This window comes from Collinsella sp. AF11-11 (assembly GCF_003465485.1).
Taxonomy (GTDB): domain Bacteria; phylum Actinomycetota; class Coriobacteriia; order Coriobacteriales; family Coriobacteriaceae; genus Collinsella.
Map to the genome: position 1 here is coordinate 57,672 of NZ_QSAS01000002.1, position 57,671 is coordinate 115,342.

The 57,671-nt window shown below is 59.5% G+C and carries 49 protein-coding genes, 1 tRNA gene and 1 other RNA gene (2 of these 51 cut by a window edge); 27 read left to right on the top strand and 24 right to left on the bottom strand.

Features of this window, described 5'->3' with window-relative positions; genetic code table 11:
• Together gatA and gatB are read left to right on the top strand one after the other, a co-directional pair.
• On the top strand, window positions 1-1,287 hold the 3' portion of the coding sequence (gene gatA, locus DWV58_RS01715) for an Asp-tRNA(Asn)/Glu-tRNA(Gln) amidotransferase subunit GatA (RefSeq protein WP_117775969.1). The gene continues 228 nt to the left of window position 1, outside the view; 1,287 of the gene's 1,515 nt are visible here — the last part of the coding sequence; its start codon lies beyond the left edge, outside the window; it ends in the stop codon at window positions 1,285-1,287.
• Window positions 1,287-2,963 (top strand): Asp-tRNA(Asn)/Glu-tRNA(Gln) amidotransferase subunit GatB, encoded by a 1,677-nt coding sequence (gene gatB / locus DWV58_RS01720; RefSeq protein ID WP_117775970.1) that lies wholly within the window; start codon window positions 1,287-1,289, stop codon window positions 2,961-2,963. Before gatA ends, gatB begins: the two co-directional genes overlap by 1 nt.
• 354 nt (window positions 2,964-3,317) lie before the next feature.
• Here the strand turns inward: gatB and DWV58_RS01725 are convergent, their stop codons facing one another.
• A complete protein-coding gene (locus DWV58_RS01725; RefSeq protein WP_147345855.1) occupies window positions 3,318-4,337 on the bottom strand; it encodes an AraC family transcriptional regulator in 1,020 nt (339 codons plus the stop codon).
• A gap of 99 nt (window positions 4,338-4,436) precedes the next feature.
• Between DWV58_RS01725 and DWV58_RS01730 the strand changes: the two genes are divergently transcribed.
• The 7 genes from DWV58_RS01730 to DWV58_RS09785 all read left to right on the top strand — a co-directional run bounded on the left by DWV58_RS01730 (window position 4,437) and on the right by DWV58_RS09785 (window position 12,515).
• Window positions 4,437-6,260 carry an ABC transporter ATP-binding protein gene (locus DWV58_RS01730; RefSeq protein ID WP_199585957.1) on the top strand — a complete coding sequence of 608 codons (1,824 nt, stop codon included), beginning with the start codon at window positions 4,437-4,439 and terminating at the stop codon, window positions 6,258-6,260.
• Window positions 6,261-8,018, top strand: a complete 1,758-nt coding sequence (locus DWV58_RS01735) for an ABC transporter ATP-binding protein (RefSeq protein WP_117775972.1) — start codon at window positions 6,261-6,263, stop codon at window positions 8,016-8,018.
• A gap of 195 nt (window positions 8,019-8,213) precedes the next feature.
• Complete coding sequence (locus DWV58_RS01740; protein ID WP_117736171.1) at window positions 8,214-8,459, top strand: DUF6110 family protein; 246 nt, start codon at window positions 8,214-8,216, stop codon at window positions 8,457-8,459.
• Window positions 8,460-8,537: 78 nt separating this feature from the next.
• On the top strand, window positions 8,538-10,553 hold the full coding sequence (locus DWV58_RS01745; protein ID WP_233540475.1) for a heavy metal translocating P-type ATPase: 2,016 nt from the start codon (window positions 8,538-8,540) through the stop codon (window positions 10,551-10,553).
• A 138-nt stretch (window positions 10,554-10,691) separates the two neighbouring features.
• A complete protein-coding gene (locus tag DWV58_RS01750) occupies window positions 10,692-11,045 on the top strand; it encodes a hypothetical protein (protein WP_117775974.1) in 354 nt (117 codons plus the stop codon).
• Entirely contained in the window at window positions 11,042-11,557 is a 516-nt protein-coding gene (locus tag DWV58_RS01755) for a PIN domain-containing protein (protein WP_117775975.1), read from the top strand. Before DWV58_RS01750 ends, DWV58_RS01755 begins: the two co-directional genes overlap by 4 nt.
• Before the next feature lie 442 nt (window positions 11,558-11,999).
• Window positions 12,000-12,515 carry a DUF5626 family protein gene (locus DWV58_RS09785; protein WP_147335437.1) on the top strand — a complete coding sequence of 172 codons (516 nt, stop codon included), beginning with the start codon at window positions 12,000-12,002 and terminating at the stop codon, window positions 12,513-12,515.
• A gap of 230 nt (window positions 12,516-12,745) precedes the next feature.
• Here DWV58_RS09785 and DWV58_RS01760 read toward each other — a convergent pair whose 3' ends face one another.
• Entirely contained in the window at window positions 12,746-13,183 is a 438-nt protein-coding gene (locus tag DWV58_RS01760) for a hypothetical protein (RefSeq protein ID WP_117775976.1), read from the bottom strand.
• A 239-nt stretch (window positions 13,184-13,422) separates the two neighbouring features.
• Here DWV58_RS01760 and ssrA point away from each other — a divergent pair.
• The 8 genes from ssrA (at window position 13,423) to DWV58_RS01800 (ending at window position 22,502) form a co-directional block, all read left to right on the top strand.
• Window positions 13,423-13,786: a transfer-messenger RNA gene (ssrA, locus tag DWV58_RS01765) on the top strand.
• Between the two features lie 359 nt (window positions 13,787-14,145).
• On the top strand, window positions 14,146-15,024 hold the full coding sequence (locus DWV58_RS01770) for a patatin family protein (protein ID WP_117775977.1): 879 nt from the start codon (window positions 14,146-14,148) through the stop codon (window positions 15,022-15,024).
• Window positions 15,025-15,181: 157 nt separating this feature from the next.
• Window positions 15,182-15,625 (top strand): 50S ribosomal protein L13, encoded by a 444-nt coding sequence (rplM, locus tag DWV58_RS01775; protein ID WP_022094635.1) that lies wholly within the window; start codon window positions 15,182-15,184, stop codon window positions 15,623-15,625.
• 2 nt (window positions 15,626-15,627) lie between these two features.
• Entirely contained in the window at window positions 15,628-16,023 is a 396-nt protein-coding gene (gene rpsI / locus DWV58_RS01780; protein ID WP_022094634.1) for a 30S ribosomal protein S9, read from the top strand.
• Window positions 16,024-16,146: 123 nt separating this feature from the next.
• Complete coding sequence (gene glmM / locus DWV58_RS01785) at window positions 16,147-17,484, top strand: phosphoglucosamine mutase (RefSeq protein ID WP_117775978.1); 1,338 nt, start codon at window positions 16,147-16,149, stop codon at window positions 17,482-17,484.
• Window positions 17,485-17,585: 101 nt separating this feature from the next.
• Window positions 17,586-18,053 carry a PTS glucose transporter subunit IIA gene (locus DWV58_RS01790; protein ID WP_370448355.1) on the top strand — a complete coding sequence of 156 codons (468 nt, stop codon included), beginning with the start codon at window positions 17,586-17,588 and terminating at the stop codon, window positions 18,051-18,053.
• Between the two features lie 272 nt (window positions 18,054-18,325).
• Window positions 18,326-19,054 carry a glucosamine-6-phosphate deaminase gene (nagB, locus tag DWV58_RS01795; RefSeq protein WP_055251013.1) on the top strand — a complete coding sequence of 243 codons (729 nt, stop codon included), beginning with the start codon at window positions 18,326-18,328 and terminating at the stop codon, window positions 19,052-19,054.
• A gap of 448 nt (window positions 19,055-19,502) precedes the next feature.
• Entirely contained in the window at window positions 19,503-22,502 is a 3,000-nt protein-coding gene (locus DWV58_RS01800; protein ID WP_117775980.1) for a BTAD domain-containing putative transcriptional regulator, read from the top strand.
• 69 nt (window positions 22,503-22,571) lie between these two features.
• Here the strand turns inward: DWV58_RS01800 and DWV58_RS01805 are convergent, their stop codons facing one another.
• The 8 genes from DWV58_RS01805 to DWV58_RS01840 form a co-directional block, all read right to left on the bottom strand.
• Complete coding sequence (locus DWV58_RS01805) at window positions 22,572-22,871, bottom strand: YhbY family RNA-binding protein (protein WP_006234690.1); 300 nt, start codon at window positions 22,869-22,871, stop codon at window positions 22,572-22,574.
• A 158-nt stretch (window positions 22,872-23,029) separates the two neighbouring features.
• A complete protein-coding gene (locus DWV58_RS01810) occupies window positions 23,030-23,977 on the bottom strand; it encodes a methyltransferase domain-containing protein (RefSeq protein ID WP_370448356.1) in 948 nt (315 codons plus the stop codon).
• A gap of 256 nt (window positions 23,978-24,233) precedes the next feature.
• Complete coding sequence (locus DWV58_RS01815; RefSeq protein WP_035136908.1) at window positions 24,234-25,598, bottom strand: PFL family protein; 1,365 nt, start codon at window positions 25,596-25,598, stop codon at window positions 24,234-24,236.
• 108 nt (window positions 25,599-25,706) lie between these two features.
• A complete protein-coding gene (locus tag DWV58_RS01820; protein WP_233540476.1) occupies window positions 25,707-28,274 on the bottom strand; it encodes a homocysteine S-methyltransferase family protein in 2,568 nt (855 codons plus the stop codon).
• Window positions 28,264-29,256: a DUF4928 family protein gene (locus DWV58_RS01825; protein WP_158564504.1), complete on the bottom strand. Its 993-nt coding sequence runs from the start codon at window positions 29,254-29,256 to the stop codon at window positions 28,264-28,266. Before DWV58_RS01825 ends, DWV58_RS01820 begins: the two co-directional genes overlap by 11 nt.
• A complete protein-coding gene (locus tag DWV58_RS01830; RefSeq protein WP_117635905.1) occupies window positions 29,240-30,400 on the bottom strand; it encodes a DNA cytosine methyltransferase in 1,161 nt (386 codons plus the stop codon). The genes DWV58_RS01825 and DWV58_RS01830 overlap by 17 nt, the downstream gene beginning before the upstream one ends.
• A gap of 109 nt (window positions 30,401-30,509) precedes the next feature.
• The gene (locus DWV58_RS01835) at window positions 30,510-31,301 is read right to left on the bottom strand and encodes a hypothetical protein (protein ID WP_117775981.1); all 792 of its coding nucleotides are present in this window, start codon (window positions 31,299-31,301) and stop codon (window positions 30,510-30,512) included.
• The gene (locus DWV58_RS01840; RefSeq protein WP_117775982.1) at window positions 31,301-32,173 is read right to left on the bottom strand and encodes a methylenetetrahydrofolate reductase; all 873 of its coding nucleotides are present in this window, start codon (window positions 32,171-32,173) and stop codon (window positions 31,301-31,303) included. The genes DWV58_RS01835 and DWV58_RS01840 overlap by 1 nt, the downstream gene beginning before the upstream one ends.
• 426 nt (window positions 32,174-32,599) lie before the next feature.
• Here DWV58_RS01840 and DWV58_RS01845 point away from each other — a divergent pair, with 426 nt between their 5' ends.
• Window positions 32,600-34,687: a glutamine synthetase III gene (locus DWV58_RS01845; protein WP_117645902.1), complete on the top strand. Its 2,088-nt coding sequence runs from the start codon at window positions 32,600-32,602 to the stop codon at window positions 34,685-34,687.
• Between the two features lie 448 nt (window positions 34,688-35,135).
• Here the strand turns inward: DWV58_RS01845 and DWV58_RS01850 are convergent.
• The 4 genes from DWV58_RS01850 to DWV58_RS01870 all read right to left on the bottom strand — a co-directional run bounded on the left by DWV58_RS01850 (window position 35,136) and on the right by DWV58_RS01870 (window position 39,774).
• Window positions 35,136-35,212: transfer RNA gene (locus DWV58_RS01850), tRNA-Glu, on the bottom strand.
• A gap of 219 nt (window positions 35,213-35,431) precedes the next feature.
• Complete coding sequence (locus DWV58_RS09990) at window positions 35,432-37,609, bottom strand: MurT ligase domain-containing protein (RefSeq protein WP_233540477.1); 2,178 nt, start codon at window positions 37,607-37,609, stop codon at window positions 35,432-35,434.
• A gap of 45 nt (window positions 37,610-37,654) precedes the next feature.
• Entirely contained in the window at window positions 37,655-38,698 is a 1,044-nt protein-coding gene (locus tag DWV58_RS01865; RefSeq protein WP_117775983.1) for a hypothetical protein, read from the bottom strand.
• Window positions 38,698-39,774 (bottom strand): hypothetical protein, encoded by a 1,077-nt coding sequence (locus DWV58_RS01870; protein WP_089572774.1) that lies wholly within the window; start codon window positions 39,772-39,774, stop codon window positions 38,698-38,700. Before DWV58_RS01870 ends, DWV58_RS01865 begins: the two co-directional genes overlap by 1 nt.
• A gap of 500 nt (window positions 39,775-40,274) precedes the next feature.
• Here DWV58_RS01870 and DWV58_RS01875 point away from each other — a divergent pair, with 500 nt between their 5' ends.
• The 6 genes from DWV58_RS01875 (at window position 40,275) to DWV58_RS01900 (ending at window position 46,888) form a co-directional block, all read left to right on the top strand.
• Entirely contained in the window at window positions 40,275-41,498 is a 1,224-nt protein-coding gene (locus tag DWV58_RS01875) for an iron-containing alcohol dehydrogenase (RefSeq protein ID WP_055251037.1), read from the top strand.
• 83 nt (window positions 41,499-41,581) lie between these two features.
• Window positions 41,582-42,682 (top strand): glycerol dehydrogenase, encoded by a 1,101-nt coding sequence (locus tag DWV58_RS01880; protein WP_117563611.1) that lies wholly within the window; start codon window positions 41,582-41,584, stop codon window positions 42,680-42,682.
• 147 nt (window positions 42,683-42,829) lie between these two features.
• The gene (locus DWV58_RS01885) at window positions 42,830-43,897 is read left to right on the top strand and encodes a glycerol dehydrogenase (protein WP_117775984.1); all 1,068 of its coding nucleotides are present in this window, start codon (window positions 42,830-42,832) and stop codon (window positions 43,895-43,897) included.
• 151 nt (window positions 43,898-44,048) lie between these two features.
• Window positions 44,049-45,302, top strand: coding sequence for a 4Fe-4S binding protein (locus DWV58_RS01890; RefSeq protein ID WP_117775985.1), 1,254 nt, complete (start codon window positions 44,049-44,051; stop codon window positions 45,300-45,302).
• Between the two features lie 114 nt (window positions 45,303-45,416).
• Window positions 45,417-46,493 (top strand): redox-regulated ATPase YchF, encoded by a 1,077-nt coding sequence (gene ychF / locus DWV58_RS01895; RefSeq protein ID WP_035136922.1) that lies wholly within the window; start codon window positions 45,417-45,419, stop codon window positions 46,491-46,493.
• An 11-nt stretch (window positions 46,494-46,504) separates the two neighbouring features.
• The gene (locus DWV58_RS01900; RefSeq protein ID WP_117775986.1) at window positions 46,505-46,888 is read left to right on the top strand and encodes a DUF1648 domain-containing protein; all 384 of its coding nucleotides are present in this window, start codon (window positions 46,505-46,507) and stop codon (window positions 46,886-46,888) included.
• 9 nt (window positions 46,889-46,897) lie between these two features.
• Here the strand turns inward: DWV58_RS01900 and DWV58_RS01905 are convergent, their stop codons facing one another.
• On the bottom strand, window positions 46,898-47,287 hold the full coding sequence (locus tag DWV58_RS01905; RefSeq protein WP_117775987.1) for a hypothetical protein: 390 nt from the start codon (window positions 47,285-47,287) through the stop codon (window positions 46,898-46,900).
• A 76-nt stretch (window positions 47,288-47,363) separates the two neighbouring features.
• Between DWV58_RS01905 and DWV58_RS01910 the strand changes: the two genes are divergently transcribed.
• A complete protein-coding gene (locus tag DWV58_RS01910) occupies window positions 47,364-47,582 on the top strand; it encodes a helix-turn-helix domain-containing protein (RefSeq protein ID WP_117775988.1) in 219 nt (72 codons plus the stop codon).
• Window positions 47,583-47,604: 22 nt separating this feature from the next.
• Here the strand turns inward: DWV58_RS01910 and DWV58_RS01915 are convergent, their stop codons facing one another.
• Entirely contained in the window at window positions 47,605-48,618 is a 1,014-nt protein-coding gene (locus tag DWV58_RS01915; protein ID WP_117775989.1) for an asparaginase, read from the bottom strand.
• 268 nt (window positions 48,619-48,886) lie between these two features.
• Here DWV58_RS01915 and guaA point away from each other — a divergent pair, with 268 nt between their 5' ends.
• Window positions 48,887-50,485, top strand: coding sequence for a glutamine-hydrolyzing GMP synthase (guaA, locus tag DWV58_RS01920; RefSeq protein WP_117775990.1), 1,599 nt, complete (start codon window positions 48,887-48,889; stop codon window positions 50,483-50,485).
• A gap of 154 nt (window positions 50,486-50,639) precedes the next feature.
• Here the strand turns inward: guaA and DWV58_RS01925 are convergent, their stop codons facing one another.
• The 8 genes from DWV58_RS01925 to DWV58_RS01970 form a co-directional block, all read right to left on the bottom strand.
• The gene (locus tag DWV58_RS01925; RefSeq protein ID WP_117775991.1) at window positions 50,640-51,470 is read right to left on the bottom strand and encodes a class I SAM-dependent methyltransferase; all 831 of its coding nucleotides are present in this window, start codon (window positions 51,468-51,470) and stop codon (window positions 50,640-50,642) included.
• 114 nt (window positions 51,471-51,584) lie between these two features.
• Window positions 51,585-52,190, bottom strand: a complete 606-nt coding sequence (locus DWV58_RS01930) for a class I SAM-dependent methyltransferase (RefSeq protein WP_117775992.1) — start codon at window positions 52,188-52,190, stop codon at window positions 51,585-51,587.
• Entirely contained in the window at window positions 52,177-52,806 is a 630-nt protein-coding gene (locus DWV58_RS01935; RefSeq protein ID WP_117775993.1) for a class I SAM-dependent methyltransferase, read from the bottom strand. Before DWV58_RS01935 ends, DWV58_RS01930 begins: the two co-directional genes overlap by 14 nt.
• 1,220 nt (window positions 52,807-54,026) lie before the next feature.
• Window positions 54,027-54,446: a YjdF family protein gene (locus tag DWV58_RS01945; RefSeq protein WP_117775995.1), complete on the bottom strand. Its 420-nt coding sequence runs from the start codon at window positions 54,444-54,446 to the stop codon at window positions 54,027-54,029.
• A 393-nt stretch (window positions 54,447-54,839) separates the two neighbouring features.
• Window positions 54,840-55,076, bottom strand: a complete 237-nt coding sequence (locus tag DWV58_RS01955; RefSeq protein WP_147326463.1) for a hypothetical protein — start codon at window positions 55,074-55,076, stop codon at window positions 54,840-54,842.
• Between the two features lie 245 nt (window positions 55,077-55,321).
• Window positions 55,322-56,230 carry a radical SAM mobile pair protein B gene (locus DWV58_RS01960; RefSeq protein ID WP_117775996.1) on the bottom strand — a complete coding sequence of 303 codons (909 nt, stop codon included), beginning with the start codon at window positions 56,228-56,230 and terminating at the stop codon, window positions 55,322-55,324.
• Entirely contained in the window at window positions 56,218-56,907 is a 690-nt protein-coding gene (locus DWV58_RS01965; protein ID WP_117758036.1) for a radical SAM mobile pair protein A, read from the bottom strand. Before DWV58_RS01965 ends, DWV58_RS01960 begins: the two co-directional genes overlap by 13 nt.
• A complete protein-coding gene (locus DWV58_RS01970) occupies window positions 56,904-57,104 on the bottom strand; it encodes a hypothetical protein (RefSeq protein WP_117775997.1) in 201 nt (66 codons plus the stop codon). Before DWV58_RS01970 ends, DWV58_RS01965 begins: the two co-directional genes overlap by 4 nt.
• Window positions 57,105-57,247: 143 nt before the next feature.
• Between DWV58_RS01970 and DWV58_RS01975 the strand changes: the two genes are divergently transcribed.
• Window positions 57,248-57,671: the 5' portion of a TetR/AcrR family transcriptional regulator gene (locus DWV58_RS01975; protein WP_117636933.1), read on the top strand. 137 nt of this gene lie beyond the right edge of the window; 424 of the gene's 561 nt are visible here — the first part of the coding sequence; the start codon lies at window positions 57,248-57,250; its stop codon lies beyond the right edge, outside the window.

Below are 57,671 nucleotides of genomic sequence, written 5' to 3' on the forward strand. Positions count from 1 at the left end.
CCGCTGGCTATCAAGGACAACATGAACCTCGTGGGTACGCGCACCACCTGCGCTTCCCGTATGCTCGAGGACTACCAGAGCGTCTACACCGCTACCTGCGTCCAGCGCATGCTCGACGCCGGCTGCCTGCCCATGGGCAAGGCCAACATGGACGAGTTTGCCTTTGGCAGCTCCACCGAGTCCTCGGCGTTCCACCGCACCAACAACCCTTGGGATACCGAGCGCGTGCCCGGTGGCTCCTCGGGCGGCTCCGCTGCCGCCGTCGCTGCGGGCGAGGTAGCGCTCTCGCTGGGCTCGGACACCGGCGGCTCCATTCGCCAGCCGGCGAGCCTGTGCGGCGTGGTGGGCTTTAAGCCCACGTATGGCGTTGTGAGCCGTTACGGCGTGGTTGCCTTTGGCTCGTCGCTCGACCAGGTGGGCCCCTTTGGCCGCACGGTCGAGGATGTCGCGCTGGCCATGAACGCGCTCACCGGTGCGGGCCGCGATCCGTACGATTGCACCAGCCAGGACTGTGCCGTCGACTTTACCGAGCACCTCAACGACAGCATCGAGGGCAAGCGCGTGGGCATCATCCCTGCGTTTATGGAGGCCGAGGGTCTGACGCCCGAGGTCAAGGCCGCTGTTCAGCGCGCCGGCCAGGAGCTGCAGAACCAGGGTGCCGAGCTGGTCGAGGTTGACCTGCCGCACCTGGACGCCGCCATCGCCGCCTACTACGTCATCGGCCCGGCCGAGGCGTTCTCCAACTTGGCCCGTTTTGACGGCATTCGCTATGGCTACCAGGAGGAAGGCTGCGCCAACCTGTCCGACCAGAGCTCGCTCAGCCGCGCCCACGGCTTTGGTTCCGAGGCCAAGCGCCGCCAGATGCTCGGCGCCTACCTGCTCTCCTCGGGCGTGTACGACAAGTACTACTATGCCGCGCAAAAGGCTCGCACGCTCATCACGCAGGACTACGACGCCGCATATGCCAAGGTAGACACCATCCTTATGCCCGCTTCGCCGCGCACGGCCTTTAAGTTTGGTGAGATCAGCGACCCCACGCAGATGTATCTCTCCGACCTGTACACCATCTCGCTCAACATTTGCGGCAATGGTGGCATCTCGGTGCCGCTGGGCTTGGGTGAGGATACTCAGCTGCCCGTTTCTGCCCAGCTGGTGGGACCTGCGTTTAAGGACCGTCAGCTGCTCACGTTTGCCCGCGCCCTGGAGCGCGGCTTTGCCGATGCCGCCACGGGTGCGCCCGCGCTTTCCGTCGCGCCCGATTTTGTCGGGAAGGGAGGCGAGCTGTAATGAAGGAGCTTTCCGAGGTCCTGCAGGATTGGGAGGCCGTGATCGGCCTGGAGATCCATACCGAGCTCACCGCACTCGATACCAAGATGTTCTGCAACTGCAAGCTTAGCCACGATGACGAGCCCAACGCCAACGTGTGCCCGGTGTGCCTGGGCCTGCCCGGCGCCCTGCCGGTGCCCAACAAGCGCGCCATCGAGAGCATCGTCAAGGCCGGTCTCGCGACCAACTGCGAGATTCAGCGCCACTCGATGTTCTACCGCAAGCACTACTTCTATCCCGATATGGCCAAGAACTTCCAGACCACGCAGGGTCCGGTCGCCTTTGCCATGTACGGTCACCTGGATCTGGACGTGACCGGTCGCGGTGCCGCCGAGCGCCCCGATTGCGCGTTTGGCGAGGCCGAGGCCCAGAGCCTGGCGAGCGCCTCGGCCAACGCCGAGGGCCTGTCCACGTCCATGACGTCGACCATGCGCGAGGGTAACCAGCGCGCCGGCCATCTGGCCAGCTATGACGCGTCCAACCTGCAGATGCCTGAGCGCCGCGAGGACGGTTCCTACACGGTGCCCATCCGCATCCTGCGCATCCACATGGAGGAGGACGCCGCCAAGATGGTGCACGTGGGCGGTGCCGAGGGCCGCATTACCGCCGCGGCCGAGTCGCTCGTCGACTACAACCGCTGCGGCACGCCGCTCATCGAGCTTGTCACCGAGCCCGACTTGCGTACGCCCGAGGAGGCCCGCCTGTTTATGGAAAAGCTCCGTCGCATTTTTGTGACGCTGGGCATTTCCGACTGCTCCATGGAGAAGGGTTCCATGCGCTGCGACGGCAACGTGTCGCTGCGCCGCCGCGGCGAGACCAAGCTGGGCACCAAGACCGAGCTCAAGAACCTCAACTCGTTTAAGAGCCTGCATGACGGCCTTGCCTACGAGATCTGCCGCCAGGCCGAGGTGCTCGAGGAGGGCGGCATCATCTATCAGGAGACCCGCCACTGGGAGCCCAGCCGCAAGCGCACCGTGGTCATGCGTGTGAAGGAGACGGCCGACGACTATCGCCTGTTCCCTGATCCCGACCTGGCTCCGTTCGATCTGGACGACGAGTTTATCGATCGCTGCCGTGGCGAGATTCCCGAGCTGCCCGATGCCAAGTGCGACCGTTTTGAGGCCGACTTTGGCATTAAGGCGGCCGATGCCGAGCAAATCGCCGGCGACCCGGAGTTTGCTGACTTCTTTGAGGCCGCCGCTGCCGGTATGGCTGGCAAGGAGGCCCAGACGGTCGCAAACCTGCTGGTGAACGAGATGATCGCCTACCTTAAGGGCGCGGGTGTGTCGCTCGCCGAGTCCGGTATTGCACCGGCTCAGGTGGCAGCTCTTGCTAAGCTGCTGGCGACCGATGCCATCAGCTCCAACCAGGCTCACGAGGTCTTTGAGGCCATGGCCCAGACCGGTGACGATCCCAACAAGATCGTCGACGAGCGCGGTATGCGCCAGGTGAGCGATGCTGGCGCGCTGCAGCCGATTGTGGACGAGGTGCTGGCGAACTGTGCCGAGCAGGCGCAGCAGTATCGTGACGGCAACCAGAAGGTCATCGGCTTTTTGGTGGGCCAGTGCATGAAGGCGAGCCGCGGCAAGGGCAACCCGAAGCTCTTCAACGAGTTGCTGAGAACGTCGCTCTCGTAAACGGGAACCCGGGAGCCCCGGCAGGGCGGGTGCTTCCTCAAAATTTCAAACAGTCCTGCGCAAGACGAAGGCCACATTTAGTGGCCTTCTTTGCGTGCGGAACTCATTTTGAGCAAGCACCCGCCCTGCCGGGGCTCCCGGGTTCTGCGACGACTCGGCCGTTCGGGTCAGGCGGGCTGAATGGAATAGAGTGAATGGGCGCGCCGTTGGGGCGCCCATTGTTTTGGAGGGAACTCATTTTGAGCAAGCACCCGCCCTGCCGGGGCTCCCAGGTTCTGCTACGACTCGGCCGTTCGGGTCAGGCGGGGCTGAATGGAATTTGGTGAATGAGGGCGCCGTTGGCGCCTTCATTCTTTATATATGTTGGGAGCGCCAGGCGGTGGGGGTGGTGCCGGTGTGTTGCTTGAAGGCTTGGGCGAAGGCGGCCTGCTGAGGGTAGCCTAGACGCTCTGCCACCTGCGCTATCGTGAGCGCGCTATCGGCCAAAAGGTCCTGTGCTCGCTCTATACGGCGTCTGCGAATGTAGGCGCCCAGGGACTCGCCAGTTTGGGCCTTAAAGGTGGCGCATAGTTTGGAGCGGCTTGTGTAGAGCCTCTCGGCCACCTCGTTGATACCCACACGTCTGCCTTTGTCAAGCGCGCGCTCAATCATTGCCGTTGCTTCTTCGGCAATGGTTATGCTGACGCGTGTGTCTGCCGCCTGCCGCGCCTGCTTGTGGGCCGCGCGCGAACAGGCGAGCTCCGCGACCATGGTCTCCACGATGCCTTGCATATAGACGTGTCCGCCTACGGTGCGGGCGCGTTCCTCGTTAATCCGACGCAGCGTGTGGCAGATGGCAGACGTCGCCTCCTCGTGCCATGGCTCGGCAAACGCCTCGAAGATTCCCGCGAACTCGGTGGGATAGCGGTGCTCCAGTTCGTCAAAAAATCCAGGCAAAAAGAGCACCGAGCGCGAGTGATAAAGCTGCCCTGCAAACAGCGGACTTAGCTCCTCGCCGCAGCTATCTTGGATAAAGCTGCACACCGCGCTGTTCGGCCACGGCCCGCGCAGTGGCTTAAGGTTCGCAGGCGTTATGCCGGCTTCGGGCATGCACATGAGCGTGGGCGCGCTGACCTCGCTCACGCACGCGTACGGTTCGGGTGTGTATTCGGCCAGGTACATATCGTGCGTCGGGGTAATGTAATGCTCCATGACGATGCAGGCAGGGGAGAGGGGCATGATCCATGCGCGTCCGTGCGCCCGATCGTTTGCCACCTCGCCGGTAAAGACGGCGCCCTTGCCGGTAAGCTCCAGGCCAAACTGCTCAAACTGCGGTGCGTAGAGCTCGGTTATGTCGGTCGCTGCCCGCCGTATTTGCAAAAGCGTCCCCTTCATTTGCGAAAACGTCCACGCCTGGCCCAATTGTGTGCCTTGGCTAACACGCCCATGATAAGTTTCTTACGGTTAACTCTCAAGCCGTTAGAAAGGAATCTCATGGCAAAGGGATCAAAAAAGGAAGGCGGCGGTATCGGCGAGCTGCTTGCATATGCCGGCGACCGTAAATTCCTAACATATTTGGGTATGGCCCTCTCGGCGTTCTCGCAGCTGCTGAGCTTTGGCCCGTACGTGTGCATTTGGCTTGTCGCGCGCGATCTGATCGCCGTGGCACCTAACTGGAGCGAGGCCACCGACATCGCGATGTATGGTTGGTGGGCCGTCGGTTTTGCCCTGGTGAGCATCGTGATTTATTTCGTGGGGCTCATGTGCACACACCTATCCGCGTTTCGTTGCGCGTCCAATATCCGCAAGGCTACGAGCGAGCACCTGCTTAAGCTGCCGCTTGGCTACTTTGACACACACGCCACCGGTGAGCTGCGCCGTATCGTAGACGGATGCGCCGCCTCCACCGAGACCCTGCTCGCGCACATGCTACCCGATATCGCCGGCGCCACCGCCATGGTCGCAGGTCTGCTCGTGCTGCTTTTCGCCCTCGATTGGCGCTTGGGCGTGGCATGCCTTATCTCGGTCGCCGTTTCGCTTGGCGCCATGGCCACCATGATGAGCGGCAAGGGCGCCGAGTTCATGAAGGCCTACATGGGCGCGCTGGTCAAGATGAACAAGACCGGTACCGAATACGTACGCGGCATTCCCGTGGTCAAGGTGTTTCAGCAGACGGTCTATTCCTTTAAGGCGTTCCACGACGCGATCGCCGAATACGCCGACATGGCACAAAGCTATGCGGGCACGTTTTGCCGAGGTCCGCAGGTACTCAACCTTACCGCGCTCAATGGTCTTGTGACATTCCTGTTGCCCGTGGCGTTGCTGTTGGCGCCGGGAGAGACGGACTTCGCGCATTTTATGGCCAACTTCACGTTTTACGCGATATTTTCGGCCGTGGTACCGACGGCCATGACCAAGCTCATGTTTGTGGGCGAGGCCTCTCAGATGAGTGCCGATTCGCTGGCTCGCATTCGAAGCGTCATGGATTCCAAGCGGCTCTCCGTGCCCGCGCAACCCAAGCACCCTGCCGGCGGCGACGTGCGATTTGAGGACGTGAGCTTTACGTACGAGGGTGCCGAAGCACCTGCCGTTAGCCATGTAAGTTTCAGCGTTCCCGCTGGTAGTGCCCTTGCGCTTGTGGGTCCTTCGGGCGGCGGCAAGTCAACCTGCGCAAGCCTGATTCCTCGTTTTTGGGATGTTTCCTCGGGTCGAGTGCTCGTAGGTGGTGTGGACGTTCGCGATATGGATCCGCACGAGCTTATGGACCAGGTCGCCTTTGTGTTCCAGACCAACCAGCTGTTCCGGCAAACACTTGCCGATAACGTGCGCGCCTCCAAGCCTACGGCCACTGACGACGAAGTGCGTGCGGCCCTCTCCGCAGCTCAGTGCGACGACATTGTGGCCAAGCTTCCACAGGGCATCAATACCGTGCTCGGTGCCGGCGGAGCATATCTTTCGGGCGGCGAGGTCCAGCGCGTGGCACTTGCCCGCGCGATCCTTAAAGACGCGCCTATCGTGGTGCTCGATGAGGCCACGGCGTTTGCGGATCCCGAGAACGAGGCACTCATCCAGCGCGCCTTTAGCAAGCTGGCGGCGGGTCGCACGGTCATTATGATTGCGCACCGGCTTTCGACCGTGGTGGGGGCCGACAAGATCGTGGTACTCAATCAGGGTAGCGTGCAGGAGGCCGGCACCCATGCCGAGTTGCTGTCCCAAGAGGGTCTGTATGCCAAGATGTGGGCCGAATACGAACAGGCCGCGAGCTGGAAGATCACTGCTGCCGCGGATGCCGCCATCACGAAGGGAGGCGAGGCCTAAATGTTCGCCTTATTCCAAAAGAAGTATTTCCTATCCGATAAAGGCGTCGCCGGCGTAAAACGCGGCATTTTCTGGACCGCGCTCACCAATCTCATTATCATGGCCGGCATGGGCTTATTGTTCCTGGTCATGGCCGGTTTTGTCGAACATCTCGCCACCGGTGCCGACCTGCCGGATGCCCTGCCGATTGTGGGCGGCCTCCTGGTCTTTTTCGTGTTGCTCTTTGCCTCTAACTGGCAGCAGTATTACTACACCTACTGCATCTTTTACGAGGAGTGCGGCAAGCAGCGTATGGAGATCGCCGAGCGCTTGCGCAAACTGCCGCTGTCGTTTTTCGGTCGTCGTGATCTGGCCGATTTAACCGAGACCATCATGGGTGACGTCCAGGCCATGGAGCACGCCTACAGCCACGTGCTGGGAGAGCTTTGGGGTGCCATCATCGCAAGCGCCATTGTGTTCGTGGCGTCGCTGTTCTTTTGCTGGCAGCTGGCGATCGCGGCGTTTTGGAGCGTGCCCGTGGCCTTTGCCGTGCTGTATCTGACACGCGGCCCCATGACCCCGGTGTTCGACCATGTGCGTGCCGAGAAGGTCAAGGTTACCGAGGCGATCCAGGAGACGCTCGACTGCGTGCGCGAGATCCGCGCCACCAACCAGGAGGCTCATTATCTTGAGGGGCTCAACGCCGTGATCGATGCCGAGGAGCGCGAGACCACCAAGGGCGAGCTCGCCAATGGGCTTTTGGTCAACTCCGCCTTTGCCATCCTGCGCCTGGGGATTGCCACCACGTTGGTCACGGGCGCTGCGATGGTCGCCTCCGGCCGGGTCGACTTTTTGGTGATGTTTGCCTTCCTGCTCATGGTGAGCCGCATCTATGCGCCCTTCGATCAGGCACTGATGCTGATGTCCGAGCTGTTTGCCGCCGAGTCGTCGGCCAAGCGCATGCGCTCCATCATGGAAGAGCCCGTGGCGCGGGGCAGCGAGCAGTTTGAGCCCGTAGGTCATGACGTGGTGTTCGATCACGTGGCATTTGGTTATGGTGCGGGCGAGGACGGCCGCGCCGGCGAGAAAGTTCTTACCGATGTGAGCTTTGCCGCCAAAGAAGGGGAGGTCACGGCACTGGTCGGTCCTTCGGGTTCCGGTAAGTCCACGGTGAGCCGCCTGGCCGCGCGCTTTTGGGACGCCACCGAAGGCACGGTCACCGTGGGCGGCGTGGATGTTGCGAGCGTGGATCCCGAGGTGTTGCTGCGCGACTACGCCATTGTGTTCCAAGACGTGTTGCTCTTTGACGACACGGTGATGGGAAACATCCGTCTTGGTCGTCGCGATGCCACCGATGAGGAAGTGCTTGCTGCCGCGCGTGCCGCCAACTGCGACGAGTTTGTGAGCCGCATGCCGCAGGGCTATGACACCATGATCGGCGAGAACGGCTCCAAGCTGTCCGGCGGTGAGCGCCAGCGCATCTCTATCGCCCGTGCGCTGCTCAAAGACGCGCCGATCGTGTTGCTGGACGAGGCGACGGCGAGCTTGGATGTGGAGAACGAGACCGTGGTTCAGCAGGCGCTCTCCCGTCTGCTTGCAGGTAAGACGGTTATCGTTATTGCCCACCGTATGCGTACGGTGGAAAATGCCGACAAAATCGTTGTACTCAAGGATGGTGTGGTTGCCGAGCAGGGCACTCCGGCGCAGCTCAAGGCGGCAGGTGGAGAATTCGCCCGCATGGTGGCGCTGCAAAAGGAAGCAGCTACCTGGCAGTTGTAAGAAGGGGCAAAGGGACAGTCCCTTTCTCACATTGACAATCGGTTACTCCGCATCGTTAATTTTCAAAAGGTTAGCCATGGCTGACCTAGATAGTTAGATAAAATTGAGATATTTCAAAAGCGTGCTCGAGCAAACTTGTTTACTCGGGTGCTGAGGCACCATGCCGCGTCCAATGCGGCAAAAGGGAGAAGCAACATGAAGAAGTCGACGTTTAACACCCTGCTTGTCGGTGGCGGTTTTCTGCTCGGTACGGCCGGCATCAAGCTGCTCACCAGCGCTCCGGTAAAGAATGCCTGCGTGCAGGGTATCGCGTGCGGCATGCGTATCAAGAACGGCTACCAGGACATGGTCGAGCAGGCCAAGGCCGAGGTCGACGACATGGTTGCCGAGGCGGCCTATATCACCCAAAGCGAGGCCGCCGCGGACAAGGCAGCCGAGTAGCGCTCCTAGGCACAAACTATGAGATTCTCGATTATCAGCGAGATCCCCGGCAGGACCCGCCTCCAGTTGGCGGGTCCTGTGCCAGAGAGCGATCTCGATGCGCTTCTTAAACTCAGTGGTGACATCGACGGCGTGCGCAAGGTACGCGTCTATGGCCGTATTGGCCAGTTAGCGCTCGAATATGATGAGCCGTGTCGCGATGCCGTGCTGGCCGCCGTCGGTGCGCTCGACGCTCAGGCCATTGCCGACGCAAAGACGGGTTACGTGATGCAGCTTGAGCCACGCAAGCACAAGCTCGTTATGGATCTTGCCACACTCATCGGCGCCCACTATGCGCGCCGATGGTTTTTGCCCACGCCCCTGCGTGCGGTGTTTGTCGTAGCCGGTTACATGACCTTTTTGCGCGCCGCCCTTCATGAGCTGGCGCAGCCACGCCTGACCGTTCCTGTGCTCGACGCTTCGGCCATCGGCATTTCGTTCGTCAAACGCGACGTCGACACCGCGGGCCAGACGATGTTCCTGCTCAACGTGGGCGAGCTGCTCGAGGACTACACCCGCGCCATGAGCGAAAACGAGCTCATCAACTCGCTGCTCGACGTGCCCGACAAGGCGCAAAAGGTTGTCGGCGACACCGAGGTGAGCGTTCCCGCCACCGAGCTTGAGCCCGGCGATCTGGTCGCCGTGCGTACTGGCATGTCCATTTGTATCGATGGTGTTGTTGAGCAGGGGAGCGCTATGGTCAACCAGGCGACCCTGACCGGCGAGCCGCTTGCCGTCGAGCGCAGCGAAGGCGACGACGTGTTCGCCGGAACCGTCGTGGAAGACGGTAGCATCTTGGTGCGCGTGCGCGCCAACACGGCTCAGACCAAGCTCCGCTCAATCGTCTCGCTCGTGCAGGCGGCCGACTCGCTCAAGTCCGAGGGCCAGTCGCACATGGAAGACCTCGCCAACAAGATCGTCCCGTGGAACTTCCTGCTCGCGGGCTTGGTTGCGTTCACCACGCGAAGCCTCATCAAGACCTCGGCGGCGCTGATGGTCGACTACTCGTGCGCACTCAAGCTCACGGGTTCCGTTGCCGTCATGACCGCTATGAGCGATGCTGCCAAGATGGGCGTCATGGTCAAGGGCGCGAAGTACTTTGAGTCGTTTGCCAAGGCCGATACCATTGTCTTTGATAAGACCGGCACGCTCACCGAGGCGCAGCCGCGTCTTACCTGTGTGCTCACCACCGATGGCTGGAGCGAGGACGAGATCCTGCGCCTTTCCGCTTGCTTGGAGGAACATTTTCCGCATCCGGTGGCGCGTGCCGTGGTCAATGCGGCACGTGAGCGCGGGCTCGAGCACCGCGAGCGCCATGCTGCCGTCGAGTACATCGTGGCGCACGGCATCGCTTCGTCCATCGAAGGGCGTCGCGCCATCATCGGCTCGGCACACTTTGTGTTTGAGGACGAGAGCGCGCAGCTCGATTCCGACATTAAGGAGCAAATCGAGTCCCAGATGCAGGCCCTGTCGCCGCTGTATCTGGCGGTCGACGGCACCGTTGTGGGCGTGCTCGGTATCGAGGACCCGCTTAAGCCCGGGGTCCGCGAGGCCATCGCCGACCTGCATGCGCTGGGCGTCAAGCATGTCGTTATGCTCACGGGCGATTCCGAGCGCACGGCCGAGCGCATTGCGCGAGAGGCAGGGGTTGACGAGTTTAAGGCCGAGCTGCTGCCCGAGGACAAGTACGCGTATGTAAAGCGCATTAAGGGCGAGGGGCGCCACGTTGCCATGGTGGGCGACGGCGTTAACGATTCGCCGGCACTCGGTTTGGCTGACGTGGGCCTGGCGATGGGTGGCGGAAGCGACATTGCCAAGGAGGTCGCAGACATCATCCTGACCGACACGGATCTGGCCGCGATCGTGCGCCTGCGCCGCATGAGCCAGGGCCTCGTTGATCGTTTGACGAGCTCCTATTCTAAGGTGATGCTCACCAACTCAGCGCTCCTGGCGCTGGGCATTACCGGCGCGATTACCCCGCAGGCGTCGTCGCTGCTGCACAATGGCTCGACGATTGCCTACAGCCTGAGCAACGCGAAGGCATATCTGCGCTAGCGCTTTTACTTGAGTTTATGGCCTGCATTTGGACGGTGTTGCATCTGTCGGAATGCAGGCCTTTTGCGTTTGACCATGTGCTAGCAGCAATATATAGTGATGCTAGCAAAGATAGCAGAAGTCGAAGGTGAGGTTGAGATGGGTGCTGTTGGCAGCATGGCGCAGGTGAATGTTCGCGTCGATCGTCAGGTCAAGGACCATGCGGAGGAAGCGTTGCGGCTTTCGGGCGCCTCACTGCCCGAGCTCATCAAAAAGGTGGTGGCCAAGGTCGCGCAGGGTGGCGGGCAGTGCGAGGAAGTGCTTGCGGCCGTCGACGACCGGCAACAGGCCGTCGTGCCCGATACTCCGTTCGCCGCGTCGTGGGCAGCGGCAGACCGGCTTTACGCGGACCTGGGCATTGCTACGTCGCCCGTATCCGACGATCGCGATTGGGACACAATCTATTCCGAAGCCATGGACGAGCGCTATCGCCAAAAGGGGATGATCCTGTGAGCGGGGCTCCCCTCAAGATCATGGTGGACGCCAACGTATGGGTTGATTCATTTTGCGTCGACCATGCCGAGTCGCTTGCCGCGCGTGCGTTTATCGGACGGGCTGCGGAATCTGGCGCAACGTTGCTCTTTCCGGTGCATATCGCCAAGGATGTACTGTATGTTGTCCAGCACGAGCTCAAGCGCAGGGTTATTGCTAAAAAAGGCTCGGTCGACGAAGCATCGGCACGAGCGATAGGCGATGCGGCGCTGGCGTTTGTTCGAAATATGACCGAAAACGCCACCGCCGTGGGCGCAGACGCATCCGATTTGTGGTTGGCCGATAAGTATCTAACGCTTCATCATGATTACGAGGATAATTTGGTGTTGGCGGCATGCAGACGCGCTGGGGCAGATTACTTGGTAACTAACGATCGCAAACTGCTCGAACATGCCGATCTTGCAGCAAAGACACCTCGTCAAATGATGCCGATTCTTACTTTGGCCGAACGCGGCGGGCGGGTGTCCCGCTAACGTAAACCTATATGTGCGTCCCCTGGAGCTCCGTCACCCCAAAGGGTGCACACTATTTTGCCATGGACTGCCTAATTTCTTAAATACGCCGCCCCTCTAGAAGCCTTCTCAGTCCTGTCGACTCGATATTTTGGGTCAGATGGTCGGAAATCTGTTTCGGAGATGTGCTTTGTTGGGGGAGCCTCCGATGGATTGATGAGGCCAAGTGCTTCTAACCAAAGCGTTTATCTCGGCAAGTTCCAGGGACAGTTTACTTCTATCCTTTCGCCGGCTGGCTCCCAAATAACAAAGTTAGAGTGCTTGCGTACGGGTACATAAAGCGATACGCTAAAAGAAACATATGGAGGTTCATGATGCTATCAAGATTCGGAACCATATTTGGCAATAAGCGTCTTAGATGTGCTTAGTTGATGGAGCTGAATTTATTTTAGGAGCGAGCATTATGAACAAGCGCCTATCTTTACCTGTTGCATTACTACTGTTAGTGGCTGCCCTATCGCTGTTTACGCCCTCAATAGGGTTTGCGGATGATTTCCTGACTAATGACAATAGCGAATATCCAGTGAGTGTTTCATTTCAACTGAAAGATCGTGCGAGTCAGGAATATACCGTTATTTTGCCGGATGGAACTGAAGGCAAAATTGGAATTGAATATATTCCGACTATTGAGCCGTGTAACGCGTGGGATTCTTATTATCAAAACGCCTCTGGCACATGGAGGGTTTACTATAACTCGGTGATATTTCAGGAGTTCTACATTAAAATCGGCAATCATAAGATAACGAGTGCATGGGGTTCGAATTATTCTGTTCCCCTGGGAACGGCATCTGATTCCTTTACCTGGAATAGTACACGAGCGCTACAGCGCGTGAATGTGTCTATACCAGGTTTGTATACTGGAAATGTGTTCTTGGGCGCAGAAATGCAGGGAACGACTCTGCACACCTATGCATACTAGGGCGGTGGTTTTGTGCGCGGTCCCGAAATCGTCTTACTTGCGATACTAATTGCGCTTATCGTGCTCGGATTTAGGCTGGTACGTTGGATTGTGCGAAAAGCAAAGCGTTAATTAGCCTGGACAGATATCATTTTTAGTCGAAGAGCAAGCTGGATCTCTCAAATCTCTCATGTGACTATGTGCTGTATCTGGCTTGCTCTTCAATTATGGCTCGAAATGAGAACTAAGTCTTAAAGCCGCGTTTTTATGGCAGCGGCTTCGGCGAGCTTATCTGCTGCTGTGACATCGGATTGATTGAGGGCAGCGAGACTGCGGTAGAGCCATTCGTTGACCTGGGTGTTCTTGACGCCAGCGGTTTTGGTGAGGATGGCTATAGCGCTGATTTCGGCAAAGAGTTCGGCCTTTGCACCCGTGAGCTCGCCAAGCTCGATGTCGTGATGTGCGGTGACGCCGCGGTTTTCGCTTACGTGGTCGATGAAGCCGCGGACGGTTTCAACGTGCTCGGCGAGTGTGGCCTCATCGGCGCCGTCGGTGAGCGCGTTGAGGGCGCCCGTGACCACGAGGGCGGGATGTCCGCAGGGGACAAAGCCCTCGATGACATCCATAGCTTCGGTAATGGTTGAGCCCAGGCCTGCGAGGGCATTGACGAGTTGCTGCTTGGTATCCATAACGGTCCTTTCGAAGGGTCAATTGTGCTTGGCGAAAATATACGTGACGCGATCGGTAGCAAAAGTGCGAAGTGCAGCGCACATTGGGGTCTTCACAGCTCGTGCATAGAGCAGCTTTCTGCCTTTAGAACGTGGTAAGATAGCTATCCACGAGCGGGGTTCGCCCCGCGTGTTCCTTGAAAAGTCGACGGTTATCGGGTGTTTGCAGGCCCGATACCATCCAGACTTTCCCGACATTCGGGGGCGACTGGTTTCGACACGATAGCTCTGAGAGAGGAAGCAAGCCGAGGTCTCCTCGCCTCGTTAAACAGGGGTACCGTCAAATTGAATTGACAACAACTCTTCTTTTGAGCCTATGGCTCTCGCTGCTTAGTTTATAGCGGCGCGTCAACCCGGTGATTTCCCCGACACCGGTGCGACGTCATTTTAGGGGAATGCTCCTGCGCACGTAATCGGTATGGCGCAGGCTAAGACCGAACCGGTTAGGACGCCGCGAGCGTGTCGCTGCGCGCAAAGCGTCCGAGACAAAACCAGCGACTGAGCTTGGAGATGCCGATCAGGGGGCTTTCGTGGACCGGAGTTCGATTCTCCGCGCCTCCACCAATAGTTACAGGCAGGTAGATACTTATATCTACCTGTCTTTTTATTTCTTGTCCGTACCGCGGAGAATCGAACTCTATGCAGGGCGCGGGCGTAAAGAAAACGCGTGAGCGTTTTTAGCCCGCGGGCGAGGGCGCCGGCAGGCGCCCGAAGCCGGTGCGGATTTGCGAAGCAAATACGCGGATTCTCCGCGCAAAGTCCCAGCTAGATATAGATGCGATGCCGATCGGGCGTCTTGCCCCGGCCTCAACCCATCAGCGGATCCCCCAAACCGCGGAGAATCGAACTCTGCTCCAAAACCAATGCGCTCTCTATCCCAAAACTGGGTAGAAGAAGCCCAAACGAAACAGCAGGAGGTCAACATGACTGCAGAAGATAAGGCAAAGAACGCCGGCAAGGTCGCGCTCGTTTTGGAGGGCGGTAGTTTTCGCGGGCAGTTTACCGCAGGCGTGCTCGACGTCCTCATGGAGACCGGCGTCGAGATTCCGGCGGTATATGGCGTATCGGCCGGCGCCCTCAACGGCGTGAACTACAAGTCGCACCAGATCGGCCGTGCCAACCGCATCAACCTGGCTTTCTGCAACGACAACCGCTTCATGGGCGCCGCATCGTTTGCGTCCACGGGCTCCATCGTCGGCTACGACTTTATCTTCAACGATGTCCAGGACCGCCTGGATCCCTTTGACAACGAGACGTTTGATGCGAGCCCCATCGAGATGTACGCCGTCGCGACGGACATGCTCTTTGGAACTGCCGCGTACCTGCCGGTCAAAAGCGCCGTGCTCGACCTCGATGCCGTGCGCGCCTCGACGTCGCTGCCGCTGGTGACGCCGCCGGTCGAGATTGACGGGCACAAATACGTCGACGGTGGCGTAGCCGATTCGGTTCCCATCGAGCACGTGCTGGAGGAGGCGGGCTTCGATCGCGCGGTTGTCATTGTCACGCAGGACCGCTCGTACGAGAAAAAGCCCTACGAGTTTATGCCCGCCGCGCGCGCCCGCTATGCCGACTACCCCTACCTGCTCGAGGCTATCGAGACACGCCACGACCGCTATAACATCCAGCGCATGCATCTGTGGAAGTATGAGCGCGAGGGCCGCGCACTGGTCGTTGCTCCGCAAAAGCCGGTCGAGGTCGGCCACGTTGAGCACGATCCGGCAAAGCTCCTCGACCTGTATATTCAGGGCCGCCAGGAGGCAAAGCGCTTGCTGGGAGATATCGAGGCATTTGTCGAGCGCTAGTGTCGCGGCGTCATGACCCATGGACGACATGTGCAGAAAGTCTGGTCGGAGCCAAAATACCTGTTGACTCGGGCGGCGAGCGGGGTAATATGGACGGGTTACTTGCAGAGCCCCGTGAATCTCTGTAACAACACGTACTGTACATGGAGGAGTCTAAGTGATTTCGAAATCGACTCACTACGCCAAGCAGGGCGAGGTCCAGCGCAACTGGGTTCTCGTCGACGCCGATGGTGCTGTCCTGGGCCGTCTTGCCACCCAGATCGCAATGATTCTGCGCGGTAAGAACAAGCCCCAGTTCACGCCCAACAGCGACTGCGGCGACTTCGTTGTCGTCATCAACGCCGATAAGGTCCAGCTTACCGGTAACAAGGCCGACACGAAGACCTATTATCGCCACAGCGGCTACAACGGCGGCCTCAAGGCTGAGAGCTTCCGCCAGGCTATGGAGAAGCATCCGGAGAAGGTCATCGAGCGCGCCGTTCGCGGCATGTTGCCCAAGACCACCCTCGGCCGTGCCCAGATGACCAAGCTTAAGGTCTACGCTGGTGCCGAGCATCCGCACGCTGCCCAGAACCCCACGAAGATTGAGCTGGAGGCTTAAAGATGGCTGAGAACACCGTTGTCTACCAGGGTACTGGCCGTCGTAAGAACGCCGTCGCCCGCGTCCGTCTCGTCCCCGGCACCGGCAAGGTGACCATCAACAAGCGTGACGCCGAGCAGTATTTCGGCCGTCATCAGCTCGTTGAGAACGCCCTTGCTCCCTTCAAGGTGACCGACACCGCCGGTCAGTTCGACGTTATCGCTCTGTGCGATGGCGGCGGCATCTCCGGTCAGTCCGGCGCTCTGCGTCTGGGCATCGCTCGCGCTCTTCTGAACGCTGGCGACTACCGTGCTGACCTCAAGAAGGCCGGTTTCCTTACGCGCGATGCTCGCGTGGTCGAGCGCAAGAAGTACGGCCTCAAGAAGGCCCGCCGCGCTCCCCAGTTCTCCAAGCGCTAAGGTTTTATCTCCTTTCGAGATACAATGTACAAGCGGGGCCTGCCGATTCCTCGGCGGGTCCCGCTTTTCTTTTTCGACTAGGGCGGGCGGTTGCATATCGCCTGCTAGGGAAGGAGCGATCCTATGCCCCAGAACATCTTCGGTACCGACGGCGTCCGTGGCGTCGCCAATGCCGACCTCTCGTGCGACCTCGCGTTTCGCCTGGGCCGCGCGGCGACCAAGTTCCTTGGTCCGGATATCTGCGTCGGCCGCGACACGCGTCTTTCGGGCACCATGCTCGAGAGTGCTCTGACCGCCGGTATCATGGCCGAGGGCGGCCGTCCGCACTGCTGCGGCGTTATCCCTACGCCGGCCGTGGCACTGCTCACCGTTCAAAATGAGCTCGACGGCGGCATCGTCATCTCCGCTTCGCATAATCCGCCGGAGTTCAACGGCATCAAGTTCTTTAGCCGCAAGGGCATGAAGCTTCCCGATGCTGTCGAGGAAGAGATCAGCGCCTGGGTCATGTCCGAGGAGGCCATGGCTGCCGACACGCTGCCGACCGGCGCCGGTGTGGGTCACATCATCAAGATGAAAGACGCCCGCAAGGCCTATGTCGATCATGCCATCAGCACGCTCGACGGCCTTAAGCTCGATGGCCTGGTTGTTGCCGTCGACTGCGGCCACGGTGCTTCCTGCCGGACCACGCCCGCTGCGCTGCAGCGCCTGGGCGCCACGGTCCATGCCATCAACACCGATTACTGCGGCACCGACATTAACGTTGAGTGCGGCTCCACTCACCTTGAGCCCCTGCGCGAGCTCGTGCTGCGCACCCACGCCGATATCGGCCTGGCCCACGACGGCGACGCCGACCGCGTGCTGTTCGTCGACGGCGAGGGCAATGAGATCGACGGTGACTACATCCTGGCTATCTGCGGTTCTGACCTCGCCGCCCGCGGCAAGCTCGCCAACTCCGAGATCGTCTCGACCGTCATGTGCAACCTTGGCTTCTCCATCGCTATGAAGGAGCAGGGCTTCGAGATGGTTCAGACCGCCGTGGGTGACCGCTACGTTTTGGAGCGCATGCTCGCGGATGGCGCCGTCATCGGCGGCGAACAGTCCGGCCACATCATCTTCCTGGAGCACAACACCACCGGTGACGGCCTGGTGACGGCTCTGCAGCTGCTGGCCGTGCTCAAGCGCACCGGTCGTACCCTCACCGATCTTGCCGGCATCATGAAGAAGTACCCGCAGGTACTCGTCAACGTGCATTCCGACAACAAGGCCGGCCTGGACGATTGCCAGCCCATCTGGGACGCCGTCGCTGCCGCCGAGAAGGAGCTTGACGGCCGCGGCCGCATTCTGGTGCGCCCGAGCGGTACCGAGCCGCTGGTCCGCGTTATGGCCGAGGCCGAGACGCACGAGCTGACCCAGCGTGTTGTCGACGACATCGTCGAGGTTGTCAAGCGCGAACTTCCCTAATGGTCAAAAACGGGTGCCAAGTGGTAAACTGTTAAAGCTATTTTGATTGATTGGTATGTCCGAGGGGGAGCATGTTCACTAAAGTCCTAAGGTCTTTTGGTATGCGTGGACGAGTTCTTACGCTGGATGCTCCCGTCTCGGGCGACGTCATTCCGTTGTCCGAGGTCAATGACCAGACATTTGCTACCGGCCTTTTGGGCCAGGGCGTGGCGATTCAGCCTACCGGCACGCGTGTGATTGCGCCGGCAGACGCCAAGGTCGAGGCCATTTTTCCCACGGGTCACGCCGTTGCGCTCAACACGGTCGATGGCCTAGACGTGCTCATCCACGTTGGTTTGGACACTGTTCAGCTTGAGGGCAAGCATTTTAGCGTGCATGCACAGGTGGGCGATGTCGTCCATAAGGGCGACGTGCTCATCGAGTTCGATCGCGAGGCAATTGCTGCCGAGGGCTACGATGTGACGGTTCCCATCTTGGTGTGCAACTCCGTTGAGTTCTCGAGTATCAAGGGCTCCGTTGGCGTGCATGTCGAAGAGATGGACCAGCTCATCGTTGCTCGGGAGCGCTAGCAAGTGCACGTGGCCATTAGCCTACAATTCAAACACGTTTATGGAGGGCGCCCTTGAAAGAGGGCGCCCTCCGTGGCAAGATGGGATTTGTCCGAAGCTAAACGGCTTTGGGTCACCGTGGACGGGCAGGGGCCTCGACGCGGCTAGACACGAGACACATACATTACGCGACCTCGCCCTGGTGGCCGCACACGTTGGTTGCGGCCGACGCGGGCCGCGGGCAAGTGCTTGTAAGGGGAGCCTTGCCTCTCTTGTACGAGAAAGGACGCGTAATGAAGATCATTAAAGCTAAAGACTACGAGGATATGAGCCGCAAGGCCGCCAATATTATCTCGGCGCAGGTTATCCTCAAGCCCGATTGCGTGCTGGGTCTTGCCACCGGCTCCACCCCGATCGGTGCCTACAAGCAGCTCGCTGCTTGGTACGAGAAGGGCGACGTCGACTTTGCCGAGGTCAGCACCTACAACCTGGACGAGTATCGCGGCCTTTCGCACGACGATCCCCAGAGCTATCACTACTTCATGCGTGAGAACTTCTTCGATCACATCAACATCGACCTGAACAACACGCATGTGCCCGACGGTTCCAACCCCGACGCCGCCGCTGCCTGCTCTGAGTACGACAAGATCGTCGCCGCCGCCGGTTACCCGGATCTGCAGCTGCTCGGCATTGGCAACAACGGCCACATCGGTTTCAACGAGCCCGATGACCACTTCTCCAAGGGCACGCACTGCGTCGACCTCACCGAGAGCACCATTCAGGCCAACAGCCGCCTGTTCGACAGCATCGACGATGTTCCCCGTCAGGCCTACACCATGGGTACCCAGACCATCATGTATGCCCGCATGATCCTAGTCGTCGCCAACGGCGAGGCCAAGGCTCAGGCCGTGCATGACATGTGCTATGGTCCGGTTACGCCCGCGTGCCCGGCTTCGATCCTGCAGCTGCACACCAACTGCGTTGTCGTTGCCGACGAGGCCGCCCTTTCGCTCTGCGAGTAGCGCGAATCCTGCATCTCGACATAGCCTTGCCTAAGGCCTCCGCTTTGCGGGGGCCTTTTTGTTATCCCTCTCCGCCCGCTTGACCAAAATCTTGCCGCAAGCTTGACGAATGCCGGATGCCCAACAGCTTGATTCATTCCATACCAGATTCTATGCAAAAATGCCACTAAAAGGTCGTAGACGGTAGCGGGTGCTAGGCGAGTTGAATGACATAGCTGAACCTTGTTCATTTGCGTTACACTGCCGCTTAGATGGGACAAGCTGACAAGCTCATTTACCTGCTTAAAGACCGATTAGTCGGGGGATTAATAACAATCGGCCCTCGCTGTACAAAAACTTGCCGCTTGCGTACCAAAAGACAACCTAGAACACAAGGTCGCTCTATTCATAGCGCGGCTTGTATGGTCTTGCGGTTACAGTGTCCATACGGTCGAGTTGAGGAGCGGGCATGGTAAACGATTTGGGCAGTATGGACGACCTCGAGCTGATGCCGCTGGGCGGTGGCTATATGGTGCGACGCGAACGCTTGATGAATGAGCTTCTCGCCAAGGGCCGAAAGGCCGGCATCGTGGTTCTTTATGCGCCCGACGGGTTTGGGAAGACCTCGGTGCTGCTGCAGTACACCCATGAGGTTAAATGCGACCCGACGCGAGGCCCCGTGCGGATTATCGAGGCCGATCGCGCCACTGGGCGCGAGGTGTTTATGCAGCTCGAGGTGGTTACCGAAGAACTCAAAGACAAACCGCACTCCCTCATCGCGATTGATAATGTGCCAAACCTCGATCAGCACGATACCGAAGACCTCATCGACAGGATTCGCGGCCTGCGCGCTATGGGGGTGGGGGTCTTTATCTCCTGCCGTCCTTCAAATCGTCAACTGATTCATGGGCTGGGCGATTCGGTTAAGATCAATGCGCAGATGCTCAAGGTGCATGCCTATGAGTATTCGGCGTGGGCATCGGCGTTTTCGATCAGCACATCGCTCGACTTTTATCAGCTCACGCAGGGCGTGCCCGAGCTCGTTTCGGCATTGCAGACGGGTCTGTATGGCCAAGGCGACGTAGCCGGTCTGCTCGAAAACGAGATTGTCAACGTATATGGCGCGGCACTTGTCGACCTGGCTTCGCTCGACAATAATGCACTGTTTTGCGTGGCATGTCTCATGATTTTGATGGGCGAGGGCAATATTGCAGAACTCGAGGCTTGTGGGGTGAGGCTGTCGATGGTCGACCAGTCCTACTTTGTACGCGACTACCCGATCTTTGGCTTGGATCCCGCCGAGCGGAGTTTTACGTGTCTGGGCACGGAGGATAACGGACGCTTGCGTTTGCGTAAGTTGGTGGCCGAGGTTCGCCCCGAACTTGTTCCGAGGGCGGCCCGGATTTTGCTTAAGGCAGGTCGATGCGATGCGGCGATGGGCCTGGCGGACGCCTTTTTGGACCGTGATGCGGTCCTTGAACTTGCTGGGCAGTATGGGGTCGATCTGGCTCTGACGGGGCACGGGGCCGATATCTGCCGAGCAGCGCTGGGCACGATCGATGCCGACGATCCGGCTCCAGAGCCAACGCCTGCCGAGGCGCTTGGCGTATATCTGGCAGCGGTCGGCGTGTCCAATACAAAGCTCGCCCGCTATATGGCATCGGTCATCGAGCGCGGGGGCGAACGGGCGGCCTGTGAAATAGACCCTGTTTCATGGAGGGTGGCCCAGACACTGACGGCTGTTTGCTATGGGGACAACGGGCTTGGGCTTCCTGCGAACCTGGCCGTGCCAGAAATCGAGACATCCCATACCGCACTCGATATGTTGTCCGCGCATATCGAGGTCAAGCGCTGCCTGACCGAGCGGGGAGATGACGGCGGCGTTCTACAGCAGCTCAAAACGAGCAAGGCCTACGACTGCGAGCTCGACATCGCGGGGATTGTTATACGGGTCGATAGCATGCTGGTGGAGCTTTTTGACGGGTCGTTTGCGGGAACCGACGAGCGCGACGACGAGATGACGGTGGTGCGGGAGGCGCTCGACGTACGTGGGCTTAAGGCGATAGCTATCTGGGTGCGCATGGTGCTGGCGGCACGGCGGCTCCTTTCCGGCCTGCCGGTAACCGACGACGCGGCGTTCAACGAGCTCGATCGTTTTGCCGTGCGCATGCGCGATAACCAGATTCAGCTGTTTGGCCTGTTGCTAGAAGGCTGGCAGTCGCTGGCAGAGGGACGGCCGGTTAATGCAAAGTTCCGTGCGGTCCAAGTGCTCAAACTTGCCGAGGAGTCGATTGCGTACATGCGCGATAACGCATTGCTGCTGGAGCGCGCGGCGTATCTGCGTAACACCTCGATGGTTTCGGTACGTGAGGAAGCGGAGTTGCTCGATATAAGCCAGACGCAGGTTGGTGGCGCAGAAGCCTGGATGGTGGCGCTGCATTTGGCCTGTGCGGGCCGAGACAGCGACCTTGCGGCCTGGATGTCCATGAATCGTGCGGGGATTCTAGAGCCATCGTATCGGCTCTTTGCGCGCCTTGCCATGCATTGTCTGGGCGAGCCGGCGGCCAGGATACGCAAGAAGCTTCCCGTGCGCGAGCTGTCGCGGTACTCGCTGCGCGACGATTTGGAAGGGGAGGGCGAGCGCCTGTTCCAGGCCGGCGAGGTTGAAGCCGTTGATACCATCGACCATATCGAGATTCGCATGTTTGGTGCGTTTCGCGCCGAGCGCGACGGGTTTCCCATCACGGACAAAATGTGGCGCCGCAAGAAGGCGGCGACACTTGCCGAGCGGCTTGCACTGGGCATGGATGCGCTCGTCGATCGTGAGACGCTGGCCATGGAGCTGTGGCCCCATGCCGAGTTCAATAGCGCCCGCAATAACCTGTACTCGACGATATCGCGCTTGCGGTCGGCTTTGGGACCGACGCCGGATGGCAAGTCGTGTGTGCTCATCCAAAATGAATGCATCGGACTCAACGGCGACTACGTCAAGACCGATGTACGGCTGTTTGACCAGATAAGCCGCGAGGTTTTGGGAAATCGCACGGGTGCGCGCGGGCCCCATTTAGTTGAGCTGTGCCTTAAGATTGAGCAGCTTTATGCCGGACCGCTGTATGTTCCCAATGGCTGTAATCCCACCTACTTTTTGCGTATGCGACGCATTATGCAGTCAAAGTACATCGATTGCATGATTAAGGGAGCAAATGCCGCTCTAGAAGAAAACGATCTGCAGTCGGCGATTTGGCTGGCGGAGTCGGGTCTTCGACAGGAAACGGCGCGTGAGGATATGGTGCGCTGCGCCATGCGTGTCTACAGTGCGGCGGGGCGGAGGCGCGATATCGTCGAGCTATACAGTGGGCATATGCACCATCTGAGGGAGCAGGTCAATGGCGTGCCCGAGCCCGAGACGCGGCGTCTATACGAGCGCTTGGTGGAGGGGCGGCTCAATCGCGTGCTGGTCGAGCGATAAAAAACGGGCGCCCGAAGTACTTGGGCACCCGTAAGCTTGCTATGTGTTGGTTCGCCGGATCATTGACTCTTAGACGAGCTTGATCTTCTCGATGTCCTTGCGCGAGGACTCGCGATACAGCGAGAACTTGCGGCCGATGACCTGGACGACCTCGGCGTGGCAACGCTCAGCGAGCTCTTCGGCGGCCTCGCGGGCGGAAAGACTGGAGCCATCGAGCACGGAGCACTTAACGAGCTCATGCTTCTCCAGGTAGGCGACCGTCTGCTCGACGGTGCCCTCGTTGACATCGGACTTACCGATGATGATGGCGGGGTTGAGGTGATGGGCCATGCTGCGAAGCTGCTTGACCTGGGCTCCTGTCAGTGCCATGGGTTCTCGCTTTCTATGTATGGGGCGCCCCGCGACGGGGCCTTAATCTACGTGAGCTGTCCCACGATAGCGCAGGAACGGCGCGGTGTGGAGCGCGTTTGCCCAGTTCAAAAAGAATGCGGATGCCGAGTGAGTGGGCGGTGCGGGCTGCGAACAGGCTATGAGCTGGGCGCAGAGACCGGTTCCCATGCAATAAACGCCCAGCGAACCTTACGGATATGGTCGAGCATATAGCGCCCCTGCGGCACGCCCTTGGAGCCCGGCTCGCCGGCATGGGGGTTTTCGATCATGTGCTGAGCGATATAGTCGCGCAGGCGGTCGATCTTATCCTCGTTGCCATGCTCGAGCATACGGGAAAAATCCGCCACGCCTGCCTCAAGGCTATCGAAGGTATCGCGACGAGGCGATTCAAAGTATGTAACCTGCGGCAACGCACCCATCTGAATGAGGATGTTGAAGGCGTACACAAAGCCATTGCTGCAGGTAACCGAGGTGCCGATAGCGTTCATCACGTGCAGGTCATAGCGCGGGCTGGAGTTGGCGACCATCGTGACAGCACAACGGCGACGAGCCGTACGGTCGAGCTTGGCAAGCGCACCTTTTAGGTCATTTGTGGTGACGGAACGACTGGCAAAGGCAACATCCACAGTCTTGGCAACCGGCCCAACCAAATCCCAATCATCGTCCCAAGCAAGCTCAAGCGGCGTAATGCGATCTTCGAGCCCATAGTACTCAATGCCAGCATCAAGCGTGCCCAACATGGCAGGGGAAAAGTCAGCAGCAATCACAGGATGCCCAGCCTGAGCAAGCGGAATAGCAATCGACCCAGCCCCGCACCCCATATCGAGTACCGACTCGCTGGGCTCAAGCGCCAGCAGCTTTATAAAATCCCGAGCATAAGGGGCAGTCTCCAACGGCCGAAAATGCCGAGCCCTTTTATCCCACTCAAAAGAATCGTCAGCCCGCCGCCGATCAGCTTGCAGACGCATCCACTCCAGATTCCAATCTGTGGAAAGCAGCTCAGAACGATTCTCCCCATCAGCCACGGGCCAACCTCCTAGCAACAAAAAAGCGACTCCTCCCAAAAGAAGAGCCGCAACCAGCATATATCAGAAAGAACCGATCCAACGCCAAACCGTCATACCAGCAAAGTAGGGCAGAAGCGAAGCGACTGCCAAAGGGATAGAACCCAACCGAGGGCCCGTTGTGCGGGAGCCCCGGGGAGGGCAAATATATAAGGTCGATCGCGAGTTCCGCACGAGCCGGAGAGCACTTAATGTGCTCTCCGTGCGAGCCAGGACTGTCCGAGCAGGCGACCTTATATATTTGCCCTCCCCGGGGCTCCTCGCCAGTCCCCCTCAGCTAGTTCTTCAGCGAGTTCAGCGGCGCCGGGAAACGTCCACCGCGGTGGGCAAGCACGGTGCCGGCGTTGGGGTTCACCGGCATGATGGGTGCACGGCCGAACAGGCCGCCGTACTCGACGCAGTCACCCACGCCCTTGCCGATGGCGGGAATCACGCGGACGGCCGTGGTCTTGTTGTTGATGACGCCGATGGCCATCTCGTCGGCGATGATGCCGGCGATGGTCTCGACCGGGGTGTCGCCGGGGATGGCGATCATGTCCAGGCCGACGGAGCACACGCAGGTCATGGCCTCGAGCTTCTCGAGCGAAAGCGCACCGGCTTCGACGGCGGCGATCATGCCGGCGTCCTCGGACACGGGGATGAAAGCGCCGGAGAGACCGCCCACGCTGGAGCTGGCCATGACGCCGCCCTTCTTGACGGCATCGTTGAGCATGGCGAGCGCGCAGGTCGTGCCCGGGCCACCGCAGGTGCCCACGCCGATGATCTCGAGGATGCGCGCGACGGAGTCGCCGATGGCAGGCGTGGGAGCCAGCGACAGGTCGACGATGCCCTTCTCGACACCCAGGCGATGGGCGGCCTCGCGGCTCATGAGCTCGCCGGCACGGGTGATCTTAAAGGCGGTCTGCTTAATCTTTTCGGCGACTTCCATCATCGATGCGGAATCGGGCAGCGTCTCCAGGGCTGCGGCCATAACGCCGGGGCCCGAGACGCCTACGTTGATGACGGCGTCGGCCTCGCCACCGCCGTGGACGGCGCCCGCCATAAACGGGGAGTCCTCGACCATGTTAGCAAAGCAGACAAACTTGGAAGCGCCGACGGAATCCTGGTCGGCCGTGAGTTTAGCGGCATCGATGATGGTCTGGGCGGCCATAAGCACGGCGTCCATGTTGATGCCGGCGCGCAGGCTGGCGACGTTGACACTGGAGCAGACACGGCTCGTGGTGGCGAGCGCCTGGGGGATGGACTGGATGACGCGGCGGTCGGCGTCGCCGATGCCCTTCTGGACGAGTGCGGAGAAGCCGCCCAGGTAATCGATGCCGAGCGTCTCGGCCGCGCGGTCGAGGGCATGCGCGATGGGGGTGAGGTCCTCATCCTTGCAGCACGCGGCGATCTGCGCCACCGGGGTGACGGAAACGCGCTTGTTGACAATGGGGATACCGTACTCGCGCTCGAGGTTCTCGGCGGTCTCGACCAGATGCTCAGCCGTGTGCGTCACATGGTCGTAGATCTTCGTGCACATGCGGTCGAGGTTCTCGTCACCGCAACCCATGAGCGAAACACCCATGGTGATGGTCCTGATGTCGAGGTTCTGTTCCTCAACCATGCCGCGGGTTTCCGCGATTTCTGCGGGCGTGATCGCCATCCTTGCGCTCCTATCTGCCAAAACGAGCATAGTCTTATCTATTCTAACGTGCCGCACGTGCCAAGTGGCGCGTGCGGCACGTTTTGGTGCTCGGTTGTTTCCGTTGTGTTACTTCCCAAAGACCTCTTCGGCGATACGAGCGCTCTCGGCGGCGTCCTTGGCGTAGTAGTCCGCGCCGATTTGCTTGGCGTATTCGGGGGTGAGCACGGCACCGCCCACGATGATCTTGACGCCCGGAACCTCGGCATGGAGCAACTTGATGGTCTCTTCCATGGCGACGACCGTGGTGGTCATAAGCGCCGAGAGGCCGACGAGCTTGATGTCACGCTCCTGCACGGTCTTGAGCACTTCTTGCGGGTCGACATCGCGGCCTAGGTCAAAGACGGTGTAGCCGTAGTTATCGAGCAGCATCTTGACGATGTTCTTGCCGATATCGTGGATGTCGCCCTTGACGGTGGCCACGCAGATCTTACCCTTGTCGGCAATCTCGCCGGCGGGCATCAGGCGCTTGATGGTGTCGAAGCCCACGCGTGCGGCTTCGGCCGAGGCCATGAGTTGCGGCAAGAAGAACTTGCCCTGGTCAAAGAGGACGCCCACCTCGTCGAGGGCGGGGATAAAGTGGTTGTTGATAAGGTCCATGGCGTCGTGGTCTGCCAGCAGACGCTCGGTCTCGGCAGCGATCTCGCCTTTGCGGCCCGAGACGACCATGCGACGAATCGGGTCGTCGTTGCCGTCGGTGCCGGCGGTGCCGGCAGCGGGCACGGTGTCGGTCGATGCGGCCTGAGCTGCTGCCGGGTTGGCGGCGATCTTATACGGATCGGTCCAGCCGGCATAGCGCTCGATGTATCCGGTCGAGCCCTCGTCCTCAACGCTCAGGACGCGATAGCTGTAGACGGTGTCCATAAAGCGCTTGGAGCCCGGGTTCATGATGGGGGCATCGAGGCCCGCGCCAAAGGCGGCGGCCAAAAAGACCGAGCCCAGCAGCGGGCGGGCAGGCAGACCAAAGCTGATGTTCGACACGCCGAGCGCGCATTTGACGCCCAGGCGCTCCTTGCACAGGGACATGGCGCGCAGGATCTGCTCGGCCTGGCGTTGATTGGTCGAGGCGGTCATGACCAGGCAGTCGATGAGGATACGGTCCGGGCCGATGCCGTAGCGGGCAGCCTCGGCCACGATGCGCTCGGCGATGGCAAAGCGGGCCTCGGCGGTATCGGGGATGCCGCCTTCGTCGAGCGTAAGGCCGACAACGTTGGTGCCGTAGTGGGCGACCAGCGGGAAGATCTCGTCCATGATCTGCTGCTTGCCGTTGACCGAGTTGATGATGGGCTTGCCGGCGTAGCGACGTACGGCGGCCTCGACGGCGGCGGGGTCGGTGGAGTCGATCTGCAGCGGCAGCAGCGTGGAGCCTTGGAGCTGCTCGGTGGCCTGTTGGATAATCTTGACCTCGTCGATCTCGGGCAGGCCCACGTTGACGTCCAGGATGTCGGCGCCCTGCTCCTGCTGGCTGATGCCCTGGCCCACCACGTAGTCCAGGTCGCCGTCGCGCAGGGCCTGCTGCAGGCGCTTTTTGCCGGTGGGGTTGATGCGCTCGCCGATGACGGCGATCTTGTGGCCGTCGCAGGGGAGGTCCACCACGGTCTGGGCGCTTGTGACCGACATGCTGGGCTTGCGGTGGCGCGGACTGGGCGTGTGGTTATCGATAAGCGTGCGCAGCGCTGCCATGTGCGCCGGCGTGGTGCCGCAGCAGCCGCCCACGACGCTTACGCCGTCCTCAATCATACCGGCGACGGCCACGGCGTACTCGGGCGCCTGGATATCAAAGACGGTGTTGCCGTCGTCGTCCACGTGGGGCAGTCCTGCGTTGGCCTGCACCATAACGGGCTTGTCCGTAACGGTGAGCATGCGAGCGGCGAGTCCTCGGAGCTCGGCCGGTCCCTGGCTGCAGTTGATGCCCAAAACGTCGGCGCCGATGGCATCGAGCGTGATGGCGGCAACCTCGGGACTCGTGCCCAGGAAGGTGCGACCGTCTTCCTCAAAGGTCATGGTGGCAAAGACGGGCAGGTCGGAGTTCTCGCGGCAGGCGAGGACGGCCGCCTTGATCTCGGCCAGGTCGGTCATAGTCTCGATAATAAAGAGGTCCACGCCCGCGGCGACGCCGGCGCGCACTTCCTCGGCAAAGAGGTCGTAGGCCTCGTCGAAGCTGAGGGTACCCAAGGGGCGAAGCAGCGCGCCGATGGGGCCGATATCGCCGGCGACGTAGTGGGCGCCGGCCGCGCGGGCGCAGGCGACAGCGGCGGCAAAGACATCTGCCACGGTGGCGGTACCGTCGAGCTTGTGGGCGTTGGCGCCAAAGGTGTTGGCGGTGATCACGTCGCAGCCGGCTTCGACGTACTGACGCTGGATGTCGGTAATGACCTGAGGCTCCTCAAAGTTGAGCAGCTCGGGCAGGGCGCCGGCCTTCATGCCGGCCGCCTGCAGCATGGTACCCATGCCGCCGTCGAACAGCAGGTGTCCCGTGCCCTCGATGGCGGCGCGCAGACGATCGTCCTTAATGCGAAGGTCGTCGATCGTGCGCGTCTTGTATGCAGCTCCGTTGCGGCGCGCAGCATCAACAGGCGCCGCCAGCGCGGCACCGTCCAGATCATGAGTGATAAGTATGTTTGAGCTATTCGCCATGTGCGTCCATTTCGTCTAGAGCCCACTGAGGAATTTCTATTTGAAGGGATTTGTCGGGCTCGATATCTTCGATTCGCTTGTTGTAGTGGGCAAGAAGCCGTGCGACATTTAATCGAATTAGGCCTCGCTTGTAGAACGATAATTCTTCAATATTGATGCCGATAAACGATTCGAGCGCGATAACCTGTACGCGATTGCCGAGTCCCTCACTTTCGAACAGTCCGTAAGCGAAGGAAACTTTATCGTGGGGGACAACGACGATGGGCCGAATGCCATTTCGAATGTTATCTCGGCATCGATCGGTCAATTTGGCCATTGGCGATACAGTCACGTGAAATGCAGCATCATTGATTTGGAAATCGCCAGAACGGTCTGTTTGCTGGTCGGCAGCGTTTGAGTTGTCCTTTCCGATTTCTATGGTTGGAAATAACATCTCTAGTTTTGCGCCTACCAGGTGCTGTGCGACGGTACCCGTTGGCTTATCGGACCGTAGGCTTGCTTCGGCTAGGATATCATCGACAATGACAGAAATTGGTTTTTGAAGATCGATTTCGACTTTGATTCTCTGCCGGTTAAAGAAATCGACCTGGATTCGCTCGACGAAGAAATTGGCGATTGCATTCGCAGCTTCAAGACGAGCGTCTTCGCAAGTGTCACTGGGTAGGGCAGAGTTGATAATTGTGGCAAGCTCAAGCGCCATCGGGAGTGTGCCGCGTGAGGTTCTGCCGCCCTCTGATGCGAAGGCACGCGTTTCCCCATGTCTGGCTAAAACTGTTTTGATGCATGCTCCACTTAGGCCTCGTACTTGGCTCCCCTTGTCCGATTGCACATAATCGTCGGTGAGCGGAAAACGGTTTTGCAACAGCTCGCTTATGCCTATGCCAACCGCCATGACGTTACGGTTGACATTGCCTCGCTTGCTGCGTTTGGATTCGTACCAGAGTTCAATGGCATCCAAGATATCTTTATCGGGCTCGTTCAAGGAGCAATTGGTCATTTCCATTATTGTTCACTCCGTTCCTTGAAGACATAAGCGCTGGTTTGACTGCATTTTTTATAAGCCAAGTGACAACTGGCACGGCAACTGCATCGCCGAATGCGTAGCGAATCTGAGCATCCGAGAAGCCGCTAAACTGACATGAGTCAGCACCTTGGAGACGGGCATATTCGGTTCCAGTCATCCAGCGAACTTCTATCTTTCCGTTTTCGCATATAACGACTGCCTGTCTTGATGAGCCGCCGCGAGCCGTTCTTAGACATCCGGCAATTTCTTCTTCACGGATTTCCCAGCGCACAACGCCTGATCGCGTGCGACGGTAAGCAGTGCGAACAGTTTTTTCTTTGGCATTTAAGAAGCGCTGAAGGCGCTCTGCTTGATGCGGTGCAAGCGAGTCGATAAATGCTTGTACTTGGTTTTTGTTCCACCAACGCTTGTCGCCCTCGGGAATATCTTCAACAACCGTTGCAAGGCCCGTCATGCGAAGTGGGCTCGGCTCGTTTAGGTGAGAGACGTGCGTAATGAGTGAAGGGTCGGAGTGAATCCAGGAGACCTTTTCAGGTCGAAGCGAGGAATCGAGTCGGCTGTTGGGAAGAGGGTCTTTTAATCCGACGACAAACATGCGGGGGCGTGACTGGGGAAGCCAGTGCCGTGCATCGATAAAATAAGCGTCGCATGAATAGCCTAAACGATTAAATTCCTGGCAAACGAGTCTAAAGTCATCACTGTTATTAGACGTGGCAAGGCCGATGACGTTTTCGAGAACAAGTGCCCGCGGGGCACGATCGCTCATTCCTTCGATGGCCTTAATAAAGCCAAAGAACGCACTGGACTCTTTGCCAGAGATAAGTCCCTCCCTGTTTCCCGCGAGAGATAAGTTTGTGCAAGGGCTTGACGCCCATGCGATGTCGGCTTGGGGTATTAGGTCGGGGTCGAGTGTGTGGACATCCTGCTCGACTAGATGCTCATCGCCCCAGCACTGGCTGTACATGGCGCATTTAGTACGGTCTATGTCATTTGCCCAGATTGTTTTGATTCCGGCTTTTGCCATGCCGGCACGAGCCAAGCCAATGCCTGAAAAAAACTCAAGCGCGGTTAGTTGTGGCGAGAACTGCAGAATGTTGTGCATGTACTGGCTTTCAGATAGTTGTTATTTGGCATCTTATGGTACTTGTTTGTGAGGACATCCGCTTACTTACGGATGAGATTCCCTCGATACCGTGCCATCAATTGACATTTTATTCAGAATGCGAATAGCAGGTGGTGTGGGCGGCGCGGAAGCGGCAGTGCTCGCGCATGCGGCAGATAGTGCAGGTGGGGCGGCTCTGGGCGTCGTGGACCTCGCCGTCGAACAGACCGATCACCGCGGTCACGCTCTTGGTGGGCATGAGCAGGTTGGTGGGTGTGACGGTAAGCCCGATGAGCCGCGTGGCGTTGAGCGCAGCCACGATTGAGCGCTGGGCCGTAAGCGGGCAGTCGCCATAGCCGGGGCTGAAGCGCCAGTTGCCGGTGAGCCCGTGTACAGCGGCCGCGGCCTTGACTTGCTGGTCCATCTGCTCGACGGCGGCCTCCACATAGGCGGAGCACGCGGCATCGAGCACGGCTCCCTCTAGGGGCTGCTGGGCTCCCGTGGTGCGCAGGCGACGCTCGGCGTCCATGCCGAGGGTGCATGCCATGAGTGCGGCAAAGCGGGCGTCTTTGAGATGGCGATAGATATCGCGACCTTGCAACTCAACGTTGGTGCCAACCAGACGGATGCAAGGCTCTCCCTGCTCGTCCACGCCCGTGGCATCGATGGCAAATACGCGGCGCACGCCACGGGGCTCAATGTCCAGCTCAAGGTGCTCGACCACAAGCTCAATACGCTGCGACAGCTCGGGCTCAATCTGCTGACCGCCGTAGCCCAGATACCGCAGCATCTCGGCACGGTCGACACGGGGATGGTGCGCAGCATCGACACGATAAAGCGCCGGCGACGCAAGGTCGGCCGGCACTTCGACAGCGGTTGTATCGATGTGCGGTTTTTCCATTACCCCAGGCGCTCCATAATAGTCGCGGCGATCGCAGGACGATTCATAGTGTACAGGTGCAGACCGGCGGCGCCGTGCTCCTTAAGGTCGCAAAGCTGACGGGCGGCATAATCTACACCGGCTGCCTGCAGGCTCTCGGGGTCGTTCTCGTACTTGGCGAGAATCTTGATGACGGGGGAGGGCAGCGACGCGCCGCACATAAAGACCATGCGGCTGATCTGCGACTTGCCCATAAACGGCATGATGCCCGCGGTAATGGGCACGGTGATGCCGGCCTTGTCGGCAAGCTCGCGGAAGCGATAGAAGCACTCGTTATCAAAGAAGAGCTGCGTCACAAAGAAGCTCGCGCCGGCGTCTTGCTTTTGCTTGAGGTGCTCGACCGAGAGGTTGAGATCCTCGCAGGCAATGTGGCCCTCGGGGTAGGCTGCGGCGCCCACACAAAAGCCGGCGTCGACGAGCTCGGGGATGAGGTCGCGGGCGTAGGCGTAGTCCGAGGCGGGCTTGTCGTCCTCGGTCGCGCCGGCAGGGAGATCGCCACGCAGGGCCAGGATGTTTTCCACGCCGGCGGTGCGGTACTCATCGATCTTGGCGGCGATATCGGCGTGGGTACGGCCCACACAGGTGAGGTGCGCCACCGAGGGCGTATCGAATTCGCTCGTAATCATATGCGCGATGGGGGCGGTGGTGGCACCGTTGCCCGAGCCGCCAGCGGAACAAGTGACCGAGACAAAGCTCGGCGAAAGCTTGCACAGATTGCCTGCCACCTCGCGAGCCGTGTTGAGGGTAAGCTCGCCCTTGGGCGGGAACATCTCAAACGAAACGGGTGCGGTGCCCTGGGATGCTGCCTGCTTAAAAACCTCGTCGACGCGCATATCGTGCTCCTTTAGATACGTAATAGTGTGATGTGTTGTAAGGATTCTACAGCACCACTGTGTCACGGTGGAGTTTCACTCGCTATTCGGGGATACCAATCAAAGATGCCTTGCTATCGACATTCCCTATAACAACGCAGCTCATTGGGGGCGGGGTTATAAAGACTGGTATCTGATGCGAAATACCAGTTAATAGAGCCCCATCCCAAATTGACTACCCTTAAACCATGGGGAGAGGTCTGCAATTTATACAGTTGATTGGCTGTTGAGGGCGGCAACGCCGCCGCGATGCGGTAACCTCATTGATTGGTTTCGTGACAGCAACATAACGGTAATGTTGCGGAAACACGACGAGCCTAATCTATGACTCGTTCGTTAGTAATCAACACTGCTTCTCACGCGGTGCCGATACGAAGGGAGTTCCGTATGGCCGAACTTACTGACCGCTTCGGGACCATGGTGTTCTCTGAGGAAGTCATGAAGGACTACCTCCCCAAGGACATTTGGAAGCGCCTTGCTGCAACCCTCGAGGACGGTGAGCCGCTCGACCTGGATGTGGCCAACGCCGTTGCCCACGCCATGAAGGTCTGGGCCATCTCCAAGGGCGCGACGCACTACGCGCACTGGTTCCAGCCGCTTTCGGGCATTACTTCCGAGAAGCACGACAGCTTCCTCGAGCCCAACCACGACGGCACCGCCATTACCAAGTTTACGGGCAAGAACCTCATTCAGGGCGAGCCGGACGCCTCCAGCTTCCCCAACGGCGGCCTGCGCGCCACCTTCGAGGCCCGTGGCTACACCGCTTGGGATCCCACCAGCCCCGCCTTTATCAAGGACGATGTCCTGTGCATCCCCACGGCTTTCTGCTCCTACACGGGCGAGGCCCTGGACAAGAAGACCCCGCTGCTGCGTTCCATGACTGCGCTCTCGCGTGAGTCCAAGCGCGTTTTGGCGCTGTTTGGCAAGACCCCCAAGAAGGTCGTTCCTTCCGTGGGCGATGAGCAGGAGTACTTCCTGATCAAGAAGGACGCTTACCGCAAGCGCAGGGACCTGGTCATCACCGGTCGCACCCTCTTTGGCGCTGCCCCCTGCAAGGGCCAGGAGCTCGAGGAGCACTACTTTGGCGCTATCCGCCCCACCGTCTCGGCCTATATGAAGGACCTGGACGATGAACTGTGGGCGCTTGGCATTCCTGCCAAGACCAAGCACAACGAGGTCGCTCCCTGCCAGCATGAGCTCGCTCCTGTCTATGGCGAGGTGAACGAGGCCATCGACCAGAACCTGGTCATGATGGAGAAGATGAAGCTCATCGCCTCCCGTCACGACTTGGTCTGCCTGCTGCACGAGAAGCCCTTTGAGGGCATCAACGGTTCGGGCAAGCACAACAACTGGTCGCTTGGCACCGAGTCCGAGAACCTGCTCGACCCGGGCGACACCCCGCTCGACAACCTGCAGTTCATCGTCTTCCTCACCGCGGTGATCGAGGCCGTCGATAACTATCAGGAGCTCCTGCGCGCTTCCGTCGCCTCGGCCGGCAACGATCATCGTCTGGGCGCCAACGAGGCTCCTCCGGCGATTATGTCCATCTTCCTGGGCGACCAGCTCACCGAGGTTGTCGAGAAGATCATCGATGGCAAAGCTTCCGTCCATGCCACGCGCGGCGTGCTCGACTTGGGCGCCGATACCCTGCCCAAACTGATGCAGGACAACACCGACCGCAACCGCACCTCCCCGTTCGCCTTCACCGGCAACAAGTTCGAGTTCCGTGCCTGCGGCTCCGAGCAGAACGTCTCCGACTCCAACCTGGTGCTCGATGCCGCCGTGGCCAAGTCGCTCAAGTCCTTCGCCGACGCACTCGAGGGTACGCCCGAGGATAAGTTCCAGGACGCCGCGCTCGAGTACTGCAAGAAGGTGCTGACCGATCACCAGCGCATCCTGTTCTCCGGCGACGGTTACTCCGACGAGTGGCCCATCGAGGCCGAGAAGCGCGGCCTTGCCAACAACAAGACCACGGCCGACGCTCTTCCCGCCTTTGTTTCCGATAAGGCTATCGCGCTCTTTGAGGAGACGGGCGTCCTGACCAAGGCCGAGGCTCAGTGCCGCTATGACTGCAAGCTCGAGAAGTACAACAAGCTCATGAACATCGAGGCTACCACGATGGTTCGCGAGGCGCGTCGTACCTATCGCCCGGTCATTACCGCCTATGCCACCAAGGTCGCTAAGGGCCTTGAGACTATTCGTGCCGCCGGTGCTGAGGCCGCCATGCAGTGCGAGCAGAACACGCTCAACAAGCTCTGCAACGGTATCACCGCCATCAACGACTCCATCAAGGCGCTCGACGCCGTACATCAGAAGGCTGAGGCCCTCGATGGTCAGGAGCAGGCCAACGTGTACGCGCACGAGGTCGTTCCCGCTATGGATACGCTGCGTGCCGCCGTGGATGCCATGGAGGAGATCGTGGCCGCTGACTACTGGCCGGTCCCGACCTACGACGACATTCTGTTCTACGTGTAGAGCGTAACTGACATATCGTTACAGTATTGAGCCGGGGTCCGCATCGCGCGGGCCCCGGCTTTTGTTTGCGAAGGACGCTTTGGAGTCCGTTTTGCAACTGAATCGCCCACGCAATAAGGGGCCGTGGACAAAAAACGTCAAATATGAGTACCGTCACTAAACTAGTTCCATATCAAAATGGCAGTTTTTGCCGAGTTAGACCACATATGTCCAGGTATATAGCTGAGGTCGGGCCCAATCTGAGCACTAGGTCGTTGATTTGACATCTGATTCGCCATCTAAAAGGCCGAATTCGCTGTTACTAAATCGGTAACAGTACTCATATTTGCCATTTTTTGCCCACAGGCCTTGCGATGGTGCCGGGATCCGCACCCTGTCGGGTTCGAATCCCGGCGTATGGGTAGCAAAAAGCCCGCTACCGAATTGGTAACGGGCTTCTTAGATTCTGTGGTGCCCCCAGCGGGATTCGAACCCGCGATATCCACCTTGAAAGGGTGGCGTCCTTGGCCGCTAGACGATGGGGACAGCGGGAAAGAGTATAGCAGACTTTTTTGCCGGCGCGTATATCGTTGGCAAACTGGAAAACCACCACACAGGAGCCGACTTTCTATCCCGATCTTCAAACATCTCATTCTGTAACAGTAAGACGACTTTTAACGGTCTAGATGTTACAGATTGAGACAAACCGCTGGGACGGGTCAAAACCACCACAAAGGTGTCTATCCCTTTGTGGCGGTTGGGGCGTTAGGGGAGGAGCTTCATGGCGGCGTCGTGGGCGGCGTGCTCGTAGGTGTCGTCGAGGGGCTTGAGCGGCAGCAGGGCTGTGGCTTGCGCGTCGTCGCGCCGCTCGAGGGCGTGCGCGATCAGCCAGTCGGCGAGCTCGGGGTTCTTGGGCAGTGCCGGTCCGTGCAGGTACGTGCCGATGACGCCCTTGCAGATGAGGCCCTCAAGGCCATCATCGCCGTTGTTGCCGGTGCCCGTGACGACGGACGTTCCGAGCGGCGTGGCATCGGCGTCCAAAAGCGTGCGGCCGCCATGGTTCTCGAATCCCACAAAGGGCTCAGGTGCCAGGTCGGTTTTGACGGCTACGCTGCCGATCAGGCGGTCGGAGCCGCGTACGGTTTCGGCGGCAATGACCCCCAGACCTTCGATGCGATCCTCGCCCATATAGTACGAACGGCCGAGCAGCTGATAGCTGCCACAGATGGCAAGCAGCGAGCCGCCATCCTCAACATAGGCCGCGACCTTGTCTTTTTGGGCGAGCAGCTCGTGTGCCACGGCTAGCTGATCGCGGTCGGAGCCACCGCCCATCATGACGATGTCGGCGTCGGTCAGGTCGAGCACCTCGCCCATGTGGACCTCGTCCACGCGCACGGGAATGCCGCGCCAAGCGCAGCGGCGCTCGAGCGCGATAACGTTGCCGCCGTCGCCGTAGAGGTTAAGGGCATCGGGATACAGGTAGACGATGCGCAGCGGGCGCGAAAGCTCGACTGGCGCGATGTCGACAGGAAGAGCGCTGCCGTCGGCACGGGTTACGGCGCGCCCGGCAACAGCGTCGGAAGTGGCGCCCTTCAGTCCGTCGAGTTCTTTGACCAGCGGCGGGAAGGCCGTGTAGTTGGCGACGGCGTAGAAGGTGTCATCGGCGGCCTCGTCTGCCACGGCGCCAATTGCCTGCGCGACGTCCGAGATAATCGCGGCATCGATGCCGGCGTACTTGAGGCGCACCTGCATGTCGTGCGCGCGCGTGCCTCCGGCAAAGGCGACAAGACCCGGCGTGTCGGCGATGCGCTCAAAGTCGACGTCGTAGATCCACGATACATCGTGGCCGTCGGCATCGTTGTCGTTGAGGAAGAAAGCGCAGAGTCTGCCGCCTGCCGTCTTGATGGACTGGATTTGTCGATCGAAGCCCACGGGATTCTTGGCCAGGTTGGCCTCGACGGTGCGGCCGGCGATATCCCAGCGCCCCATACGACCACCGGCGGGCACATAGGCATCGAGCGTGGGCTGCAGGCGTGCGGTGTCCACGCCCAGCTCATGGGCGGCAAAGAAGGCGGCGGCAACGTTGTAGACCATGTACAGGCCGTTGTAGCGTGTGGCGATGTGTGCGGCGGCCGCGTCGGGCGCAGATCCAAAGACCAGGTCAAAGCCGTAGCCGTCGCAGCCGAGCTCCACGCCCGTCACGCGACGGACAAGCGCAGGGCGGGCCCAGCCGCACGAGGGGCAATGGTAGGCGCCGAGCTGGCCGTATTGCACGTAGTCATACTCCAGCGGCGCGTTGCACTGTGAGCAAAAACGTGAGTCGCTAATACGGTCGGACTCTGTGTTGGTGGCGCCGTCGATGCCAAAGGCAATACTCGCGTTGGGAACGCGCGCGGCAATCGAGGCGCACAGCGGATCGTCGGCGTTGTAGATGAGCGTCGTTGCCGGCGAAAGCTCCAACGCGTGGGCGATGACCTCCTGGGTGTGGTCGATCTCGCCGTAGCGGTCTAGCTGGTCGCGGAACAGGTTGAGCAGCACAAAGTACGTCGGCTTGAGCTTGGGCAGGACGCGCACGGTGTAGAGCTCATCGCATTCAAAAACGCCCACACGCTTGCCGCTGTCAGTGTGCTTAAGGCCACTGCGGGCCTCGAGCAGAGCGCCCACCACACCAGGCTCCATATTGTTGCCGGCACGGTTGCACACCACGGTAGCACCGCTGGCAGCAACGGCGTCGGCGATGAGGTTGGAGGTGGTGGTCTTGCCGTTGGTGCCGGTGATCACCACGCTGCGGTCGACCAGGCTCGCGAGGTCGCTTAGCAGCTCGGGGTCGATCTTCATGGCGATGCGGCCGGGGAGTACGCCGCCCTGGCGCTTAAGGACGGAGCGCAGCCCCCAGCGGGCGATATCGCTCGAGGCACAGGCGAGAGATGAGCGGAAGTTCATGAAGCCGTTCCTAACGTGAATGACATGGTCGTGGCGTTTGCGCCGTTAAAAGCCGTAACGGCGCGCAAATTCCTGGGCAAGCTGCGATACGTCTTCGCAAGCGTTGGCCCAGGGGGCAAAGTCGGGAGTGTCCGAGATAATGCCGTCGGCTTCCCAAACCGCCTGGTGCGAGAGGTCCCAGGGGTCGCGCGGCTCGGGTCGGCAGGGAAGATACGGCGTCTGGTACATGGGGTTCAGCAAGAAGAACGCGCCGCCCTCGCAACGGTTAGCGAACTCACGCAGCGCGCGCGTCGCCGGGCGCATCTTGTTTGTTTTGAACAGCAGAATCGTGCGGGCGAGCAGGTACCAAGGAGAGTTTTCGAGTGCGTCTGCCCCCATCTGTTCCTCGAGCTGATGCGCCAGGGCAAAAAAGCCGTCCTGGTCTTCCAGACGAGCGAGGGCAAGCAACACGGTGCCGGCGGCCCGGGTGGGATAGCCTTCTGCCTTAAGGACACGGCGGGCGTAGTTGGCGGCGGCGCGGTAGCGAGCGCTCGCCATGCACAGCTGCGAGATGGCCTCGAGCGTGTGGAGCCACCCGATAAGCGCCGGCTCGCTCACGGTAAGGTCTGCTGCGGTGACACCGTCGGCCAAAACTATATTGGCCCAGTAGTGCGGGGCCTCCATGTCGAACCCAGGAACGCTTTGCTGCAGGTAATCGGCCGTACTCGCCTCGAGCTTCATCAAGTCGCCCAGGCAGGCATCGACGGGCGTGTCGGCCAGGATGATGGCGAGCAACTGCGCGTCGACGGCCAGTGCATCGACGCGGACAATCTTGAGCAGCTCATCGCGCATATCGTCGAACAGGCGGTTGCGCGTCTGCTCAAACTCCTCGTCGCTGCCCATGTCCTCGATGCGATGGAGCTCGTCGAGCAAATGACGATGCACGCCGGCATAGGAAAGCAGCGCCTGCGCATGCTCGGTCTGCGCGTACTTTTGAGGGTTAACGCTCACGTCGTTATGGACAAGTTCGCGTGCTGCATCGGTGAGTTCGGGGTGCGACGCAACGTAGGCGCGCTCCAGGTAGGCGGGGATGTAGACGCTCGGATCCATTAGAGGTCTCCTCCCTTAAACGGCAGGCCCTGCTCGGCCGCCCGCAGGATGCGCTCGTCGATCTGGGAACGCACGATATCGTTGGTGGCGACCCAGGCGGCGAAGCTGGCGTTGTCGGGGGCGCCCAAGCCCTCCTGCAGTACCGGCGTCGCCTCGGACAGCGCAAGGACAAGCTCGTCGGTAGAGCCCACACCCACGTTGACGCGGGCATAGACGCCATCGGGAAACTCGGTTTGGAAGTAGAGTGCCTCGGCCGCGTGCGGGCACGAGCGTGCAAGGATGCGCAAGTAGTGCTCGGCACCCTCGTAGTCCAGCTCGCGCCAGGCTGCGCTCATCAGTGCGATGAGCGTCCACGGGTCCAAGTCGCGCTCCGCGTCCTTGGGACGACGACGCAGCGGCGTGTTGGCGAGATAGGGGACGGAGTGGGCGGAGCGAAATCTTTTGAGCTCCTCGGCGGGGTATTCGAGCTTTGCCATGGCGAGCATCGCGGTGTGGCGGACGCCGGCCGGATCGTTGGGGGCAAAGTCGAGGCTGCGGTTTGCAGCTTCGAGCGACATGCGATAGCGTCCGCTAATGAGGGCGCGCGATGCAAGGGCGGCAAGCCAGCGCAGGTAGGGGCGGCGCATAAGGTCGCCCGCGGCCTCGCGCTCATAGGGGTCCTGCGCCGAGGCGATCTTGAACGCCAGGTCATGCTCGACTTCATCGCGCTTGGATACCAGGTACTGTACGTATTCCTCGTTGGAGTCGGCGGTGAGGGCCGTCAGCATGCGCTGGGCATCCCAGTTGGTCGGATCGAGCGCGGCGGCCTCGCGAAGCATGTTCTCGGCAGCGGCCTCTTCCTGCTCGGCTTGGGCATCGTCGGGGATAAAGGGAATGCGGTAGTCGACAGCCTCGACCACCTTGGCAATCAGATGTCCGGCGCGGTCGCGATCATGCACGATGAGCGGCGCGGGGTTGCGGGTGAATTGTTCCATCAGACGCTCTACGGCGGTGCCGTCGGTGAGCGGGATATTGTCGCGGCGCAAGGCCTCAAGAACGAGGCGATGGCAATCCTCTTGAATGGGATCGAATGCCATGGGGCCTCCTTTGCTGCGGTTAGGGTTCAAATGTCTCTATATAAGGTTCTAGTTTACCCGCATGTGGCACACCGGGGGTGTCGCACTTGGACTTGCACCTTTGCACCACGAAGACGGATGTCGTACAAATGTCGGCACCTTGGACGACCGAGTGGTATCACGGTGCCGCAAACGGTCGATTTTCGGCGGCGAACGGTGCATATTTTGGAGGGGCACCGTCCTGCCCGGGATATGTGGTCAACCTTGATAAAACGTTTGCCCAGCTTGGGGGTATGGATGCTGCACAAGGGTCTTCAGGGATAGAAAAAACGTTTCATCATTGGTAACTTTGGATGAATAACTGACCAACCAGAACGGTAAAATAATGTTTGTCTGAGCGTTGAGACGTTTAGACATCGCGCATTGTCATCGCCGGCAACGCGCAAAACGGTCCTAACGGAGCCAATTGGGTGCTCCGTTATATACACAAGTCTAAGAGGGGCTTGTTTAGGAGGCACAGTATGGGACGTTTTACCAATCCTCGCGATCTGTACTTTGGTGAGGGCGCTCGCCACGAGGTGAAGAACCTCAAGGGCAAGAAGGCCATCATCGTTTCTGGCGGCAGCTCTATGCGCCGTGGCGGGTTCTTGCAGGACGTTGAGGCCGACCTTAAGGAAGGCGGTTTCGAGGTCAAGCTGTTCGAGGGCGTCGAGTCCGATCCGTCCATCGAGACGGTCATGAAGGGCGCCGAGGCCATGCGCGAGTTCGAGCCCGACTGGATTATCGCCATCGGCGGCGGCTCGCCCATCGATGCCGCTAAGGCCATGTGGGTCTTCTACGAGTATCCCGAGGAGTCCTTCGATAACATCATCCAGCCGTTCAGCTTCCCTGAGCTGCGTCAGAAGGCTCACTTCTGCGCCATCTCCTCTACCTCCGGTACCGCTACCGAGGTTACCGCCTTCTCCGTCATCACCGACTACGCCAAGGGCATCAAGTACCCGCTGGCCGACTTCAACATCACCCCTGATGTCGCCATCGTCGACCCCGAGCTCACCTACACCATGCCCGCCAAGCTGTGCGCTCACACCGGCATGGACGCTCTGACCCACTGCATGGAGGCCTACGTTTCCACCTTCGCCTCTATGTTCACCGATGCCAACGCCCTGCACGGCATCCGCGAGATTGTTGAGTGGCTGCCCAAGTCCTATGCTGGCGACCACGAGGCCCGTCAGCACATGCACGAGGCTCAGTGCATCGCCGGTATCGCCTTCTCCTCGGGCCTGCTCGGCATCGTTCACTCCATGGCTCACAAGACCGGTGCTGCCTTCGAGAACGGCCACATCATCCACGGTGCTGCTAACGCTATGTACCTGGGCAAGGTCATCCAGTGGAACTCCAAGGATCCCCGTGCTGCCGAGCGTTACGCTTACGTGGCCAAGGAGATCCTGCACCTTCCCGGCGAGACCAACGAGGAGCTTATCGCTGCGCTCGTCCAGAAGATCCGCGACCTCAACGACCAGCTCAACATTCCGCAGTCCATCAAGGATTACGCGAATGGTGGCGTGAAGGTCGACGCCGAGAACCCGCAGATGGTTTCCGAGGAGGAGTTCCTCGCCAAGCTCCCCGAGATCGCCGCGAACGCCGAGCAGGACGCCTGCACGCCCGAGAACCCGCGTGAGACCAAGGCTGCCGACTTCGAGAAGATTCTCAAGGCCTGCTACTACGACACCGACATCGATTTCTAATCGACTCTTGTTATCGTAACGAGGGGCTCCGCACGTATCTGTACGGAGCCCCTTTCTTTTTTCTTTTAGAGAATGGGATAGTTATGGCTGCAATTTTCAATAGCCCCAGCAAGTACATCCAGGGTCCGGACGAGCTCGCCAAGCTCGGCTCCTATGTCGAGCCGCTCGGCGCTAAGGCCCTCGTCATCGTGACGCCTTCGGGCAAGAAGCGCGTCGGTGCCAAGATCGAGGGCGGTTTTGCCGAGGCTAAGGCCGAGCTGCTGTTTGAGGACTTTAACGGCGAGTGCTCCAAGGGCGAGGTCGATCGCCTGGTTGCGCTCGCTCGCGACAACGGTTGCGACATCATCGTCGGCGTCGGTGGCGGCAAGATCCTCGACACCGCGAAGGCCGTCGCCTATTACCTGGAGTCCCCGGTTATCATTTGCCCCACCATTGCTTCGACCGATGCCCCGTGTTCGGCACTTTCGGTGCTCTACACCGACGATGGCCAGTTCGATAAATATCTCTTCCTTAAGGCAAACCCCAACATTGTCCTGATGGATACGACGGTTATCGCGGCGAGCCCGGTGCGCCTGACGGTTTCCGGTATGGGCGATGCGCTCGCAACCTACTTTGAGGCCCAGGCGACGCATGATGCCGACGGTGGCACCTGCGCTGGCGGCAAGGGCGGCATGGCCGGTCTGGCGCTCGCCAAGCTCTGCTACGAGACGCTTATGGCCGATGGCGTCAAGGCCAAGGTCGCGCTGGAGAAGGGTGCGCTCACGCCTGCAGTCGAGCATATCATCGAGGCCAACACGCTGCTTTCGGGCATTGGCTTTGAGAGCTCGGGCCTTGCTGCTGCTCATGCCATCCACAATGGCCTGACGATGCTGCCCGAGTGCCACGGCATGTATCACGGCGAGAAGGTCGCCTTTGGCACCATCGTTCAGCTGGTACTCGAGGATGCTCCGACTGAGAAACTCGAGGAAGTCTTGGGCTTCTGCATTGAGCTGGGCCTGCCGGTCACGATGAAGGAACTTGGCGTTGCCGAGCTTACGCGCGAGCAGGCCATGATTGTTGCCGAGGCCGCCTGCGCGCCCGATGACACCATGTGCAATATGCCATTTGAGGTGACGCCCGAGATGGTCGCAAACGCCATCCTGGGTGCCGACGCGCTGGGACACTACTATCTCATGGATGAGTAAATCAAGCTAAGGAAGGGGCAAAGCCAGCAGACGGCTTTGCCCCTTTTTGCTATGGTGCAAACTAACCTGACCCCATCGCACCGAGTTGGTGCAAAGGGGTCAGGTTACTTTGCACCAATCGTTGTTTGATGAAGGGCGGATTCTCGTATGGCGCTTCCTATGGTTTACGGCGGTCCCGGCCGGTATGTTCAGGGGCCGGGCGAACTTTCGCGTCAGGGCAGGTATTTGTCATGGTTGGGCTGCGCTGCCTATGTCTTGTTTGACCAGGGCACCGAGGATCGGCTGTGCAGGCAAATCGTCGATGGATTTCTGGATGAAGATCTAAGCGAGCCGTTCTTTAAGATTTACAACGGTCCGTGTACGGAAGATGCCGTTGTCGAAATGGCCAAGGAAGCCCAGGCCGAGTATTGCGACATGGTGGTGGGCATTGGCGGCGGCAAGATGCTCGATATCGCAAAGGCCGTTGCGTTTTATGCTGAGCTGCCGTTGTGTGTATGCCCCACGGCGGCTTCGATGGACGGTCCGTGCAGCGCGATTTCGGTGCTGTATCACGAGGATGGGTCGTTCGATCGCTATCTGATGCTCGAGAAGAATCCGGACCTGGTCGTGGTCGATACCAACGTGGTCGCGGCGGCCCCACTGCGCATGACGGTCGCCGGTATGGGCGACGCGCTGGCAACGTACTTTGAGGCGCGTTCGTGCGCCGCGGCGCGCGGCGCGAACGAGCACGGTGGCGCGCCGGGGCACTTGGCACTGGTCGCGGCACGTGCCTGCTACGATACGCTTATGGAATGCGGCGTCGCTGCCAAGCGCGATCTCAAAAAGGGGCGTACATCGCCGGCGGTTGAGCGCCTGATCGAGTGCAACATCCTGCTTTCGGGCGTTGGCTTTGAGAGCGGTGGCTTGGCGTTGGCGCATGCCATCGCCAACGGTCTGACGATTCTGCCCGAGTGCAAGGCCATGCACGGCGAGGCCGTGGCGTTTGGTCTGGTGGTCCAGCTTCGTCTGGAGCGTGCGCCCGAGCTTGAACAGGTGCTCGAGTTTTCTCAGCGCGTCGGTCTGCCGACGACGCTCGAGGAGCTGGGCCTTGGCGAGATTTCCGATGCCGACCTGATGAGCGTTGCGGATGCGGCCTTTAGAAACGAACGCAATATGGCCAACGAGCAGGCCAAGGTGACCAAGCAAAAGCTCGTCGAGCTCATGCGCGAGGCATAGTTTGGCGCTTGATCGACCTTGTGCAATCGGGGCGGCGATAGGCCATAGGCTATTTGCCGCAAAGGTGCTCCGCGTGTAATTTGCCCGAGGCACGGGCCGATAGCGTATCATTATCTCTTGCTTGTTTGCACTGCTCAGGGAGGGGCCGCGCATGGCGCAGGAACACGATCTATTTGATGACATTATCGAGATCAGCAAGGGTTTCGACTTTCTTAAAAACCCGCTTGGCGGCGTGACCGATGCGCTCGATCCGTCGGCGCCGCAGTGGAATCCTGCCGACTACAAGGAGCGTCCGCGTGGCAACACCATTCCGTGTCTGACCTGCAAAAACGAAAAGAGCGGCTGCACCGCGTGCATGGACGTGTGCCCGGTCAACGCTATCGAGGTCGAGGAAGACGCCATCGAGATCCTCGACTCCTGTCGCAAGTGCGGCCTGTGCGCCGCTGCCTGTCCGACCGAGGCGATCATCTCGCCGCGCTTGGCGCCCAAAAACCTGTATGACGACATCGTCTCTGCTGCTACGAGCCACGAGACCGCCTACGTCACCTGCACGCGCGCCCTTAAGCGCATGCCGCGCGAAAACGAGGTCGTCGTCGCCTGCGTGGGCGATATTACGGCCGAGACCTGGTTCTCGGTGCTGGCGGACTATCCCAACGTGAGCGTGTACCTGCCGTTGGGCGTGTGCGATAAGTGCCGCAACACCGGTGGCGAGGATATTCTGGGCGAGGCCATCGCCACCGCCGAGGAGTGGGCCGGTACGGGCATGGGCCTGGAGGTCGACCCCAAGAGCCTCAAATGTCATAAGCGCCGCGAGTACGAGCGCAAGGAGTACATGGAAAAGATCGCCCGCACCACGGGCCTAACCGTGACTAAACTCAACCCGGCGACTGCGGCACTGGCCTCGGTGACGCAGAAGCTCAAAGCCCATCGCCATCAGATTACTCAGTTGGAGCGTACGCTCAACACCATGTGCGGCACCACGACGGCCAAACGTCGCCGCACGCTTACGCACGGGCGCCAGCTGGTACTCTCGACGCTGCAAAACCACCCCGAGCTTGCCCAGAACATGCAGGTGAGCACGCCGGAGTGCGATTTTGACAAGTGCACGTCGTGCGGCGAGTGCGTCAATGTGTGTCCCACGTTCGCCTGCGATTTGGTGGGAAGCGGCCGCTTTGCGTTGGAGTCCACGTATTGTTTGGGCTGCGGTGCCTGCGTCAAGGTGTGCCCCGAGCATGCACTCAAGTTAGTTAAGCATGACGCGTCCAATCTGGTCGTCGTCGATCCCGAAGCCGAGGAAAAGGCCGCCCAGAAGGCCAAGGCCCACGAAGAAGCTGAGAAGGTCAAGGCCGAGGCAAAGGCCAAGCTTGACAAGATGCTCGACCAGGTGGAAAAGCTCGCGGACTAGTCAGCGACCCCTATCTCTGCTTCATTCGTGCCGCCGTGGCGTCCGGGTTAGCCCAGATGCTGCGGCGGCGCTATACTTATGCAGTTTGAAATGCTTGTACCAAAAGGAGCTGTCGTGTCCCTTTCCATCGGTATCGTGGGCCTGCCCAACGTGGGCAAGTCGACGCTGTTCACCGCGCTTACCAAAAAGACCGGCCTTGCCGCCAACTATCCGTTCGCCACGATCGACCCCAACGTGGGTATCGTCGACGTGCCCGATAGCCGCCTGCAAAAGCTCGCCGACATCGTTAACCCGGGTCGCATCGTGCCGGCGACGGTCGAGTTCGTCGACATCGCAGGTTTGGTGAAGGGCGCCAACGAGGGCGAGGGCTTGGGCAACCAGTTCCTGGCCAACATTCGCGAGACCGACGCCATCTGCGAGGTCGTGCGCTACTTTAAGGACCCCAACGTCATGCGCGAGGTGGGCCGTACGGGCGAGTTCGTCGATCCCGCCGGCGATGCCGACACCATCATGACCGAGCTCATCCTGGCCGACATGGGTACGCTCGAGAAGCAGCTGCCCAAGCTCGAGAAGGAGGCCAAGCGCGACAAGGAGCTCATGCCCAAGTTCGAGGTCGCCAAGCGTCTGCTTGCCTGGCTCAACGAGGGCAAGCGCGCTGCGTCTATGGAGATGACCGACGAGGAGCGCGCCGCTGCCAAGGGCCTGTTCCTGCTCACTATGAAGCCCATCCTGTATGTGGCCAACGTGGACGAGGATATGCTCAACGACGATCTGGCGCCCATCGATGGTGTTAAGCCGCTGCCCATCTGCGCCAAGATCGAGGCCGAGCTTTCCGAGCTCGATCCCGAGGACGCCGCCGACTACCTGGAGAGCTTGGGCTTGGAGCAGCCCGGCCTGGACGTGCTCGCACAGGCGGCCTATAAGCTGCTTGGCCTGCAGTCGTTCTTTACGGCCGGCGAGATGGAGGTCAAGGCCTGGACGGTTCGTCAGGGCGCGACCGCCCCGCAGGCCGCCGGCGTTATCCACACCGACTTTGAGCGCGGCTTTATTAAGGCCGAGGTCATTGGCTATGACGACTACATCGAGCTCGGCGGTGAGCAGGGCGCCAAGGCCGCCGGCAAGCTGCGTATTGAGGGCAAGGACTATGTCATGGCCGATGGCGACGTCGTGCACTTCCGCTTTAACGTGTAAGGACGACGCACATGTTTAAATATGGCAAAAAAGCCGGCTACATGGGTATCGCGCTGCTCGTACTTGCGGTGCTTCCGCTGGTGGTAGCGGCGTTTGTGATCCCCAACATTGGTCCCGAGGTGGCAACGAAGTTTAATGCAGCCGGCGAGGTGACGCGCTGGGGCAAGAGCTACGAGTTGCTGGCACTGCCGGTGCTCAACCTGCTGCTGAGCGTGGCGACGTACTTTACGGCAGGACGCCAGGCTAAAAACAATGATGACTCCGCCGCCATGGCGCGCATCGTGTGCGAGCGCTACCTGCGTAATGGTTGCATCACGGGTGTGTTCCTCAACGTGGTCAACGTTTACTTTATGTACTCGGCGATTACCGGAACGGGCTTTGGCTTTGGTTTCTAGCCTGTCCTTTTAGGCAACGAGCCTGCACGCATATTCAAGGGCTGCTGCGAGGCCGCCGCTCGATTGTGGTTTAAAGACCATGTCGGCGGCGGCCTCGTTTTCGTATCCGGCGCCGCGAAGGGCGAGTGCGATACCGGCTTCCAGGAGAAGGGGCAGACCACGTTGGCTAGTTGCGATTACGGCAGCCTGATTGAGCGAGCAGCTGTGCGCTTGGCATTGGATGGCAAGTTCACCTTGTGCCGGGCAAGGGACCAGAACGGCGGCGACGCGACTTGATAGCAATGCAAATGCTGTGCGCTCATCGGGCGAAAGGCATTCGGCTTCAACGACGACGAGCTTGGGCGGTGCGCTGTTTGTGCGAAGCATGGCTCGGTACATGCGGACCGAAGAACCCGACATAGAAAACTCCTGTGTATTCGTTTAAACGTAAACTATAGTTTACGTTTTTGTTCAGCTCCATTTCAAACTCGGCTGCATGGACGAACGTGCGAAACAGATTCTTGGCAAGCGAGTCGAGCAGACGCGCAGGGACCTTGGTATCTCCAAGGTCGATTTTTGTGTGGCAGCAGGAATCAGCCGCCCCTATCTCAACAGAATCGAAGATGGAACGGCAAATTTCACGCTCAAGGTTCTATTTAAGATCGCGCCCGCACTCGGCATGACGGTGTCAGAGCTTCTCGAGGGTATCGAATAGGGGATACCCGTCGACAACTGAATTACGCCATCGGGACGCGGTCGTGGTTGACTTGGCTGTAGAACAGGCGCTGAATCTCGGCGGCATCGCGTGACTGGCCGAGTGCCCACATAGTCTTGGCCACGAGCGTCTCGGTGGTCATGTCATCGCCGCGCAGAATGCCCGGATGGTCGGCGTAAGCACGGCCGACCTCGTAAACACCCAGGTCAAGGCCCTCTTCGGGGACTTGCGTGGTCATAACGACGGTGCGGCCCGAATCGACCCAGCGGAAAATTGCCTCTTGGAACGACTCGCCGGACTCGCCAAACTCGGGGATGCCGCCAATGCCAAAGGTCTCCAGGATTACAGCATCGTAGCTGTCGGCAAGGGCGTCCAGGATACCCGGGTTTACGCCGGGCGTAAGCTTGAGTACAAATACGCGCGGGTCAATGCTGCCGTAGAAACGCACCGGGTTTTCGTCTTGATGCGTGCCGTGAAGCCCGTTGCGCACGATGCGGTCGTTGCGGATATAGGCGATGGGCGGATAGTTGACACTAATGAACGCGTTAAAGCTCATGGTGCGCTGCTTGCGGGCGCGCGTGCCGGCAATGGCGACGCCGCCAAACACGATCGAGACGTCGTGCGAATGCTCGTCGAGCGCATAGAGCAGGCTCTGGTACAGGTTGAGCTTGGCATCGGTAAAGGGATTGCCCATGGGCTTTTGCGAGCCGGTGAGCACGATGGGCTTAGGGCTGTCCTGGATCAAGTAGGAGAGCGCCGCGGCCGTGTAGCTCATGGTGTCGGTGCCGTGCAGAATCACGAAGCCGTCGTGGTCGGCATAACCCTCGACGATGACGTCGCGGATACGCATCCAGTCGCTGGGACGCATATTGGTGCTGTCGATGTTCATGGGCTGCACGACGTCGAGCTCGCAGAGCCCCGAGATCTCGGGGACGCTCTGGGCGAGCTCCTCACCGGTCAGGGCGGGGGAGAGGCCATTGCCGTCCTCGGTTGATGCGATGGTGCCGCCCGTGGCGATGAGAAGGATGCGCTTCATGCTGGTATTCCTATCGTATTTGCCGCCGCAAAGGCGGAGTCGTTCGGCAGTATTGTGGCACAGGGCGTCCAATGTTCAAACGTAATACATCATCTGTAACGTTTAGTAATACTTCAATTGCCGTCAAATAGGGGTGCAGGTCGTGCGTTTGCCGTGCGCTGATGGCTGCGAGGGACGAGAAACCCCATATAACGTGTACACTATGAAAGCTATTTTCGTTCATTCGCGCGGGCGGGCACCGGCTCCCCGCCAACAAGAGGGGGAAACCATGGATCAAAATGCTTCCGCAAAGGTCCTCGTACTCGACTTTGGTGCGCAGTACGGTCAGCTCATTGCCCGTCGCGTCCGCGACCTCAACGTGTATTCCGAGATCGTTCCCTGCGACATCTCGGCCGATGAGATTCGCGAGATGAACGCCTCTGCGCTCATCCTTTCTGGCGGCCCGGCCTCCGTGTACGCCGAGGACGCTCCGTCCATCGATCCTGCCATCTTTGACCTGGGCCTTCCCGTCCTGGGCTTCTGCTACGGCCATCAGATCACGGCCGTGACGCTCGGCGGCAAGGTCGGGCACTCCGAGGTGGGCGAGTACGGCCGCGCCACTATTACGCGCACTGCCGGCGCCAAGCTCTTTAACTCCACGCCCATGGAGCAGACCGTGTGGATGAGCCATCGCGACGCCGTTTCCGAGGTGCCCGAGGGCTTTACCGTTACCGCCAGCACCGACGTGTGCCCGGTTGCCGCCATGGAGTGCGTCGAGCGCAAGATCTTCACCACGCAGTTCCACCCCGAGGTCAAGCACTCCGAGTACGGTCAGCAGCTGCTGAGCAACTTCCTGTTTGAGATCTGCGGCCTGGAGCCCAACTGGAGCATGGACAACCTGGTCGAGACCATGACGGCCGAGTTTCGCGAGAAGGTCGGCGACGACCGCGTGATTCTGGCCCTGTCCGGTGGCGTCGACTCCTCCGTCGTGGCTGCGCTGGGCGCTCGCGCCGTGGGCAAGCAGATGACCTGCGTGTTCATCAACCACGGTCTGCTGCGCAAGGGTGAGCCCGAGCAGGTGGAGGAGGTCTTCACCAAGCAGTTTGACGTCGACTTTATCCACGTCCACGCCGAGGACCGTTATGCCGAGCTTCTGGCCGGCGTGACCGAGCCCGAGGAGAAGCGCCGCATCATCGGCACGCAGTTCTGGAAAGAGTTCTTCGCCGTGGCGCAGCAGCTCGAGACCGATGGCAGGCCGGTCAAGTACCTGGCTCAGGGCACCATCTACCCCGACATCATCGAGTCCGGCGCTCGCAAGACGGGCGGTAAGACGGCCACCATCAAGAGCCATCACAACCTGATCCCGTTCCCCGAGGGCGTGCACTTCGACCTTATCGAGCCGCTCGACCACTTCTTTAAGGACGAGGTCCGTGCACTTGGTCTGGCGCTGGGCCTGCCGGGCCACATCGTGTTCCGTCAGCCCTTCCCGGGCCCGGGCCTGGCCATCCGCATCATCGGTGCGGTCGACAAGGAGAAGCTCGAGATCCTCAAGAATGCCGACGCCATCGTGCGCGAGGAGCTCGACGCCTATAACCAGCGTCTGTTTGAGCAGACCGGCGAGCGCAACTCCGAGCACAGCTGCTGGCAGTATTTTGCGGTCCTGCCCGACATCAAGTCCGTTGGCGTTATGGGCGACGAGCGCACCTATCAGCGCCCGATCATCTTGCGCGCCGTGGAGTCCAGCGACGCCATGACCGCCGACTGGGCCAAGCTGCCCTACGACGTCCTGGCCCGCATCTCCGGCCGCATCGTTGCCGAGGTCCCTGGCGCCAACCGCGTATGCTACGACATTACGTCCAAGCCGCCCGCGACCATCGAGTGGGAATAGAACAGGCGTTCGATAAAATAATATAGTATTAGATAGCGGGCACGGTTTCAATCGAATCCGTGTCCGCTGCTGTATGTGTGTCCTTGCACGCCCAATATGTGCCGTAAAAGCCGTCTTCTTCAACGTCAAAGTGAATGGGCTTCATTTTTGCCTTTTAAAATCTAATTTTCACGATTTGCATTTTCATCCCGTTGTCACCGACCCTTGCGAGAAACCGGAAAAAGCCGCTGACAGAAGGGTCTCTCAAATCGTTGTAACCCAGCATATAGCCGCGACTTGTGACCTGTAGACGGCTGTTCCACGTGCCGATTTCCTTGGCGGCATCCGAAACCGCAAAATATGCCCCCACATCCTTGATTTTTGCAGTCTTAAGCCATGTTTTTGCGATCATCTTTACTGCCGTCCGATTGGCAGCATCAAAGACCAGCACACAGCCGGGGAAAGCGTCCGCCATCCCCCGCACCAGTTTCCGGACCTGCTGGGTCAGAAAGCAATAGAACACTCCGGAGGCGAAGAACACCGCCCCGCCGGAGGCATCGATTTTGCCAAACCATGCGGTGTCTTTCAGGTCGCAGGGGATATTTTGTTCTCGATCCCCGGCGGGCAGCAGCTGCTGCCGCAAGGCAATCACATCCGGGAAGTCCAGATTGTAGATCTTGCATCTACCGTTGTCGCAGGTTCTGCCGGTGTTGTCCAGCCCGCAGCCCAGATTGACCACCGCCGCATTGGGGTGGTCTTTCAGGTAATCCCGCACCTCGAAAGCAAGATCACCCTGCCGCATGGCCACCTCCAGCGCACCAAAGCGCTGCATCAGGCTGCGGGAGTTTTTCTCTGCCTCTGAAAAGTCGTAGTCGATCTGGCCGAGCAGACGAACCGCTGTTTCATCCTTGTAAAGGTTCGGGTACAGCTCCGTACACAGCTTCCGGGAATACAGCGGGAGGATCAGCGTCTCCTGCACGGTGTTTTTCTCAATTTTACATTTCATAGGTTTCTTCCTCAGTGAATAAAAACTGTCATAATTGCCGCCAGCACAGCCGCTATGACCGGCATGCCTAACTCATGTGCAGGATGGATGCAAAAATGCCCGTGCTTGATGCCCTTACTTCCGCGCCGTGATGCAGAGCCACTTTTTCTTTTTGCGTATCTGCACCTCATGAAAACCCGCCTGCTCCAGATACGCCTTTAATTCAATGTCCTTGTAGATGGTCATGCCGCCGATGATCTGCGTCCACCTCTCGTCCTTGTCCGTATCGCCATTGCTCTCGTTGCAGATAAGAATTGTCCCGCCTGGCTTCAGCGTCCGCCAGACCTCGCGGAAGCATCGGGGCAAATCAGGCCAAAAATAGACGGTCTCAAAGGCCGTGGCGGCATCGAAGTAGCTATCCTCAAACACCATATCCGCCACACTGCCTTGCAGAACGGCGCAACGCCCCTCCTGAATTGCAATTCGGTTGAGCTTTCTAGTCTTCTCCACGCTGACGGGCGAATAGTCGACGCCCTTGACGACGCCATGCGGGCATTTTTTCAGCAGCCGTTTTATGTTCGCCCCACCGCCGCAGCCGCAATCCAGCACCTTGGCATTTGGCGCAAGTCGTAGAAATCGAAGTCCCCACCGCGCCACAGGGCTGTGGCCCAGGTTCATCATGGCAACCATAAGTTTTCCGCCGAGGCCCACGGGCTTGCGGGTGTTTTCAAAGAACGACATCTGGCCCCTCCGATTTCGTGCATTCCGCATAAGTCAACGGGAACGAGGCCTTCAGCACCGCGCTTTTCTGCACCGCCCAGCCGTTTTGACGCAGGAAACGTAGGTATTCCTCGCTTGTCCACCTGCTGTGGAGGGGGAATCCCGCCATACTCATGAAAAAGGCTTTTGCCTTGCCGGAAACCGAGTTCCCCGCGTGGGTGAAAGTTGGAGCGATGAGCACGCCGTCGTCCTTCAGCACCCGCCTGATTTCTTGCAGGGCCTTTTCCGGATGCGGCACTATGTGAAGCGCGTTGGACACGACCACCACTTCGAAGGACTTCTGTGCATAGGGCAGGCGGAACATATCTTGTACGGAAAAGTGCAGCTTTGCGGATTGATTGTCCCGCTTTGCTTCAAGGATCATCTTTGCAGAGGCGTCCGTAGCCTCGATGTGCGCCGCCGCATTCACGATGCTCTTTGCGATAAGCCCCGTGCCGGTGGCGACCTCCAGTACGGTTTTTGCTTTCACTACCGGCCGGATCAGCCCATACATCTTCTCATACGCCGCCCGGTCGTTTCGCATAAAACGGTCATACCGACCGGCGTTCTTGTCCCAGAAACCCTTGCGTTCATGCATGGCTGTCGCCCCCAAACAGTTAGAGCCATCTAACTATAACACACGAATCATGAAGTAAGATAAGGCTAACCTTATTTTCTTGGCTAAGACGCATCTCTTCGGTTTTCGCTTATAACGGCGCGAGTCAGATACTAGGCTGAAGCTGAAGAAGGAGCTTGGCGGACAGGTAGGTCGATACCGGTTCCCGGAACGGTGATCCAGCCAATTACACCAGGGCCCTAGTCATCGAGTGGGAATAGATAATTCCTTAGTTATGGGGGTATAAAATTGATTCCCTTTAGGATAAACCCCCATGACTATATGAATTGACCTGCTGACTTCAATGAAGATTGGAGGGTAACGGCCAGGGGTGACGGCCCAGCGAGCGCTATTTTGCGAGCTATGCGCATTGAAAGCGACCTCTCGTGGTATAAACTGCTTGCCGGAAGCCGCGGCTTTCAGAGTACGGCTTACGTGTACGTTTAACCTCCGTGGGCGACGGGGTGCCGCAAGGCGTAGAATATCGCCCACCTGTAGGGGCCCGCAGCGATGCGGGCCCCGCTTCGTATGAAGGGGGCGTAACCGATGAAGATTGTATCCACCCCCAGGACTTCTTCGACCACGCCGAGGGCGACCGCGAGCTCATGCTTAAGCACAATCGTCCCTTCATCGTAGTGGTGAGGCTGCGTTTCCGCGGGAAGCGCAGGGACTTCGCCGTGCCGCTGCGTTCCAACATCGCCCCTAACGTGCCCAAAGACCAGTACTTTGCGTTGCCACCCCGCCCCACGACGCGCCCCAACTGCCGCCACGGCATCCACTACATCAAGATGTTCCCCATAACCAGGCCTACCAGCGCCGCTTCAGGACCGAGGGCTCGGCCTACTACGAGACGCTCCAACGCATCATCGACGGCAGCACCAAGCGCATTGTCTCAGAGTGCCAGGCATACCTCGACCGTTACGAGCACGAGGGAAGGCCTCGCTTTGCCGTCGACATCGACCGCATCGTGGTGCTGCTGGAGGGCGAGAAGTAGGGCACTTCGGCTCAGTCTCGAGCCATGTGGAGTCGCTCCGCATTTTTGAACGCCGCGTGTGCGTCCCAAATACTTGAGAAACAAGCTGTGAAGTGCAGTGGCTCGCCCGTGCCCGTGCATAGCCGTCACCATTAGCGTCTACGCGGCGTCGGCTTCAAGTGGAACTGGCCCCACTGCTGTATATGGTTTGCCTTGCTGCACATGGCGATCAATGCCCACGATGCCTCTGCTTGCGCTTCAGCTTCCGCTGCTCGAAGCGCGCCTCCGCCTCATCCGCGCGACGCTGGCTTCTTGCTTGAGCCGACTCCCGCTTCATCGCTTCCCGCTGTGCTGCGAGCGCCTGTTGTGCCTTGGTGCTCACCGCGGGCCGCTTAAGGGCTTTCGCTGCCTCGCGAGCGCGTCGCTTGGGATTCTTCGCGGGCTTGCTTGTTTCCGTGGCCTCGTCACCGAAGAACGCGAGCTTCGCCCATTTGCTTGTAACGAATTGCAGGATTTCCTCATCGGACGGTTCCGCGCCGAAGACGATGCGGGCGGCGCCGTATCTGCCGTCCTCGACATGCTCCGCCAGCCCGACCCAGAATTGGCCGTCATGATATACGGTCAGGGTGGATGACACGCTGATCTGCATGGTTGGTTCCTCCTTTATGTAGATGACCATGCAGAGAAGGGACAACCAAGGAGGCAGGTTACTGATGCGGACTCCCGCACGCCCACGACTACCCGACGGGGACTGTGTTTTCATCTCTGGTGGTTGGATTGTAGCATGAGCGAATGCGCATTGACCTCGCTGCCGGCATGCTGTGACTGGTCGAGGGTTTTACCAGGAATGGGGAAAGCCGGCACAGGAGCTGCGCCCGGGCGATGTGGTCAACATCGCCCCGGGGGTGAAGCATTGACACGGAGCCGCGCCCGACGGCTGGTTCTCCCATCTCGCGCTGGAGGTTCCGGGCGAGGAGACCTCCAACGAGTGGTTGGAGCCTGTGAACGACGAGGATTATCTCAAAGCGACTAACAAAGAGGCTTAAGCACCGTCGCCCACCCGCGCCGCCGAGAGCAGTGCGCCCAAATCGGCCTGGATTGCCTCCGCCTTGCTTCCGAGCTGCAAGGGGGCTGAGTCGCCCGAGATGTTTACGCTCAACAGATGCGCATCCGGCAGCTTTGCGGCCATGCTCCAGAACGGGAGCGTGATGATGCCGGGGGTCATCTCGCCCACGCCAAGCTCCAGCAGCAGCACGCGGCCAGCTCCGCGCTCGTGCACGAAGCGCTCGTATCGTCCGAGGCTCTCGCGCCATGTCGCACCCTGCAGAAACGTGTCGTCGCGCACCCACGGTACAAGATACTGGTTTTCCGTGCGAAAACGCTCATGCCGCTAAATTGAGCGACCGCCTGTACTGCAGCGGGATCATCCGCCCGAGCGATCCCTTAATCCGTCGCCCGTTGCGCCAATCGGCAGAAGCCACGCGTGGACGCTAATCGCTCGAGCGAATCGTCGTCGGTTTCCGTTTAACGATTTCTTTTTCCGCTATTATCCGACCCTCGGACTTCCTCGTGATAGAAGTAGTCCACGATCACCGGATGCCCCTGGGGGACTCTGCCATAAGGCATTTCGTTGTCCACAAAGGGGCAATCGTACTTCTTGGCCATTTCCTCGGCTTTTACTTCAAGCGCTTCAAAATAGCTACGGTTGCGCTTGTTATAGATCTCATCGTAAAGCGGTACGAGATCGGGATGTTTCTCGGCGATATAATCCAGGATCGCTTTTTTGAAACCACCCCGAAGATTGAGATTTTCGAGCCAAAACAAATCGCACCGATCCTTTACTCGCTCAAAAATCATCTCAAAATCCGTGATGCCGGGAAATACCGGGGACACGAAGCAGACCGTACGGATACCTTCGTCATACACCTGCTTCATAGCAGCGATACGACGCTCGATGCTCGACGCGGAGTCCATATCGTTCTTGAAGTTCTCATCCAGCGTGTTGATCGACCATGAAACGGTCACTCGTCCAAGCCTCTTCAGCAGATCGATATCCCGTACCACAAGATCGGACTTTGTGCAGATCAGAATATCTGCATCGCTGCCAATCAGCTGCTCCAGGAGTTTCCTGGTATTCCCGAATCGCTCCTCCTGTGGATTGTAGCCATCCGTCACAGAACCGATAACCACCCGCTGTCCAGCGTATTTCTTCGGATTCTTGATTTCCGGCCAATGCTTCACATCAAGAAAGGTGCCCCATTCCTCCTTGTGTCCGGTAAAGCGCTTCATAAAGGAGGCATAGCAATACTTGCAGGCATGCGTGCAGCCTACATAGGGATTGACCGAGTAGCCGCCTACCGGCAGGCTGGACTTGGTCATGATGTTCTTTGCTTCCACCTCATTGATGAGGATTCCATCGATCACTTCCGCCATGTTCTCTGCACCTCCAGCACTCTTTCGAATTCTTCCGGCAATTCCTGAATCATGTATTCGTCCCCTATGACAGAGACGAGGTCTTCCTTCATAAACATTGGAATGCCAAGCGCGTGCGCCTGGTCCGTCAAAGACCATGCCCACTCCGGTTCCGTATGAACCTTCCTGCTCTGCGCCCCGGTCATGGTACCGACGACGATCCAGTTGATTCCGGAAAGGTCGACCGTACCGGGATCGTCGAATAGCGGCTCAAAAGTAACGAAGAAGTGATTTGCTTTGACGTTTTTCCGAAGGGCGTCGATACGCCACAGCTCCGCTTTCCTCGTCACCGTAACGCCGAACCATGCGTTTTCCAGGTCGGTATCTAAATCCAGCAAATCGGGTCTCTTGGTCAGGAACAGGAACTGATGCTGTGGATTCTCATGGATCTTTGCAAATACCTCGTCTCGCCATTCCAGCTTCCACCCGGAGAGATCGCTCATGCCGGTAAGGAGAAAGTTCTGCGGGCGTTTCTTTTCCATCATCTTGAGCTTGCTCGGGAAGAACGCAGGATCAGCGAAGTCGTCAATCATATGCCAACGTTTCACATTGTTACGGGCATAGCAATATGGACACCCCACCGTGCAGCCGATGACGATATTCATATTCTGAATCTGATTTTTGATGCAGATGCTCATAACGCCTGCCTACCTGCCTCTCCCGTAAACACGCAATCAGCCTCCCCCACCTTGCGGGCAAAAACCTCGATATCTTGCTTGCAAGCAGCAGGCTCGCAATCGCTCAAATCGTATGACGTGCCGCCGTTTCGATAGACGGCCCGATGGGAAAACGATCGGCTGACAAGCCCGATGCCGAGCTTCTCGCACAGGGTCATCCGTGCTCCCTTTCAGCTATAAAAAACAGGTGTCTATAAACAGTATCCTTGTTGATTTTCGCAGGGGCAATGAACAAACGCGTGCACCTGTCGATAAACGAACAGCTACTGGACATTGTCAAACGACTCAGATTGGAGAGGCGATGGGAGAAACCAAGATCGACCGCCGGCGGCGCTACACCCTCTCGGTCATACAGGAGGCGTTCTTCGCGCTGCTGGCCGAGGTCGGCTTCGCGAAGATGACGGTGGCGGACATCTGCCGCCGCGCCGAGATCAACCGGGGAACGTTCTATCTGCATTACGAGGATAAGTACGCGCTGCTCGATGCGCTTATCGACGAGGCATTGGCAGCGGCTCCCCCGCTTGAGGGGGTTGAATCGGCAACGCTTTGCCAGCGTCCGCCGGCAGACGACGATTATCGCCTGCTTTATTCGGACAGCGACGCATACGCTCGCGTAGCCCAGCGCGTCATAGAACGCGGAGCGGAGCAGATGGTTCCCTGGGTCATGGAGAAAACAGGGCTTTCACGCGAAGACGCCTTCCTGCTCTTCGTCCACAACGTCCAGG

Excerpts from the sequence above, each read along its gene's own strand:
- gatB (WP_117775970.1), top strand. The coding sequence starts at position 1,287 with ATGAAGGAGCTTTCCGAGGTCCTGCAGGATTGGGAGGCCGTGATCGGC.
- DWV58_RS01725 (WP_147345855.1), bottom strand. The coding sequence starts at position 4,337 with ATGAAGGGGACGCTTTTGCAAATACGGCGGGCAGCGACCGACATAACC.
- DWV58_RS01730 (WP_199585957.1), top strand. The coding sequence starts at position 4,437 with ATGGCAAAGGGATCAAAAAAGGAAGGCGGCGGTATCGGCGAGCTGCTT.
- DWV58_RS01735 (WP_117775972.1), top strand. The coding sequence starts at position 6,261 with ATGTTCGCCTTATTCCAAAAGAAGTATTTCCTATCCGATAAAGGCGTC.
- DWV58_RS01740 (WP_117736171.1), top strand. The coding sequence starts at position 8,214 with ATGAAGAAGTCGACGTTTAACACCCTGCTTGTCGGTGGCGGTTTTCTG.
- DWV58_RS01750 (WP_117775974.1), top strand. The coding sequence starts at position 10,692 with ATGGGTGCTGTTGGCAGCATGGCGCAGGTGAATGTTCGCGTCGATCGT.
- DWV58_RS09785 (WP_147335437.1), top strand. The coding sequence starts at position 12,000 with ATGAACAAGCGCCTATCTTTACCTGTTGCATTACTACTGTTAGTGGCT.
- DWV58_RS01760 (WP_117775976.1), bottom strand. The coding sequence starts at position 13,183 with ATGGATACCAAGCAGCAACTCGTCAATGCCCTCGCAGGCCTGGGCTCA.
- DWV58_RS01770 (WP_117775977.1), top strand. The coding sequence starts at position 14,146 with ATGACTGCAGAAGATAAGGCAAAGAACGCCGGCAAGGTCGCGCTCGTT.
- rpsI (WP_022094634.1), top strand. The coding sequence starts at position 15,628 with ATGGCTGAGAACACCGTTGTCTACCAGGGTACTGGCCGTCGTAAGAAC.
- glmM (WP_117775978.1), top strand. The coding sequence starts at position 16,147 with ATGCCCCAGAACATCTTCGGTACCGACGGCGTCCGTGGCGTCGCCAAT.
- DWV58_RS01790 (WP_370448355.1), top strand. The coding sequence starts at position 17,586 with ATGCGTGGACGAGTTCTTACGCTGGATGCTCCCGTCTCGGGCGACGTC.
- nagB (WP_055251013.1), top strand. The coding sequence starts at position 18,326 with ATGAAGATCATTAAAGCTAAAGACTACGAGGATATGAGCCGCAAGGCC.
- DWV58_RS01800 (WP_117775980.1), top strand. The coding sequence starts at position 19,503 with ATGGTAAACGATTTGGGCAGTATGGACGACCTCGAGCTGATGCCGCTG.
- DWV58_RS01805 (WP_006234690.1), bottom strand. The coding sequence starts at position 22,871 with ATGGCACTGACAGGAGCCCAGGTCAAGCAGCTTCGCAGCATGGCCCAT.
- DWV58_RS01810 (WP_370448356.1), bottom strand. The coding sequence starts at position 23,977 with ATGCTGGTTGCGGCTCTTCTTTTGGGAGGAGTCGCTTTTTTGTTGCTA.
- DWV58_RS01815 (WP_035136908.1), bottom strand. The coding sequence starts at position 25,598 with ATGGCGATCACGCCCGCAGAAATCGCGGAAACCCGCGGCATGGTTGAG.
- DWV58_RS01820 (WP_233540476.1), bottom strand. The coding sequence starts at position 28,274 with ATGGCGAATAGCTCAAACATACTTATCACTCATGATCTGGACGGTGCC.
- DWV58_RS01830 (WP_117635905.1), bottom strand. The coding sequence starts at position 30,400 with ATGCACAACATTCTGCAGTTCTCGCCACAACTAACCGCGCTTGAGTTT.
- DWV58_RS01835 (WP_117775981.1), bottom strand. The coding sequence starts at position 31,301 with ATGGAAAAACCGCACATCGATACAACCGCTGTCGAAGTGCCGGCCGAC.
- DWV58_RS01840 (WP_117775982.1), bottom strand. The coding sequence starts at position 32,173 with ATGCGCGTCGACGAGGTTTTTAAGCAGGCAGCATCCCAGGGCACCGCA.
- DWV58_RS01845 (WP_117645902.1), top strand. The coding sequence starts at position 32,600 with ATGGCCGAACTTACTGACCGCTTCGGGACCATGGTGTTCTCTGAGGAA.
- DWV58_RS09990 (WP_233540477.1), bottom strand. The coding sequence starts at position 37,609 with ATGAACTTCCGCTCATCTCTCGCCTGTGCCTCGAGCGATATCGCCCGC.
- DWV58_RS01865 (WP_117775983.1), bottom strand. The coding sequence starts at position 38,698 with ATGGATCCGAGCGTCTACATCCCCGCCTACCTGGAGCGCGCCTACGTT.
- DWV58_RS01870 (WP_089572774.1), bottom strand. The coding sequence starts at position 39,774 with ATGGCATTCGATCCCATTCAAGAGGATTGCCATCGCCTCGTTCTTGAG.
- DWV58_RS01875 (WP_055251037.1), top strand. The coding sequence starts at position 40,275 with ATGGGACGTTTTACCAATCCTCGCGATCTGTACTTTGGTGAGGGCGCT.
- DWV58_RS01880 (WP_117563611.1), top strand. The coding sequence starts at position 41,582 with ATGGCTGCAATTTTCAATAGCCCCAGCAAGTACATCCAGGGTCCGGAC.
- DWV58_RS01885 (WP_117775984.1), top strand. The coding sequence starts at position 42,830 with ATGGCGCTTCCTATGGTTTACGGCGGTCCCGGCCGGTATGTTCAGGGG.
- DWV58_RS01890 (WP_117775985.1), top strand. The coding sequence starts at position 44,049 with ATGGCGCAGGAACACGATCTATTTGATGACATTATCGAGATCAGCAAG.
- DWV58_RS01900 (WP_117775986.1), top strand. The coding sequence starts at position 46,505 with ATGTTTAAATATGGCAAAAAAGCCGGCTACATGGGTATCGCGCTGCTC.
- DWV58_RS01905 (WP_117775987.1), bottom strand. The coding sequence starts at position 47,287 with ATGTCGGGTTCTTCGGTCCGCATGTACCGAGCCATGCTTCGCACAAAC.
- DWV58_RS01910 (WP_117775988.1), top strand. The coding sequence starts at position 47,364 with ATGGACGAACGTGCGAAACAGATTCTTGGCAAGCGAGTCGAGCAGACG.
- DWV58_RS01915 (WP_117775989.1), bottom strand. The coding sequence starts at position 48,618 with ATGAAGCGCATCCTTCTCATCGCCACGGGCGGCACCATCGCATCAACC.
- guaA (WP_117775990.1), top strand. The coding sequence starts at position 48,887 with ATGGATCAAAATGCTTCCGCAAAGGTCCTCGTACTCGACTTTGGTGCG.
- DWV58_RS01925 (WP_117775991.1), bottom strand. The coding sequence starts at position 51,470 with ATGAAATGTAAAATTGAGAAAAACACCGTGCAGGAGACGCTGATCCTC.
- DWV58_RS01930 (WP_117775992.1), bottom strand. The coding sequence starts at position 52,190 with ATGTCGTTCTTTGAAAACACCCGCAAGCCCGTGGGCCTCGGCGGAAAA.
- DWV58_RS01935 (WP_117775993.1), bottom strand. The coding sequence starts at position 52,806 with ATGCATGAACGCAAGGGTTTCTGGGACAAGAACGCCGGTCGGTATGAC.
- DWV58_RS01945 (WP_117775995.1), bottom strand. The coding sequence starts at position 54,446 with ATGCAGATCAGCGTGTCATCCACCCTGACCGTATATCATGACGGCCAA.
- DWV58_RS01960 (WP_117775996.1), bottom strand. The coding sequence starts at position 56,230 with ATGGCGGAAGTGATCGATGGAATCCTCATCAATGAGGTGGAAGCAAAG.
- DWV58_RS01965 (WP_117758036.1), bottom strand. The coding sequence starts at position 56,907 with ATGAGCATCTGCATCAAAAATCAGATTCAGAATATGAATATCGTCATC.
- DWV58_RS01970 (WP_117775997.1), bottom strand. The coding sequence starts at position 57,104 with ATGACCCTGTGCGAGAAGCTCGGCATCGGGCTTGTCAGCCGATCGTTT.